Origin of the sequence: Ruegeria atlantica, from assembly GCF_013032005.1 — a bacterium.
Lineage (GTDB): Bacteria > Pseudomonadota > Alphaproteobacteria > Rhodobacterales > Rhodobacteraceae > Ruegeria > Ruegeria atlantica_A.
In genome coordinates this window covers 336,827-380,662 of record NZ_WQBE01000002.1, presented here as the reverse complement: position 1 = coordinate 380,662, position 43,836 = coordinate 336,827, and the positions used below count along the sequence as shown (strand labels likewise).

Genomic DNA, 43,836 nt, shown 5'->3' with positions numbered 1-43,836 from the left:
GCGTCTCCGCCGTCTCCAGCGTCCCAACACCGCCTCAGCAGCGCCGGTGAAGGGGTATTTACGGATTAGGTCTGGGACCTGCAACCCCCATTTTGAAAAAACTTCGCTTTTCCCCGCAGAAACTTACCCACCTTAATAAAATCAATAAGTTAACTTAACAATTCGTGGAAAAAACCCGCTTACAGGCCACTGAAATTGGGGGAAGGGTTGGTCTATGGGCGGAATCGTACCCAATGCTTGGTATGCGTCCGGGGCTGGGCCAAAGAAAACGCCGCCCGAGTCTCTTCGAACGGCGCAATCATTACGTTAGTCGCGTGTTTACGACAGATCGAAGCGATCCGCGTTCATCACCTTGTTCCAGGCCGAGACAAAGTCGCAGACGAATTTGCCCCCGGCATCGGCCTGACCGTAGACCTCGGCCAGCGCTCGTAGTTGCGAGTTTGACCCAAAGACCAGATCAACACGTGTTCCGGTCCACTTGACCGCCCCGCTGGCGCGGTCGCGGCCTTCATAGACGCCGTTGCCCGCAGCTTTCCACTCGGTACCCATGTCCAGCAGGTTGGTAAAGAAATCGGTGCTGAGCGTGCCGACGTTGTCAGTGAACACACCATGTGATGTGTCGCCGAACGTCGCGCCCATTACCCGAAGCCCGCCAATCAACGCCGTCATTTCCGGGGCTGACAGAGCCAGCAGCTGCGCCCGGTCGATCAACAGCTCTTCGGGCGATACGCTGTAGTCGGACTTTTGGTAGTTCCGGAAGCCGTCTGCAATTGGCTCCATCACCGAGAACGACTCGACATCCGTCTGGTCCTGCGTCGCATCTGTGCGGCCCGGGGCGAACGGCACTTGAACCTCATGACCAGCCGCTTTTGCGGCCTGTTCAATACCGGCTGCGCCGCCCAGAACGATCACATCGGCCAAAGAGACCCGTATGTTGCCCGACTGCGCATCGTTAAACGCTTTCTGAACGCCTTCCAACGCATCCAGCGCTTTGGACAGCTTCATCGGTTCGTTCACGTCCCAGTCTTTCTGCGGCGTAAGACGGATACGGGCCCCATTGGCTCCGCCACGCTTGTCCGACCCGCGGAATGTCGAGGCCGAAGCCCAAGCGGTCGACACCAGTTCAGAGACCGACAGGCCGGTTGCCAGGATCTTGCCCTTCAGGTCAGCAACGTCCGCGTCATCGATCAGGTCGTGATCCACGGCCGGTACATTGTCCTGCCACAACAACTCTTCGGTCGGGGCCTCATCACCGATATAGTTCGAGCGCGGGCCCATATCGCGGTGGGTCAGCTTGAACCAGGCACGGGCAAAGGCGTCCGCGAACTCTTCCGGGTTCTCGTGGAACCGCTTTGAGATCGGGCCATAGATCGGGTCCATGCGCATCGCCATGTCCGCCGTGGTCATCATTGTCTTGACCTTTTTCGACGGATCGTGCGCCGCGGGGGCCATATCTTCATCTTTCACGCCGACCGGTTCCCAGATCCAGGCGCCCGAGGGGCTTTTGGTCAAGTTCCAGTCATAGCCGAACAGCAGGTCGAAATAGCCATTGTCCCATTGGATCGGGTTCGCAGTCCACGCCCCTTCGATCCCGCTGGTGGTGGTGTCGTCGCCTTTGCCCGAACCGAACTTGTTGATCCAGCCAAAGCCCATTTCCTCGATCGGGGCAGCTTCGGGCTCCGGTCCAACCAGATCGGGATCACCTGCACCGTGCGCTTTACCAAAGGTGTGACCACCGGCAACCAATGCGACGGTTTCCTCATCATTCATTGCCATCCGACCAAACGTGTCGCGGATGTCACGACCAGAGGCCAACGCATCAGGCTGCCCGTCGGGGCCTTCAGGGTTCACATAGATCAGACCCATCTGCACGGCGGCCAGCGGGTTTTCCAGATCACGCTCGCCTGAATAGCGGCTGTGAGGGTTGTCTGTCGGAGCGAGCCATTCCGTTTCCGTACCCCAATAGATGTCTTCTTCGGGTGCCCAGATGTCTTCGCGGCCACCGGCAAAGCCAAAAGTCTTGCCACCCATGGATTCGATGGCGCAGTTACCGGCCAAAATAATCAGATCTGCCCAGGAAATCTGATTGCCGTATTTCTGTTTGATTGGCCACAACAGACGGCGCGCCTTGTCCAGGTTGCCGTTGTCCGGCCAGCTGTTCAGCGGCGCAAAGCGTTGGTTGCCGGTCGACGCGCCACCACGGCCATCTGCGGTCCGGTACGTTCCGGCGCTGTGCCAGGCCATCCGGATGAACAGTCCACCGTAATGACCGTAATCTGCCGGCCACCAATCCTGAGAATCCGTCATCAGCGCGTACAGGTCTTCCTTCAGCGCCTTCATGTCCAGCTTCTTGAACTCTTCCGCGTAATTAAAATCGCCCCCAAGCGGGTTCGACGCGGGCGCATGCTGGTGTAGGATCGACAGGTTCAGTTGGTTGGGCCACCAATCCCGGTTTGACCGGGTTCCGGCGCCATGCATCACCGGGCATCCGCCCGTTTTGGGGTTATCACTTCCATCCATATCGATCTCCATTCCTGGCTAATTTCCGGCAGGTTCGCACGGTTCAAACTTGGTCGATCAAGAACTCATGCAGATGACACCTTTACCCGCCCTTAACGCGCGCCCAGGGGCACGCGTTTTTCGCTCGGGGGGATCGGCGACTCTTTGGTCTTGTCACCACCAGAAGTAGCAAATCAAAATCATGCATAAAAGTTTTGTTTAATGATGAATGCGATAGGAAATGATTATGGATTTTTCATAATCCACCGCGTTCTGACCCGTTCACCGGCAGCACCACAAAATAACCTTGGGTCACATCCCAATAGCGCCAATTGTTTTTTTCGATCGCTGCGCCACAGTCAGACCCACGAAAAGTTACAGGCATAGCCATGCCCGATCCGGCACTGAGGGAGTCAAGATGGAATTCGACTACGTCATCGTTGGCGGCGGGTCCGCGGGTTCGGTACTGGCCAATCGCCTCAGCGCCGACCCAAACACCCGCGTTTGCCTGCTTGAGGCTGGCGGTCGTGGCGACAGTATTCTGGTCCGTATGCCCTCGGCCGTGGTCGCTGCCCTGCCCGGGCGGCCAAAGATCAACAACTGGGCGTTCGAGACCGTGCCGCAGCCGGGCCTGAACGGACGCCGGGGGTATCAGCCGCGCGGCAAGGCACTGGGTGGGTCCAGTGCCATCAATGCGATGCTTTACATACGGGGACAGCGTCAGGACTATGACGGCTGGTCCGATCTGGGCTGCACCGGCTGGGATTGGGAGAGCGTGCTACCCTTTTTCAAACGATCCGAGAATAATGAGGACGGAGCCGATGATCTGCATGGTGACAGCGGTCCGGTTCAGGTTTCACACCAAAAAGAGCCGCGCCCGATCACTCATGATTTCATCCGCGCAGCCGAACAATTGCAGCACCGCCGCACGCATGACTTTAACCGTGGCAACAATGAAGGGGTCGGCCTGTACCAAGTGACCCAATTTCACGACCCGGCCCGAAATGGAGAGCGTTGTTCAGCAGCTGCGGCCTATGTCTTTCCGGTGATGGACCGCCCGAACCTGAAAGTCATCACTCATGCAGTGGCAAAAGAGCTGACATTCGACGGCAAGCGCGCGAGTGGCGTGATCTACAAGAAAAAAGGCAAAGGGTCCGACATCGCGGTTACGGCCAGACAAGAAGTGCTGATTTGTGCCGGTGCGCTCAAATCTCCGCAATTGCTGCAACTGTCAGGAATTGGGGATGGCGCGGACCTTGCCCGACACGGCATCACGGTGCGCCATAACCTGCCCGGCGTTGGCCAGAACCTGCAGGATCACCTAGATTTCATTCTGTCCTACAAAACAAAAGACACTGACAATTTCGGGATCGGGGCGACCGCATCGGTGAACCTGCTGCGGCACCTGCTGCGTTGGCGTAAGACCGGCGTGTCAATGGCGGCCACGCCGTTTGCCGAAGGGGCGGCTTTTCTGAAAACATCGCCTGATCTGGATCGGCCTGATATTCAGCTGCATTTCACCATTGCGTTGGTTGATGACCATGCCCGCAAATTGCATTACGGTCACGGCTTTACTTGTCACGTCTGCAAATTGCGTCCCGAAAGCCGGGGCACGGTGGGGCTGCACAGCGCCGACCCATTCGCCGCCCCTGCCATTGATCCAGCGTTTCTGTCTGACGACCGTGATCTGGAAACACTGATCAAGGGCGCGCGGATGACGCGTGACATCATTCAGGCCCCGGCGCTGAAGAAGTATCGGCACAAGGAAATGTTCGGAACCGAAACCGCGCAAACCGATGCCGATTGGGAAAACCACATCCGCGATCGCGCCGACACGATCTATCACCCGGTCGGGACCTGCAAAATGGGTTTGGATGACATGGCCGTGGTCGACCCGGAATTGCGCGTACGCGGTATCGATGCGCTGCGCGTGATCGACGCTTCGGTTATGCCGACGCTGGTGTCCGGTAACACCAATGCGCCCACCATCATGATTGCCGAAAAGGCCGCTGAACTGATCAAGGCTGCTGGCTGAGCGTCAGGTGTCTTTCATCAGGGCCTCAAGTCCCGTGCGGTAATCAGGATAAAGCAGACGTACACCCAGTTCGTCCTTGATCCGATCATTCCTGACCCGCTTGTTTTCGTTATAGAAACTGCGGGCCATGGGGGTCAGATCAGCCTCGTCGAACGGCACCTCTGGCGGTAAGGGCAGGCCCTGCAGCTCAGCGGCATAGGCAATCACATCCTGCGGTGGCACCGGCTCATCATCGCAGACGTTATATATGGCACCAGGGTTGGGCGCGGCCATCGAGGCGGCCAGAACCTGTGCGATATCCGCGACGTGAATGCGCGAAAACACCTGACCGGGCTTGATAATACGCCGCATCCCCGCCCGCTTGAGCTTGGAAAACGGACCGCGACCGGGACCATAGATGCCCGCCAGCCGGAAAATATGTGTGGGCAGATCAGGGATGCTCATCCACTGCTGTTCAGCCTTCACCCGCCATCTGCCACGCTCAGCCGTGGGCGCAGGCGGGGTAGTTTCATCCACCCATGCACCCTGATGATCGCCATAGACTGCGGTCGTCGACAGATATCCAACCCATTCAAACTGCGCGGCCCGCGCGGCAATCTCATCCTGCAAGGCCGCCAGCACCGGGTCTCCGTTCGCTTTCGGCGCCGTCGAAATCAGCAAATGCGTCACCCCGTCCATATTCGGCACCTGCCCTGGCCAGACCAGCGAGTCTGCTCCGGATGCGCGAATAGCGGGGGATTGGGCCGGGTCGCGTGTGGTGCCGTAGATGCGCCAGCCTTGTGGATTCAGTAGCTGGGACAAGGCTTGCGCCGAATATCCATGCCCGAACGAAAAAAGAGTTCCTGTCATGGCGCCTTAGATGATCCGCAATCCCGGCGGATGCAAGCAATTGCGCCGGAATACTTGATTCGAATCCCTCAATGCGCCTTTCTTTTGGGTATGAGTGACAAAACGCCCAATCTGCACGCAGCCTATGCCCTAGACTCACCGGAAGAACACAAACGGCTCTATGCCGAGTGGGCCGGGGACTATGACGATTCCTTTGCCGCGCTGGAAGACTATCAACTGCACATCCACACGGCCCGTGCCTTTGTGAGCGCGGGTGGGCAAGGCCCGGTTCTGGATGTGGGCGCAGGCACAGGATTGTGCGGTGCGGTTCTGGCCGGTCTGGGCGTCGGGCCAATTGATGCCACGGACATCAGCGCCGAAATGCTGGATCAGGCCATGCGCAAGGATATCTACCGCGACGCGATTGAGGCCGATCTGAACCAGGGTATCCCGGTCCCGCGCGACAGCTATGCGGGCATCGTATCCTCGGGCACTTTCACCCACGGCCATCTGGGACCCGAGGCCCTGCTCGCCCTGCTGCGCATTGCCCGCCCCGGCGCACAGTTCGCCCTGTCGATCAACGCAAAACACTATGAGAAAATGGGCTTTGCCGAAACCTTGCACAAACTGGCGCAGGGCCAGATTCGAAACCTGACCCTGCCTGAGGTGCGAATCTATGGGGACCTCGCCGCAGGCCCCAACAAGGATGACACCGCTCTGATCGCCTTGTTCGAGCGGAGCTGACCTTTCAGGTATACATCTGCTTTTTGAAAGCGCGCGTCCGCGTCGTCGCTTCGGCAGAGCCGTCGTGATAGGTGCCAAACCACTTGTCGAACGGAATCTCAGAGGTGCCGTAGTTGCACTCGAAATACCGATGATGCAGCTGGTGGAAGAAGTCCCCTGCGCGGGCGGCATCGGTTTCCCGGGCACGCAGCTTTTCAAATCCGGAATGCGACAGGACCGGGCTGACCTGTTGGAAATAGGCATGGAACAGCAGGTGCAGCGGATGCGAGGGCACGATCAAGTGGATGAAGTAGGTGGTGAAATATAGGAAGTTTTCGAACCAATGGTTTGAAATGCCTGACCACGGCCCCGTATTTACGTTGCGGTGATGCACTGCATGCACGTGCTTATACAGCTTGGGGTGATGTTCTAGACGATGCACCCAGTAAAAATGCAAGCCCGACCACATTGGGATAAAAGCCAGCCAAACCACACACCAGACCGGCGCGCTGTCCCAGGTTACGGTGGGCACATAGCCGTTCGCCATGGCCCAGTAGATGATCCACTGATACACTGTCGCGACTGTCATCGCGCTGCCCAGCGTCCACCAGATATTGTCCCAAACCTGGTTGCGAAAAGTGAACGTGCCGTTGCTGCGGGTCAGGTCGCGGCGATCAAACTTCTTGTACATGCCCTGCCCTTTGCGCATGTACAGCCACCAGTGCAGACCACCCGCAATTAGAATCTGAGGCACCATGTTCAGCAGCCAAATGCGGAACATCCAGCCGGGTGCGAAGCTCTTCATCGTCTCTAACCCTGGGAAAAAGAGCGCATAGGCTGTCACCGCCAGCACCAAGCACAGCGTCAGCGACGTGATCTGCAACCAGGCACAGCTGTACCATTTCAGCACGGCAGCGGGGCGCGGGGGCCAGTTGAACAACGGGTTCAATCCCACTGGCCCCTCGGGGTGGTAATTCCAGCGGGCGGCTTCGGGGTCCTGAGTGGAATCAGTCATAGCATTACCCTTTATGAGGCGTAGTCTGAGCCATCGGCATCCAGCAGAGCCTTGATTTCACGCAGATGCGCATCGGCCTGGTCGGGATACTCGTCCAGTTCCTGTGCCGTCTTTTCGGCAATCTCATCCGACAACACGCGCAACGGCTGGCCGGTTTGCAGCGCACGGATATACGTTTCGGCCGCGCGTTCGAAATAGTACAACCGGTTGAACGCATCCGCGGGATCGCTTCCGATCACCAACACGCCATGGTTTCCCATGATCATGACCTTCTTCTGCGGATCCGACAGCATTGACGCGCAGCGCTCACCTTCACTTTCAAAGGCCAGACCACCAAATTCGTTATCCACCACATAGCGATTGTAGAAGGTGGCCGTATTCTGATCGATCGGCGGCAGGCGACTGTCGGCCAGCGAGGCCAGAACGGTGGCAAAGATCGAATGCACATGCATAACACAGCGTGCATGCGGGCAATGGCGGTGGATCGAGCCATGCAATCCCCACGCGGTTGGGTCAGGCGCACCGGGCTGGGACATGACGTCCGGGTCATTGGCATCCAGCAGCAACAGATTCGAGGCCTTGATACGGGCAAAATGCATCTGATTGGCATTCATCAGAAACTGCGTGCCATCTTCATTCACTGCCAGACTGAAATGATTGGCGACGCCTTCATGCATGTTCAGACGTTCTGTCCAACGAAAGGTGGCGGCAAGATCTACACGGTCCTCCCAGTGGTCGATATTGGGGCGCAGGTTTGTGACGGTCATTGCGGGCTCCGATAGGGTGGTTGGGGCTGCTGAAAAGCCTGCCTGCGCTTTAAAAAATTGACCAACGAAAAAAACAGACCTAATTCATAAGTTGAGCTAATGGCAGGATTATGCGAATGCAGAAACAGCTTCCTCCGCTGGGGTGGTTACGCACATTTGAAGCCGCTGCGCGCCACTTATCCTTCACCGGCGCTGCCCGCGACCTGAACATGACCCAAAGCGCGGTCAGCCAGCAGATCAAATCGTTGGAGGGATATCTGGGCCAGCCCCTGTTCCTGCGCCGCCCGCGCGCGCTGGAACTGACCGAGGCCGGCATCACCTATCTGCCGGTGGTGCGCGAGGCGTTTCGAACGCTGGTGCGCGGCACGCAAGCCGTCACAGGCGCGCAGCAAAACGCAGTTCAGGTGCAAAGCAACATCACGTTTGCCGTCAATTGGCTGGCCCCACGCCTGCCGCGATTCCGCGAGGCACACCCAGAAGTCCAACTGAACATTTTTACCGAATTATGGGAGCCGCGGGAGATGGCCGAAGGGGCCGCCGTGGAAATCCGATTTTCTCTGCGCCCATCCGATACGGTGCGAACGGAATTGCTGCGGACCGATCATTATTACCCAGTCTGTGCGCCAGGCTATGAAGTGATGCTGGACACGCTGCAACTACAGCCGTTGTTCGATTGTTCGAATCTGCTGTCAAACTGGGCAAATTGGGCCGAAGAACAGGCTCTAATTTGGGGAAATCCGCCCATCACTTACTCGACAACCTATTTGGTCAGCCTGTCCGTCGCGATGGCAGGCGGGGGGCTATGCCTGGCCCACGACACTATTGCACGCGGCTTGATCGAACAGGGGCGGCTTGTGGCTCCCTTTGCCCATCGCGCTCCAATGTCCGAAGCCTATTACCTGTTATTGTCACCCCAAGCCGAAGGAACCCCGGGGGCGCTGGCTTTTGCAGATTGGTTGCGCCGCGAGATGGAGGCAGACGCGCAGCCTTGATAAGGGGTACTCCCGCCCATCGTCACTGCCGCTGTGCGGCACTTCCTCTGGTTGGGTCCGGCAGCGCTGACGCGCTGCGTGACGGTTTCATGACAGCTGTACGGTGGGGGTTGAACCTTTCTCTGCATTCAGGAAAGTTGAGCCATGGAATACACACCTTTCCCAAGCTGGCCCGATGTCGCCCCTAAACTGATTGCCGTTGCCGCGGGACGGGAGGCCGCAGATTTGGTCATTCGCGGCGGCACTTGGGTGAATGTACATAGCCGCGAAACCCTACCCGATCACGACATTGCCATTGCCGCCGGGCGCATCGCGCATGTTGGGCCCGACGCGTCCCATTGCATTGGCCCCGACACGCAGATCATCGAAGCACATGGTCGCTATATGCTGCCGGGACTGTGCGACGCCCATATGCATATCGAATCGGGGATGTTGACCCCGGCTGAGTTTGCCCGTGCGGTGATTCCGCATGGCACCACCTCGATGTTCACCGACCCGCATGAGATTGCGAATGTGCTGGGGCTGGACGGCGTGCGCATGATGCATGATGAGGCGCTGATGCAGCCGGTGAACATCTTCACGCAGATGCCGTCATGTGCGCCGTCGGCACCGGGGCTTGAGACCACAGGTTATGAGATTACGGCTGAGGATGTGGCAGAGGCCATGAACTGGCCGGGCATCATCGGGCTGGGCGAGATGATGAATTTCCCCGGTGTTATTCACGGCGATCCAAAGATGCTGGCTGAAATCGCGGCGACTCAGCGAGCCGGGAAAACAGTCGGTGGGCATTACGCTTCGCCTGATTTAGGGCCTGATTTTGCAGCATATGTGGCCGGCGGACCAGCGGATGATCACGAAGGCACCTGCGAGGCCGATGCCATTGCCCGCGTGCGGCAGGGCATGCGGTCGATGATGCGGCTGGGCTCGGCTTGGTTTGATGTGGAAAGCCAGATCACAGCGGTCACCGATAAAGGATTGGACCCGCGCAATTTCATCCTGTGTACCGATGATTGTCATTCCGGCACCCTGGTCAATGACGGACACATGAATCGGGTTGTGCGCCATGCAATTGCTTGTGGTTGCGATCCGCTGGTGGCCTTGCAGATGGCAACGATCAACACGGCCACCCATTTCGGGTTGGAGCGTGAGATCGGTTCGATCACTCCGGGACGGCGAGCGGATATTATTCTCAGCTCGGACCTGACGGAGCTGCCCATCGAGATGGTCATTGCCCGCGGTCAGATTGCCGCCGAAAAGGACGCAATTTCAGTGGATTGCCCGCACCTGAACTGGCCGAGTACTGCGCGCGACACCGTACATTTGGGGCACGCACTGACCGGTGCGGATTTCGAAATCAATGCCCCCGCAGGTGCCAATCGTGTGCAGGCCAATGTGATTGGCGTTGTGGAAAATCAGGCCCCCACAAAGGCGCTGAAATGCGAGCTGCCAATCATCGGCGGGTTGGTCGAAGGCGAAGGCGAGGTCTGCCAGATCGCGCTGGTCGAGCGCCACCGCGCCACCGGGGGGGTGACAAACGCCTTTGTCTCGGGCTTTGGATATCAAGGCAAAATGGCGATGGCTTCGACTGTGGCGCATGACAGTCACCACATGATCGTTGTCGGCACCGACCGTGACCAGATGGCACTGGCAGCAAACCGTTTGGCCGAGGTGGGTGGCGGCATCACTATATTCCGCGATGGCGCGGAACTGGCACTGGTGGAACTGCCCATTGCAGGCCTGATGTCGGATAGCCCAGCGACTGAAGTGGCGGCGAAAGCAGAACAGATGGTCGCGGCGATGCAGGCCTGCGGCTGCCAGTTGAACAACGCGTATATGCAGCACTCGCTGCTGGCCTTAGTCGTGATTCCCGAATTGAGGATTTCAGACCTTGGGCTGGTGGATGTGCGGACCTTTGAAAAGATCGACCTTTTGGAACCCCTTGCATGACAATAATCAGAACACCCGACGTTCCTACACCCGAAAAGTTTACTGATCCCGCGGCGGCGGTGGCTCGTCTGAAACAGATTTACGATCAGGCGACCCAATTCCTCTGCGACAGCTTTGCCAAGGCAATAGAAGGGGAGACACCGACCGAACGATTTAGAGCCTATTACCCGGAAATTCGCATCAAAACGGCGACCTATGCTCAGGTCGACAGCCGGCTTAGCTTTGGTCACGTCTCTGAACCCGGCACTCATGCAACCACAGTGACACGTCCTGATTTGTTCCGCTCCTACCTGACGCAGCAGATCGCCCTTTTGATCCGCAACCATGGCCAACCAGTGTCCATCGGTGCGTCGGACACGCCGATCCCGGTGCATTTCGCTGTTGCCAACAATCCCGACCTGGTGGTTCCGCATCAGGGAGCAGCCGGGTTTACGCTGCGCGATGTGTTCGACGTGCCGGATCTGACAACAACCAATGATGACATCGTTAACGGGGTTCATGATCACGAAGGGGATCACGGCCCGCTGGCCTTGTTCACCGCGCAACGGGTGGATTATTCGCTGGCACGGCTGGCGCATTATACGGCGACCGATCCCAGCCATTTCCAGAACCACGTGTTGTTCACCAACTACCAGTTCTATGTGTCTGAATTCGAAAACTACGCCCGATCACAGCTGGCCGATCCGGAAAGCGGCTATACCAGCTTTGTTTCAACCGGAAATGTCGAGATCACCTCGCCAGATGGCACATTGGACCAACCCCTGAAACTGCCGCAAATGCCGACCTATCACCTCAAACGCGAGGATGGGTCCGGGATTACTCTGGTCAATATCGGGGTGGGGCCGTCGAACGCCAAAACAGCCACCGACCATATTGCCGTCCTGCGCCCGCATGCCTGGTTGATGGTGGGCCATTGCGCCGGGTTACGGAACACGCAGGCATTGGGGGATTTTGTGCTGGCCCATGCCTATCTACGCGAAGACAAGGTACTGGACGACGACCTACCCGTCTGGGTGCCGATCCCGCCCCTGGCCGAGGTTCAGGTCGCGTTGGAACGCGCCGTGGCCGAAGTCACCGAACTGGAAGGCTATGAACTCAAGCGGATCATGCGGACAGGTACCGTCGCCTCGGTCGACAACCGCAACTGGGAACTGCGCGACCAGTCCGGCCCAGTCCAACGCCTCAGCCAATCCCGCGCGATTGCGCTGGATATGGAAAGCGCCACCATCGCCGCCAATGGCTATCGGTTCCGGGTTCCATACGGCACATTGCTGTGTGTGTCCGACAAACCGCTGCATGGTGAATTGAAGCTTCCCGGGATGGCGTCGGCGTTCTATACCACTCAGGTCAGCCGCCATCTGGCGATCGGAATCCGTGCGATGGAACACCTGCGCGGCATGCCGTTAGAGCGTCTGCACAGCCGGAAATTGCGTTCATTTGACGAAACGGCCTTTCTCTGAAGCAAAAAAGCAACGAAATCCCCCTATTTTTAGGGTTTTCGACGCTACTATTCGTTGTGTTCGCCCACAATATCCCGTTACAGTTACGCGGTGAGGCCCTATTTATCGGGCACGTTAAGGAGACCAAGAAATGGCAAAGCCTATGACAAAGACTCAGCTGGTTGCTGCTCTCGCTGAGGAAATGGGAACCGACAAGAAAGCTGCAAACGCTGCGCTTGAGGCCGTGACCGGCCTGATCACCCGCGAAGTGTCGGCTGGTGGTGCGGTAACCCTGCCCGGTGTTGGCAAAATCTACTGCCGCGAGCGCCCCGAGCGCATGGTGCGCAACCCCGCCACCGGCGAGCAGTTCAAGAAAGAGGCCGACAAGGTGGTCAAGATGACCATCGCGAAGGCTCTGAAAGACAGCGTGAACGGCTGATCCCAGTTTTTACGGACAAGCGATTGAGGGCCGCCGGTTGGGGGCCCTTTTTCTTTGAGCCAATTTGTTCGATCCCGCTTGTCCGCTTTGAGCCCAAACTACCTGATGCTTCACGTCGTACGAATGTCTGGTTTTATTCCGGAACCAAGAACGAAACTACTGATATTCGATTCCGTCCCCGTTAAGGTATCGCCACATCCGCCAACCGCGCCCGATAGAATAAATCGGTCGTGGCCGCTCCAAGCTCGATGAATTCGCATGTGGTGTATTCGTAGTCGCTTAGCCCTTCGCACGCGGGAACATTATCGAACGTGTCCCGTGCCCTCACTAACGCGCGTTTGTATCCGCGCGCCCGAAATCCACTGCCTTGAATCTCAGGCGGCAGAAGTGGCATGAGCTCGTCATAAAATTTCCGCATCGATGCAACTAAATCGGACAAGCATGAGCCTGTTTCACTGTCGATATGGACGCAGATGTCTCCAGCTACGCCAACACACTGCTGCTGCATCCATCCACGATAGCGCAAATCCAAAGGTTCAATTCCCTTCAGGCATGAGATGATGTCCGGTGTTGGCAGTTCGTTGTCGGCGTAAGCCGGGCCAGAAGCCGCTGCAAAAATGATCCAAAGTGAAACCAATGTTCTAACCATATCATCACCTTGGTTGACTGGCCCAGACTGGTCAACACGACAATCATGCAAAGCACACTAGCGCCCCTATAAACCGAATACCAAGTTACAGAGATTACAAGAGACACATTTCCGGAAGCGGCCTTTGGATTCGTCGCAGCCAATTGTCGCTTTGTCCGCATTGCAGACACTGCCATGAATAGAAGCCATCAAAAAAAGGGCGCCGAAGCGCCCTTATGTGTTTCTATTTCATGGTTGATCAGTGAACCGTCTCAACCTTGTGGAAGTCCAGATCGCGGTCTTCAGGCATCGAATCGATGCTCAGTACCTCTTTGCGCTTGGCGATCAGGATATAGACCACGCAGGCCAGGTACAGGCCGACGACCACCGCTCCGATCCATTGGATCTGCAACCACTGGCTCTGGAACAACAGGGTCAGCACGAACAGCAGCACGACATTGCCTGCGACATAAATCGCCTTGCCAAACCGCTCGACCGTCATGTTCAGGTTGTCGGTATAGAGCCTAATAAGCGAGTCCAGCGAGTTGATCACGAAGGTCACGCCCACAATCACCATCGCGATGTTGGTGATGCCTGCGGTGCTGATGCCGTTCAGGTGGTAGTAGTAGAGAACGGTGAACCAGATCGCCAACGGGATCGACGGGAAGATCAGCAGTGCCGCCAGCAATTGCCAGGTCTTCAACCCACCCACAAAGCGCGAGGTGAACTGGCCAATCATGATCGACCACGCAAACCACCAGAACAGGTAGAAGGCGTGATAGTCGGTCAGCGGCAGGACGAATTTGTGCAGGTTGGCGAAATAGGCCCCGATATTGCTGCTGGTTTCCGCAAAACCGGTAAAGCCCATGCCAGCTGCAACCCACATGCCAAGGATCAGCGCCAGAAACAGAAAGGTCGAGCCCACCGAAAGGATACGCACGTATTTCAGGTCGGTCGACGAATAGGCCGCCGCCAGAATGACCACAAATACGATGACATAGAAGGTGGTGACCACGGATTCGCCGTCTCCGACCTCGGGCAGGTAGCCGGGCAGGTAGATCAGGAACAGGCTGGCGGTAAAGGCGCAGGTGCCGATGATCACCACGTTGTTGATCAGCTTGACCAGCGGGATCTCAAAGAACTTGACCCGCGGTTCGATCACGCAGAAGTAGAACGCGGTCAGGAAATAGAAGGCCCAGATCAGAAAACCCCAGAAGCCGAACTCGATCGCCAGCGGATTGGCAAAGGCATAGGCTGGATCTTCGGCATAGCCGCCGAACTCGGTCAGCGGGAACATGATCAGGCCGACATCCAGACCGGATGTGAACAGGATCGCGATGAAGGTGAACAGATGAACAGGCGTCACACCGACGCAGCGCAGATTCCACCATTTCACTACGAAGAAAGCGACCAGGCCCAAAGCCAATAGGACGCCAAAAGACAGAATGTATTCCAGAAGCACTGACAAACCTCCCATAATCAGCCAGATTTTTCGCATTTATCTTTAATTGGCGGGTCAATCAATAAAAACGTCGCAGTTTTCACGCTTGCCCCAAAGGTGTGGTTTTTTGGCAAGGGGCGCTTGCGGCCTGATGGAAATTCGGAAACAGTCGCCGCGTTCTGACTGGGGGATGCTCAATGGATCTGCGCGCCATCGCCATGGGGCTGGTTTTTGCTTTTATCTGGTCCTCGGCTTTCACCTCAGCCCGGATCATCGTTGCCGATGCGTCGCCTCTGTTCTCGCTGGCACTGCGGTTCTTGATATCGGGATTGATAGGCGTGGCTATCGCACGGACCATGGGGCAAAGCTGGCACCTGACCCGATCCCAGTGGCGCGCTACAATTCTGTTCGGAATTTGCCAGAATGCCCTTTATTTGGGTCTGAATTTCTATGCGATGCAAACAGTCGAAGCCTCGGTGGCGGCTATAATCGCGTCCACCATGCCGTTACTGGTCGCTTTGGCCGGATGGTTGTTTTTGGGTGAAAAGCTGCGCCCGGTTGCGGTGCTGGGTCTGATCGCCGGATTTGCTGGCGTCGCCCTGATCATGAGCACCCGCATCGGCGGTGGCCTCGACCTGTTTGGTGTGGCTTTGTGTTGTATCGGGGCACTGGCGCTGACTTTTGCCACACTGACCATCCGCGGCGCCACATCGGGCGGCAATTTCATGATGGTAGTCGGATTGCAGATGCTTGTGGGCTCAGCCGTTCTGTTTGTTGCCGCCCCCATATTCGAGACGATCTTTATCCACCCAACCGTGCCCTTGGCGATGGCCTTCACCTATACCACTTTGTTCCCGGGCCTGTTGGCCACGCTAATCTGGGTTCTGCTGCTGGACCGGATCGGAGCCACCCGCGCGGCGACCTTCCATTTCCTCAACCCGGTCTTCGGCGTTACCATCGCCGCTATTCTATTGGGTGAAAAGCTAGGCCCGCTGGATGCTGTCGGGGTTGGGATCACGACACTGGGCATTTTAGCGGTGCAGCTTTCCCGCCAACCTGCTCAGGGCAAAAAAGCCTCGACCTGACGCAGCAGCTTGGGTGAGTCCGGTTTCACATTTGCACCATATGTAACGACGACTTCCCCGTTGGGATCGAGCAATATTTTGTTAAAATTCCAACCAGGCTCAAATCCGGTTTGCGCCTTTACCTCCTTGTAAAATGGATGGGCATCGGCACCCCTGACCGGCGTAATATCCGTCATTGGCAATGTTAGTCCATAATTCAACTCGCAGAACTGCCGGACTTCTTCAGCAGACCCTAACTCCTGATTGAACGAGTCTGACGGCACGGCCAAAACCACAAGTCCGCGGTTAGAATAAACCTCATGCACCTTTTGCAGAGCTTCATATTGTCCGGTAAATCCGCAGTGTGACGCAGTGTTGACGACAAGAACCGGTTGTCCCCTCCAATCTGCAATCGAAATGGTGCCACCATCGATTGACGCGAATTCTCCACCCAGCGGCGCGGCCTGAACGGCGCGACCAAGCATTATCAAAGCCGTTAGTAGAAGCATTCTGATCATTACATGGCCTCCCTTTGCTCTCATTACGTACGGAAACCGATTGCAGATCACCTGCACGACTGCGCGAGGACACTGAAATAGGGCTTTGAATTCTGCACCCCTGCCCCCAGATTATGCCACAAGTTTAATGACCGGAGGACCCATGACCCAATTCACTAAATCCCCCGAGGCCATCGCGGCATTGTCGCCCGAAGAGTTTCACGTCACGCAGCGCAGCGGAACTGAGCGCCCGGGCACCGGCAAATACCTGAGCAACAAGGAACCGGGTATTTACGTGGACATCGTCTCGGGCGAGCCGTTGTTCGCCTCGACCCACAAATACGAATCCGGTTGCGGCTGGCCCAGTTTCACAAAGCCCATCATCCATGAGCATGTGGAGGAGTTTCACGACGCCACCCATGGTATGATCCGCACCGAAGTCCGCTCGAAACATGGCGACAGCCATCTGGGGCATGTGTTCCCGGACGGCCCGCGTGAACATGGCGGGCTGCGCTACTGTATCAACTCTGCCGCCTTGCGATTCATTCATCGCGATGAGATGGAGGCCGAAGGTTATGGCGAGTACTTGATCCATGTGGAGGACATCAAATGACCGAACAACGCGCCGTTCTTGCCGGGGGCTGTTTCTGGGGCATGCAAGACTTGATCCGCAAATTGCCGGGCGTGTCGCGCACGCGCGTTGGCTATACTGGCGGTGACGTGCCCAATGCCACCTATCGCAATCACGGCACCCATGCCGAAGGGATTGAGATCTTTTTCGATCCAGCCAAGATAACCTATCGCGAATTGCTGGAGTTTTTCTTTCAGATCCACGACCCGACCACGCCGAACCGTCAGGGCAATGATCGCGGGATGAGCTATCGCTCGGCCATCTATTTTGTCGATGACGAGCAAAAACAAGTGGCGCTGGATACGATCGCCGATGTGAATGCCAGCGGTCTGTGGCCCGGCAAAGTGGTGACCGAGGTCGAGACCGTCAGTGATTTCTGGGACGCCGAGCCCGAACATCAGGATTACCTGGAACGTATCCCAAACGGTTACACTTGCCACTTCCCGCGCGCGGGGTGGGTTCTGCCCAAACGCGACGCGGCTGAATAATACGGGTAGCCCCCTGCGGGGCTATTCCGACGCAACGCGGGGCCTGCCACTGGCCTCAACGGTGACCATAGCCTCGACGAATACCTCCTGCGCTTCGATACGGGCAGTGCGGATGTCCCGGTCAACCACGACCCGTATATCCGCAGCCCCGGCCTGACGCACAGCGCCCTCTGCCTCGTCCCGCAGCACCGATTCAAGCATGTCCAGCGCCTTGTCGGACTCGGTGAAATCCTGTGGACCGTCCTCAAGATGTACCCTGAACCGCCCCTCGGACGGGGATGTCACCGTGCCGGACCGGCGCAGGGTCAGCCGTCCGACCACAGCACCGATGGCGTTGGCCACGCCCGCGTGTTCAGGCAGGATCATGCGGGCGTGCAGTCGTTCCCCAACCGCTGGGTAATAGCTGGGGGCCGAGGCCCCAAGACCCACCACATCCACATTCAACGCTGTATCCAGCGCCAAAAGTCCACGATGGCGCGCCAGCCCTTTTTGCGTCAGAACGTGACGGGCAAGATCGGCAGAAGGCACGCCAAAGTCATCGGCCTCTTCAGCAAAAGCACTCTCTAACAAGGTCAACGCAGTCTGTTCGGTCAACTGGTCCACGATCATCTGCGCCAGCTTTTCCGGGGATGCGGCCAACATGTCGCCGGTTCCCACACGTTTGCGCGCGACAATCTCCAACGCTTTACGCGCCGCATCCGCATCCCACGCATCCAGCCGGCCCAACATATGGCTGGCATCCGAAGGCGTCACGCCAGAGACCTGAACGATCCCGCGATCCACCAGGCGCATCAGGGCACCGTTTTCCATCCGGGTGCGCAACAGGTCACTCAGCGGCATGACATTATTGCCCAACCGCTCCATCAACGCCTCTTCCCGCGCGCCCAGGCCTTCGGCGTGGATGCCTGGGACCTGGCGGGCAAACCGGGTATCATGTTCGCCCACCGTTGTGGACCGCAATTGCATATCCAATACCGCGTGGACAACATCTGGTGCCTCAGATGCAATCAGGGAAACCGGCAAAACCCGTCGCGGCCCCAAAAACACACCGCCACCCAAACCTTCGGTCACCACATGCATCTGACTGTCACCACCCAGACCATGGGTACGCATCGCCACGGCTTCAACCATGGTGCGGAAACCGCCGACCTGCGCGCCCGCTGGGTCAATTGCAGGTTTGCCATCGCGGATCAGGGCCACATCCGTGGTCGTTCCACCGATATCCGACACCAGCGCATTCTGTGCCCCGGTCAGCCAACTGGCTCCGACGATAGACGCAGCAGGTCCGCTGAGGATGGTCTCAATCGGGCGTTCCCTTGCCTGTTCGGCACTCATCAACGCACCATCTCCACGCACAACCATCATCGGCGCGGTGATGCCCAGTTCCAGCAACCGATCCTGTGCGCGCCCGATCAAACGGTCGATCATCCCGATCAAACGGGCGTTCAATACCGCCGTCACCGCCCGTTTCGGGCCGTTCAATTTGGCTGACAGATGATGTGAGCATGTCACCGGTGCGCCGGTCCTGTCGGTGATGATCCGTGCGGCCTCCAGCTCATGTGCGGGGTTGCGGGTGGCGAATTGCGAGGCCACCGCAAAGCCAGATATACCTTTATGAGAGTCTAAAAATGCTACCAACGCGGTCACATCCAACGGCGTGGTCTCTCCCCCGGCATGGGTGTGACCCCCGGAAATTACCAGCGCCGGATCGCCCTTCAGCGCATCCCGCAATCCGTGCTTATCCAGATCGCCATCCTTGAAACCGATATAGATTAACGCAACCCGTCCACCCTGCCCCTCAACCAGCGCATTCGTGGCCAGTGTGGTCGACAAGGACGCCATGGAAATCTGCCCCGGCGCCACCTGCGCCGCATCCAGAACCGCCTGAATAGCCTTACCCACACCGATCGCCAGATCAGCTCGCGTGGTCAGGGACTTGGCCGAGGCGATCACCTCTCGCTCATCCCGGATCAGCACCGCGTCGGTGTAAGTTCCACCCGTATCCACCCCCAAAGCCAGCGCCATCGGGTTCTCCTTCCTGTTCGCTGCTGATGGGTGTAGCGGTTTGGACCGACACGTCCAGCCTGTTTGCGGCACTTACGCCAGTTGTTCGACCGCCCAGCGCGCGGCATCCGCCACCGTTGGGTCTGGATCTTCCACCAATCCTTGCGCCACCGGTCGCAACGAAGCCATTCCCGAATTGCCGATAGCATACAGAACATTACGCACAAACCGATCGCGCCCGATCCGTTTGATGGGCGACCCGGAAAACTTCGCCCGAAACGCGGCATCGTCCAATACCGCCAACTCAGCCAGGGGTGGCGCTTTCAGATCGTCCCGTGCGGCGTACCGGACATCGCTGGCCGCAACGGCGAATTTGTTCCACGGACAGGCCGCCAGACAATCGTCGCACCCGTAAATCCGATTGCCCAGCTTGCCGCGCAGGTCTTCCTCAATCGGACCTTTATGTTCGATTGTCAGATACGAAATGCAGCGCCGCGCATCCAACTGATACGGGGCCGGAAACGCATCCGTTGGACATGAATCCAAACAAGCCCGGCATTTTCCACAATGATCTGTTTCGGCCACGTCGACCGGCAAGTCCAATGTCGTGAAAACAGAGCCTATAAAGGCCCAATTTCCCCAATCTCGGCTGACAAGGTTGGTATGTTTCCCCTGCCAACCCAGCCCTGCGGCATGGCCTAACGCCTTCTCTGGAACAGGCGCGGTATCAACAAAGACCTTAACTTCTCCGCCGCTTTCGGCAATCAGCCAGCGCGCCAGCCGCTTCAGCCGTTTTTTGACCAGATCATGATAATCCTTGTTCTGCGCATAAACAGAAATCGCTGCCCTGTCCGGGTAATCGAATACGTCCGTTGGATCATGCTCGGGCGCATAGCTTTCAGCCAGCATGATCACCGACCGCGCCTCGGGCCACAGGGCCGCCGGATCACCCCGCCAATGGGTACGCTCAGCCATCCATCCCATCTGCCCATGATACTCAGCCTGAAGAAATGCCTCCAGCCGTGACGGCACCTGCGGTACATCCCAGGGTCGACAGATCCGGCAAGACACAAAGCCCTCGCTCAGTGCCTGCGCCACCAACTTTTCCTTTAGATCCGATCCGCTCTTCATCTGGCTAAAAATATCCTTGGGGGTGAATTGGCCTATAGGGCCAAAAAGGGGCAGACAGCCCTTGTTCTACCCTATCAGAAATCCAGATCGGCGTAATGCGCAGGGGGTCGGAATCCAGGCACCTGATCCGCAAGAATCGACCGAAACGCGGGGCGTGACTTGATCTTGGCATACCAGTCTTTCACCGCTTGCGATCTATTCCAGTCCACGTCCGAGATATAATCCAGCGCTGACAAATGCGCAGCAGCGGCAAAATCGGCCAATGTCATCTGATCCCCCGCCAGCCAACGGCGGTGATCCAAAAGCCAGGCCATGTAGTCCAGATGATATTTGATTGCCCGCGCGCCTTCCTTGACGTTCTTGCTGTCCGGATAGCCTTCACCGGTGACTTTCTTGTTCACCCGTTCATAAAGCAGTTTCGAGGTCACCTCGTGGTGGAACTTATCATCGAACCATCCCACCAGACGCCGCACTTCGTACCGGCTTTCGGGTGTTTTCGGCATCAACGCAGGCTCCGGACGCGTTTCCTCGATATATTCACAAATCGCCGCGCTTTCCGCCATCACCTGCCCGTCCAACCGTAACACCGGCACCTTTCCGGCAGGGTTGCGGCGCAGGAAATCCGGGTCTTTCTCCCAGTATTTCTCTTCGACCAGCTCAACCTCGATCTTCTTTTCCGCCAAAGACAGACGAACCTTGCGGCAATAAGGGGACAGGGGAACGTGAAACAAACGCGCCATGAGCTTCCAATCGAACCAGTGTATACCCCCCAGCTTTAGCCTTGAGGGGTGTTGAGTTTCAATCCTCGAAACAATCCGCGCGACCATCTGCGCGGATGGTGGCCGCTCCATCCAGGATCGACGCGGCCCGTCTGCGCGTCCGCACTGACGGATCAGTGACTGAGCGATTGCGGGGTGAGGGCAAAATCGCCGCGATCCGGGCCGCCTGAACCGGACTCAGCCGGGCAGCGGATACGTTGAAATTGCTTTGGGCCGCCGCTTCGACCCCAAATACGCCCTGTCCGGTTTCAGCGACGTTCAGATAGACCTCGAGAATACGCTGTTTGCTCCAGAAGATTTCGACAACCGGCGTGATCGAAGTTTCCAGCGCTTTGCGTACCCAGCTGCGGCCCTGCCACAAGAACACGTTCTTCACCACCTGCTGGGTAATTGTCGACGCCCCACGTGATCCGCCATCTTCCAGCGCATCGCGAATTGCCTCCACGTCAAAGCCCCAGTGTTGGCAGAAATTCGCATCCTCGGCCGCGACAACCGCGCGGGCCATGACGGGCGAGATTTCGTCGATCGGGACCCAATCACGCTCGACCTTGCCCAGCCTACGCCATTCCGACCAGATCGTGTGGGTCACGGGCGGGTTTACCACCGAATACAAAGCGACCAATGCAACGACCAACACAACGGCCGCCAACAAGCCACGACTGACCCATCGGCGAAGCCGTTGCATCAGTGGGGTTTTGGCTTTGGATGCCTTTTTTTTCTTACCGCTTTTTTTGCGGACTGCTGCTTTTGCCATGTCACAGCTATACGACGTTGGGCGCGCGTTTGAAACGGGTGTTGTCGGTATAAGGATTTAAGAAAACCCGCGCAGCCAATTGGCGCGCGGGTTTGAGACTAGTCTGTTGCAACCCGTTATTCAGCCGGAACAGCCGTTGCTTCGGTGGTCAGAGGGTGGCTGAGCTTGTTCAGCATCTCTTTTGGGCAAACCTGCAAGAAGTTGGCCTTTTCAACATCCCAATGCTGCAGAATGTCGGCGGCCTTGCGGCTGAAGGTCTCGGCCTGATGGGTTTCGATCAGCGATTTCAGCTGATCTTCCCAATGGTCGACGGTCACCGGACAGGTCACCAGCGTTTCCATATTCATCAGCGCCTGCGCCTTGCCTTCCGGGTCGTACAGATAAGCCATGCCGCCGGTCATGCCCGCGCCAAAGTTGGCACCAATATCACCCAGGATCACCGCGATTCCGCCGGTCATGTATTCACACCCGTTCGAACCGCAGCCCTCGATCACAACCTTCGCGCCCGAGTTGCGCACCGCGAATCGCTCGCCCGCGCGACCTGCGGCAAACAGGTGGCCATCGGTGGCGCCGTACAGGACGGTGTTGCCGATGATGGTGTTGTCATCCGCCTTCAGCGGGCTGACCTGTGGTGGGCGCACGACGATGGTGCCGCCCGACAAACCCTTGCCGACATAGTCATTGGCGTCACCCGACACTTCCAGCTTCAGACCGGGTGCTGCAAACGCCCCCAGCGACTGACCGGCCGAGCCCTGCAGTTTGACGTGCAGGTGATCGGACTGGAACGTGTTCCGCATGCCAAAGTTCTGCACGATATGGCTCGAGACGCGGGTGCCCACAGTCCGGTGCGTGTTCTGGACCGCATAGGACAGCTGCATTTTTTCACCGTCTTTCAGGAACCGCGCCGCATCCCGCACGATTTCAGCGTCCAACGTATCCGGCACCGCGTTACGGTCCTTGTCGCGGTTGTAGACGATATCATGTGCGCCATCGACGGTGATCAGCAGAGGGTTGAGGTCGAGATCGTCCAGATGCGCCGATCCACGACTGACCTGCGCCAATAGGTCGGCCCGGCCGATGATCTCATCAATCGAACGCGCGCCGAGGCTGGCCAGAAGCTCGCGTACTTCCTGCGCATAGAAGGTGATCAGGTTCACCACCTTGTCTGCGTTGCCGGTGAATTTGGCGCGCAGGTCCTCGTCCTGCGTACAGACACCGACGGGGCAGGTGTTCGACTGGCACTGACGCACCATGATACAGCCCATCGCGATCAGGGCGGCAGTGCCGATTCCGTATTCTTCGGCCCCCATCATCGCGGCCATGACGATATCGCGACCAGTCCGCAGACCACCATCGGTCCGCAGGGTGACACGATCGCGCAGGTTATTCATTGCCAGAACTTGATGCGCCTCGGTCAGGCCCATCTCCCACGGCAAACCGGCATATTTGATCGACGTCGCGGGCGACGCACCTGTACCACCGTTGTGGCCCGAGATCAGGATCACATCCGCCTTGGCCTTGGCCACACCGGCGGCAATCGTGCCAACGCCCGAAGACGCCACCAGTTTCACCGTCACCTTGCAGCGCGGGTTGATCTGTTTCAGATCATAGATCAGCTGCGCCAGATCCTCGATCGAGTAGATATCGTGGTGCGGCGGCGGCGAGATCAGCGTCACGCCCTTGGTCGAATGGCGTAAACGCGCGATCAGGTCGGTGACCTTCATGCCCGGCAGCTGACCACCCTCACCTGGTTTCGCACCTTGGGCGACCTTGATCTCCAGCTCTTCACATTGATTCAGGTATTCCGCAGTCACACCGAACCGGCCCGACGCCACCTGTTTGATCTTGGCTGACGGATTGTCGCCATTGGGTTCCGGTACGAAATGGGCCGGATCTTCACCACCCTCGCCCGAGTCGGATTTCGCACCGATCCGGTTCATCGCCACGTTCAGCGTCTTGTGCGCCTCGGGGCTGAGTGCACCCAGCGACATGCCCGGCGTGACAAAGCGTTTGCGGATCGAGGTGATCGATTCCACCTCTTCGATCGGCACCGGTTTGCCCATGGGTTTGAAATCCATCAGGTCGCGCAGATGGATCGGCGGGTTCGACTGCATCTTGGCCGAATATTGCTTCCACAGCTCATAAGATGCGCGGTTACAGGCCATCTGCATCATATGCATCGAGGTTGCTTCCCACGCGTGAGTCTCACCCGACTTGCGTGCTTTGTAGAAACCACCGATGGGCAGCACATCCAGACCGCTGTCCCAGCCCTTGGCGTGAATTTCTTCGGCTTTGACGCGGATGCCGTGAATACCGATGCCCGAGATACGGCTGATCATGCCTGGGAAATACTCGGCCACCATGGCACGGCTCAGACCAACGGCCTCAAAGTTCAGACCGCCTCGGTAAGAGGAGACAACCGAGATACCCATCTTGGCCATGATCTTGAGAAGACCCTGATCAATTGCCTCGCGATAGCGGGCTACATTTTCCGTCAGCGAGCCATCCAGCAGGCCACGTTCAATGCGGTCGGCCAGCGAATCCTCGGCCAGGTAGGCGTTCACAACCGTCGCGCCACAGCCAATCAACACGGCAAAATAGTGCGGGTCGATACATTCCGCCGACCGCACGTTGAGCGAGCTGAAGGTCCGCAGACCCTGACGTGTCAGATGGCTGTGTACCGCGCTTGTGGCCAGGATCATCGGCATCGCCACTTTGTCCGGCCCGGAATACTGATCGGTCAGCACCAGATGCCCTGCACCAGAACGCACGGCCTCTTCTGCTTCGGCTCTAATACGGATCAAAGCGCGGTCCAGCGCGCCCTCACCGGGTTCAAAGCTGCAATCGATCTCAGCCAGCGGCGCGTTGAAGTTTTCGGCCAGAATTTCCCACTGAGCGTTGCCGACAAAAGGGCTTTCCAGAACGATGATCTCGGTCTGGCTACTGTCCTCGTCCAGCACGTTCTTGAGGTTCCCGAACCGCGTCTTCAACGACATCACGCGGTATTCGCGCAAGCTGTCGATGGGCGGGTTGGTCACCTGGCTGAAATTCTGCCGGAAGAAATGACTCAGCGGACGGTACTGCTTTGACAGCACAGCCGAAGGCGTGTCATCCCCCATCGAGGCCAAAGCCTCTTTGCCGTCCTCGGCCATGGGTGCAAGGATCTGCTCAAGTTCTTCGACCGAATATCCAGCGGCGATCTGACGCTTGCGCAGTTCCTCACCCCTAAACAAGGGCTGTTCGGTTACACTGCCCAGCGTAGTGTCCAGATCGTTGATTTTACCGACCCAGTCGCCGAACGGCAGGGCGCGCGCCAGCTTGTCCTTGATTTGCTTGTCACGGAACAGCTTGCCCTTCTTCATATCCACGGCCAGCATCTGCCCCGGACCCAGCGCGCCTTTTTCGGTCACAGTGGCCTCATCAATGGGCACCATACCAGCCTCAGAGCCCGCAATCACCAGACCATCGCCCGTCACCACATAGCGCATCGGGCGCAACCCGTTCCGGTCCAGACCGGCACAGACCCAGCGGCCATCGGTCATCGCCAGCGCGGCGGGACCGTCCCACGGCTCCATCACCGAGTTGCAGTAGGAATACATGTCACGCCAGGCCTGCGGCAGTTCCACCGCCTGCTTGGACCAACTTTCCGGCACCAGCATGGTTTTCGCCATCGGGGCCGAGCGGCCCGCGCGCACCAGAACCTCAAAAACCGAGTCTAATGCGGCCGAATCTGACGATCCGCCCGCGATGATCGGCTTGATGTCTTCGGCATAGTCGCCAAAGGTGCCACTGGCCATGCGGATCTCATGACTTTTCATCCAGTTGACGTTGCCCTTCAGGGTGTTGATTTCACCATTATGAGCCAGCATCCGGAACGGTTGCGCCAACCACCATTGCGGGAAGGTGTTGGTCGAATAACGCTGGTGATAGATCGCAAAGGCGGATTCGAACCGCTCATCCATCAGGTCGGGGTAGAAAACCGCGACCTGCTCAGCCAGCATCATGCCTTTATAGATGATCGAGCGGCAGCTCAGCGACGCCAGATACAGGTCCGAAATCCCGGAAGCGGCGGCAGCTTTTTCAATACGGCGACGGATGACGTACAACTCACGCTCGAACGTCTCTTCATCTACACCTTTCGAGTTCGAGATCAGGATCTGTTCGATCTCGGGCCGGGTCGCGTTGGCCTTTTCACCCAAGCAGGTCACATCGACCGGCACGTGCCGCCAGCCGTAGATGTAATATCCCATGCGCAGAACTTCGGTTTCTACGATGGTCCGGCACTGTTCCTGCGCGCCGAAATCGGTACGAGGCAGAAACACCTGACCGACAGCGATCAACTGGTCCAGATTGGGCTCATGACCTGTGCGTCGGATCTGGTCATAGAAAAAACGAACCGGGATCTGCACGTGGATGCCCGCACCATCGCCGGTCTTGCCATCAGCATCCACGGCGCCGCGGTGCCAGATCGCTTTCAGCGCATCAATACCGGCGTCGACAACCTTGCGTGATGCTTTGCCGTCAACGGATACAACAAGACCCACGCCACAGGAAGAATGCTCTTCTTCCTCGGAATAGAGACCGTTTTTTGCCATCCATTCACGTTTGGCTTCTTCGGCCCGTACCCAATCGGCATCATATTTGGTCATTGGCTGTCTCCTTCTTCCGAGGGGGCAAACATCGCCTCGACCTCGGCTTTGGTCATTTGCTTGCGCTCACCTGCGAACGCATACCCTTTGGGCTTTTTGTCGATAAAAAGTTCCAGTTGCAGTCCGTGGCCCGTGTCTTCGAACAGGCCCGCTGCTATTTCTGTGTGTCCGTGCATGTCGCCGGGCGCGGTGACCCGGTACCACAGGGCCGAGCCGCATTCGGCGCAAAAGGCGCGTTCGGCCCAATCGGACGAGGCGAAGGTCTTAACCGGTCCCAAGGCGGCATACCCCTCTTCAGCTTGAAAACTCACCAGCATTGAACTGGTCCAGCGGCGGCACTGGTCGCAATGACAGGCACCCAGCGCATCCTTCGCTGGGGTGGCGGTGACGGTGACCGCACCGCACATGCATTGGCCTTGCAGTTCAGGCATTCCTGACCCTCCTGTCGCTGGGCTGGGTGTTACTCGGCTGCGACGGCAGCCTTGCTGTTAAACCTGTCGATGATCGCATCGGCACAGTCGCGGCCGTCACGGATCGCCCAGACCACCAGCGAGGCGCCACGCACGATGTCACCAATGGCATAGACACCGTCCATCTCGGTTTCGCCGGTTTGGAACGCGGCCTTAACGGTGCCCCAACGGGTTACGGGCAGGTCGGGCTGACCAAACAGCGTAGGCAGGTCTTCGGGCTCAAAGCCCAGCGCCTTGATGACCAGATCGGCCTCTTCGACATAGTCCGCGCCTTCGATGACCTCGGGGGCTTGGCGACCAGTCGCATCTGGCTGACCCAGACGCATCTTTTGCACCATTACGCCAGAAACCTTGTCATCGCCGGTGAACCCTTTGGGAGCGCTCAGCCATTCAAAGATCACGCCTTCTTCCTCGGCATTCTGCGTTTCACGCTGCGATCCCGGCATGTTTGCCCGGTCACGGCGGTACAGGCATTTGACCGATGTCGCCCCTTGCCGGACCGAGGTGCGTACGCAGTCCATCGCGGTATCGCCGCCACCAATCACAACAACTTTTTTACCGTTGGCATTCAGTCGGCCATTGTCGAAATCCTCGACCGCGTCACCAAAGCTTTTGCGGTTCGAAGCGGTCAGGAAATCAATGGCAATTTCGATACCATTCAGGCCACTGCCTGGCATGGACAGATCACGGGATTTATAGACCCCGGTTGCGATGATCACAGCATCATGCTTGGCGCGAATGTCGTCGAATTTGGCGGCGTCCACGTCGCAGTTCAACTCGAACTTGACCCCGCCATCAGCCAGCAATTCGTTGCGACGCTGAACAATGTCCTTTTCCAGCTTGAAGCCTGGAATACCGTACATCAACAGGCCACCGGCACGGTCGTGACGATCATATACAGTGACCTGAATGCCAGCCCGGCGCAGCATGTCCGCAGCGGCCAATCCACCGGGTCCGCCGCCTATGATACCGACGCTTTCGCTGCGCTCGGCACCGGGTGCCACGGGGGTCACCCAGCCTTTGTCCCAGGCAGTGTCCGTGATGTACTTTTCAATCGTGCCGATGGTAACCGTGCCGTGGCCTGATTGTTCGATCACACAATTACCTTCACAAAGACGATCCTGAGGGCAAATGCGGCCGCAGATTTCCGGGAAGGTATTGGTGGCCTGGCTCGTCTGATACGCCTCCTCCAGACGGCCCGTGGCGGTCAGGCGCAGCCAATCGGGGATGTTGTTGTGCAGCGGGCAATGCGACTGGCAATACGGCACACCGCATTGGCTGCAGCGACTAGCCTGTTCTTCCGCCTTGGCCGCGGCGTATTCAGCATAGATTTCGTCAAAGTCTTCTTTGCGGTCATCGGCGGCACGCTTTTCAGGCATGACGCGATCGATCTGCACAAATTTCAGCATCGGTTGCTTGGCCACGGGTCAGACTCCATGAATTGGCTTGGTCGCGCCTGTTTAAGAGATACCTTACCGGATTAAAAGTCAATTATGCTGACCTAAATTGAAAAAATACACGACGTCAGGAAAAGTAATTGGAAAAGGTCATCATTTTTAGTTCCGATTCGGACCTTTTTACATGCTTTCCTTTTCGGCACCGCACTTATACCCATTTCCCCTAACAATACGGGGCGGCAGCACGGCAGGTTAAATGAGTTTATTTCAGTTGATTCTCGCGGCGATTATTCAGGGGATAACTGAGTTTTTGCCGATCTCTTCCTCGGGTCACCTGATCCTGCTGCCCAGCTTGACCGGTATGGAAGATCAGGGGCTGGCCATCGACGTCGCCGTGCATGTCGGCACGTTGGGCGCGGTTATCCTGTATTTCTGGTCCGATGTGAAACAGGCCGTTGCCGGCCTGCCACGCGCCCTGACCGGGCAGATCGACACCCCGCAAGCACGGCTGGCGATGAGCCTGATCATCGCAACGATTCCCACGGTTATCGTCGGTGCCATTCTTTTCACAACTGGTTTCAGCCAGTCCCTCCGCTCGATGACGGTGATTGGCTGGACCATGCTGGGTTTCGGATTGTTGCTGTATTGGATGGACCAAAAGGGGCCCCAAACCAAGAAAACCAACGATTGGGGCCCGCGCGATGCGGTCATCATGGGATTGTGGCAGGTTCTTGCGTTGATCCCCGGCACCTCGCGGTCAGGCATCACCATCACCGGCGCGCGGCAGCTGGGCTATAGCCGCGAAGACGGCGCGCGGATCGCGATGCTGATGTCGATCCCGACGATTCTGGCCTCGGGCGTATTACTGTCGACACAGGTGATCCGCGAGGCGGATGCCCAACTGGCTAAGGACGGTGCCATAGCCGCTTTTTTTGCCTTTATCTCGGCCTTATTGGCGCTGTCCCTGATGATGCGCCTGCTGCGCAGCGTCAGCTTTACGCCTTATGTAATATATCGCGTGATTCTTGGGGCAATCCTGCTGGTGATTGCCTATAGCTGATCAGGTACGCAGGTTGTCTGCCGATTTCTGGATCTCATCATACTGGCCCGAGGGACGGAACTTCCACAGGTAGTCCGGCAAGATGGATTCCAAAGTAGCCGGTTCGATCCCCAAGTCGCCAAAGCCTTTGGCATCGCCCGACACCACATTGTCCCGGCGCAGATTCGTCAGCTGATCGCGCGTCAGAATGTGGTTGGGAAACAGCTGAAAACTGACAAATTTGGCTATATCCAGCACACCCGCCATGATCCGGGCGGCCCAGAACGGCACACCAACAATCACCCGGCGGCGGTGAATCACCCCCAGCATCTGCTGCATCAGCGCGCGGAAGGATTTCACCTCTGGGCCGCCCAGCTCATAAGTGCCACCCTCGGCCTGCCCCAGAACGCCCTGCACGGCGGCCTTGGCGACATCATCCACATAGACCGGCTGGAACTTGGTCTCTGCGCCGACCAAGGGCAGGAACGGCCCCATCCGGGTCATCCCGGCAAAGCGGTTAAAGAACTGGTCCTCGGTTCCGAAAATAACCGACGGGCGCAGGATCACCGCGTTCGGCATATGCGCCAGCACACCGGCCTCGCCCTTTGCTTTGGTGCGGGAATACTCGCTTTTGGACGTGGCGTCCGCGCCGATGGCCGAGATATGCACCATCCGCGCAACACCCTGTTCGGCAGCGATGCGCGCGATCCGCTCAGCCCCTTCGGCCTGTACCGCGTCAAATTCGTTCTTACCCAGCTCGTTCAGCACACCCACGCAGTTCACCACCGCATCAGCCCCATGCATCACGGTAGCAACCGACGCATCATCGCGGATGTTGCACAAAATGGGTTCAACCTGACCAACCACGCCATAAGGCTTGACGAACATCGCCTCATTCGGGCGCCGCACTGCGACCCGCACACGCCATCCTTCATTTGCCATACGCCGGGCGATATACCGACCGACAAATCCCGATCCGCCATAAATCGTGACCAGTTTGGACATGCGAGGGCTCCTGCTGATTGGTCTTGATCCGATCTACCGCCCAAAGCCCCGGCAAACAAGGCGCAATAACGCCGCGCGTCCGCGAAAACCCCGGCAATTTCCCAAGCGTTTCGGAGGTGGGTCAAAAAACTTGTGAAAATCTTCCCGAATCTGGTTGACGCCCCCCGTCAGTAGGCTTAAACGCCGCTCCACGACACCTGCCCAGGTGGCGGAATTGGTAGACGCGCTAGCTTCAGGTGCTAGTGTCCGTATGGACGTGGAGGTTCGAGTCCTCTCCTGGGCACCAAATCCCCGACAGATTTTTGGCTTGTTTCTGATCGTATCAAATACGTGTTCGGGTGACGTATTCCCCCAATTTCTATCTATTGGACGTCTCTCCCTTAGGGCTATGCTTTGCCAGATTCCTGCGGAGACAGACTGGCTAAATGGTCCCGTTCAGGCCTTAACGAGACCCGCATCCTTCGTGACGCCACGTCACGAAAACTGGCCGGGTGAGTGAGCATCTTTACGTAAAGGTAAGCTTTCCAATCATTTTTTGACTGGTCGGTTAATAAATGACGCAAAAACCCGGATTCTTCCCCCTTACGGTGGCAAACGACTTGCCTAAATGCGCCCTGTCGCTGCGGATCATCACTCACGGATTAATGATCCTCGAGCTCTCGACCATAGGGTTCGGGTCGGGTTCGCAGCGGCAAATTTTTACGCTTTGAATTTGAAGGACCGCAACAATGAAGAAAATTTCGTTTCTTAGTCGCTTCAAGTTAATGAAAGCGCACCGGATGGACGTTTCAGAAGATGACCTGTCTTCGGATTATCGGAGCAGGCTGCCCCTGGTGAAGAAATCTGAACTCAAGGTGCTCTTTCGAAACGTGCTGGAAGAAAAGCGGGCTGACCTGCCATCGCGACGCCGGTGATGGCATACCGACGACGGTTTAGAGCCCTCCGTTTGAACGGGTTAAGCTTACCCTGTCAGACCCGGGATTTTTCGAACTTTTCCCAAGCGGATTGAAACGCATTGAAATCAAACCCCGGCTGTGCGGCGGCGTCGAGGACGACGCGTTCGGTGGACAGCAATTTCTGGATTGCGCCCTCTAGTTGGTCAACAACATCTTCTGGTATCACCAGCGCTCCGTGCTGATCGGCATGGATCAGATCACCAGGATTGACCGAAAGACCAAAGATCGAGACCGGCGTATCGACCGCGCGCACGTGGACAAATCCATGGCTTGGCCCGACCGATCCGGCAACCACCGGGAACCCCTGGGGCAGATCGCCAAGGTCGCGCATGACACCGTTGGTCAGCGCACCGGACATGCCGAACCCCTTGTGTACGGTGGTGTTGATCTCACCCCAATAGGCACCGATACAGTTGGGGAAATCGACATCCTCGATCACCGCAACCGAGGGTGCGGGACCTTCGGCCATGTATTTGTAATAGGCCATCCGGCGTTCCCTGATGACCTCGGGCGCCTCGGACGGAGGCTGCACAGCGGCGATCATTGCCGTGCGGGCATAGCCCACGATCGCAGGTTCCGACGGGGCCGAACACAGCATGGTGCCGCGCGAGAAGCCGTCAAATCCGCGCTTGCCCTGCGCCACCTCGATGGCGTTGCAGACGGTGGGGGTGTCAACCTTGCGCAACAGGGTCAGAAGGGAAGGTGTCATGGGGCCTCCAGCCAGCGGATCAGGGCCGCTGTTGTGTCATTGGGTTGTTCCAGAGTGGGCAGGTGCCCGGCCTCTTCGATGATTTGTAACGTGCTGTTGGGCAGAAGGTCGTGCATCAACTGGTGTCGCTCGACCGGACACAGGCCATCCTCGCGCCCGCACATCACCAGTGAGGGACCCGTGTAGACGGCCAGTGTTTCGGTCTGGTCCGGGCGATCCATCAAAGCGCGGGATTGGCGAAGGAATACGTCCGGACCCAGATCAACGGCCATCGCCATGCATAGGTCCAGAATGGCCCCCTGATGCGGACCGTCGGCCAAGTAATTGGGCTTCATCTCGTCGCGCATCACCTGCCGCAACTGACCTTCCTGAACGGCCTTCATCTGCGGCCCACGCCGGGCTTTGACATCGGACTTTTCGGCCAAAGGATTGGTGTCCATCAACGCCAACCGTTCAACGCGATCCGGGGCTTCCCGCACCACCTCCATCGCAATGATGCCGCCCATCGACAGGCCGGCTAGCGCAAAGACCGACGGTGCGTTTGACAAGATTTCGGCTGCCATCTCCTGAACACTGTCCTGCGTCACCAGCGGGAAGGTCATCAGCGGCCGTGACCCGGACAACGCAGCGATCTGCGGCTGAAACAACCGAGCATCACACATCATACCCGGCAAAAGAACCAACGGTGTCATGCCGAAGCCAGTTTTGCACCCTCGGACAAAGCCGTCAGCTTGGCATAGGCAATATCGGGATCCACCGCGCCAAAGCCTGCAAAGGTGCCAAACCCACAATCGCTGCCTGCGATCACCCGGTCAGCGCCGACGATATCGGTAAACCGCTTGATCCGCTGTGCCACCAATTCAGGGTGTTCGACGAAATTGGTGGTGGTGTCGACCACACCGGGTACCAGAACCTTGTCGTCCGGAATCTCGGAATTACGGTCGCGGAACACGGTCCATTCATGGGCGTGGCGCGGGTTCGAGGTTTCAAACAGCACGTAGCGGGATTTGGTCGCCATCAGAGTGCTGAACACCTTATCCATGGCGATGTCACAACAATGTGGCCCTTCGTAATTGCCCCAGCAGATATGCACCCGCACCCGGTCCTGCGGAACATTCTGCAGCGCGTGGTTCAGGGCCTCGACATGCATGTCGGCGATCTTGACGAACTCTTCATCGGTCAGGTCGGTGAACAGCATGTGCCGCGACAGGGCCAGATCAGGGCAATCCAGCTGCAAATCCAACCCGGCGGCCACGATGGTTTCGTATTCCTCCTTCATCGCATCGGCCAGCGCGGCCAGATAAGCCTCACGCGTGGGGTAGAAATCGTTCTGCAGAAACAGCGAGATAACCCCTGGCGAGGCGGCATTCATAAAGCCCCGCTCGGCCTCGTGCTGCACCATCGCAGCCTTGAGGTTGGCGATGTCCTTCTCAAGCTCACCCTGCCCTTTCGACCGCACCTCGCCGGTACATTGAGGCCGCGCGTATTGGGGTGTACCGCCATCATCAGCCAGCCGTTGCAGAAAACCGGGGAACATCTTCAGATCGGCGGGCGCATTACGCGGGCTATCGCCCGAAAACCCGGTGTAACGGTCTTTGACATAGGTGGCATAAGAGATCTTCGAGGTTTCGCCGTCACTGACGATCTGCACACCGGCTTCGACCTGTTTGCGCACGGTCTCGGACACGGCCTTGGTCATGCAGGCGTCAAAGGCAGCGGGGTCAAAGGGTTCCTCCCGCTCGCGCGCAAAAATGAAATCCACCACATCCTGAGTTCGTGGCAAGGATCCGACATGTGTTGTCTTTACGGTCATGGAACCTCCGTTAATTCTTGCGTGCCATCAGCACAGTATGGCTTTGGGTTTCCGGGTCCTTGGCCAAAAACCCTGTCATGATCATCCCGTTTTCTTCAAGGCAGGTGGCGTAACCGGCGGGTGAGAGCGAGGCGTGATACACGGGTTCGCCGCCAACAGTTCCCTGTTCCTCGCCCGCGCTGGGGCCAACGGTCAGCATCAACATTCCGCCCTTGCGCAGATGGCGGGCCATTCGGGCGATACAGCTCTTCTGCTCGTCAGCAGTCAGGTGGAAAAAGCTGTTCCAGGCGACAATACCATCAAAGCTCTGGTCCAGCTCGAAATCCCGCATGTCGGCCTGTCGCCAATCTCCATCAGGCCAGCGGCTGCGGGCGATCTCAAGCATGGCCTCGGAAAAATCGACACCTGTGACGGTGAAACCTTCGGCCTTGAACCATCGGGCAATGGGCTCACCAGTGCCGCAGCCCAGATCAAGGACGTGATCGCCGGGCTTCAGACTGGCGGTGAAGCGCGCCAGCCAGCGCGCTTCGAACAAAGCCCGCGAGCGTTGCTCGTCATAGGCTTTGGCCTGCCGTTCATAAACGGCGTGGGTATCGTTCGGATCGACGGTCATCCGACCCATGTGGCCCCGGCGGGGTCATCGGTCGCCGTGATGCGGTACAGGCCTGCCTGCCCGGTCATGGACGGCGCGACGGTGTAAGCCTCACCCGGCATAACCAGCGCGGTATCGCCGTTTGACAATGTGACCTCATATCCGTCTACGGTGATACGCCAATGGCCGCTGGCCGGCATCAGAACCACAGGCTTTTCAGCTTTGACCGGATCATTCACAGCCGAACCACGGGTCAGGAAATCAACCTCGAACCCCGGCTTGTCCTTGATAAGACCGGTCTCACCAATCACCAGCGCAGGTTTTTCAGCGCCCAGCGCCATCAGGTCCCAATAGCGGGCGACGTATTTGCCGATCACCGCGTCGACCGGCACCTCGGGATAGGCTTGCAACTCTGCTTCGTTCAACAAGGACATCGGCCGGACATTGTGGGGCAGTTCCTGACCCTTTTTGCTGTCATAAAGCACACCGTTGTCGCCCAACATCAGACCATGCGCCTGTGCGTCCTCGATCACCTGCGGGGCCCATGTGACACCGCCACCGGCATCATCGCCACCGAGGATCGACATGATCATGCCGTAGTCCTGACCGACATTCTCGAACCCGCGGAAGATACCTGTGGGGATGTTAAAGATATCCCCCTCTTCGGCAATGAATTCTCCGGCTGTGCCATAGCGTCCCCAAAAGAACCGCCAGCGGCCTTTCGCGACAAAGAACACCTCGGCCGTGGTGTGGCTGTGCAGCGAGTTTCGGCATTTCGGCGGCTGTCCCGCCGCGCCGATGTTAAAGCCGATCTTGTCGGTGATGTGGACGTGCTGATCGGGCGATTCCGACACGCCGCCACCGATGATGGTAAAGTTCTCTTTCTGATCGCTGCCCGGAGTGTGAGCGTCGATAAAGGCGGTTTTACAGGGTTGCAGCTCGCCATAACGGACGATGCGTTGTTGAATGGTACTCATGACGGTGTCTCCTTGGATTTGGGGGAAAGATGGGATCAATTCCCGCCCCCCGGAGGCCGATTGTTCAGACGCCGTGCGCGCAGCGACGCACGATGGGTATGATAGCGCCGTGCAGTCTGGCTGGCGTTCAGGGATGAGACCATCGCGGTCACCTAGCCCTCTCCACCCTGCAGCAGGATCTGTTTCCAGACCGAAGTTTCGTCGAACAGCGTGTACTCGCGCCGCAGCTGTGGCTGACCGCCGATCAGCGCACCAAACTCAGCATGGCTGATGCCCAGAACATAGACCTGCGCACCGCTTGGGGCACCAAATGCACCCCAGCCATCATGTTTACCCCACAGGCTCCAGCGTAGCGCAGCACGGGGCGGCATGTTCGGATCATCTCGACCAATCTGGTGTTCAACATTGAATTCCGCATTGGGGAAGCTGGCCCGCAGACCCATCCAGAACCGATCCACCGCATCCCAGCCATGGCCAGTGACACCGCCGACATATTCTGATTGCACGGCGCGGTCATACTCGGCCTCGATCACGCCCATATCGGCATTCATGATCTTGGTCAGGATATAGGCATAGCGCTGACCCCATTCATTGTCATTGCCCTTGCCTTTATAAGGGCCGGGCTGGTCGGTTTCCGGCGTCAGCGGTTTGACGCAGTTCTCTGGCCCGCCCTCGCGCGCGATCAGGTCGGCAGCGTATTCCTTGGGGTCCCAGCCCATCTGCCGGACGATGGCACCCTGATCGCGGATCAACCATTCATCGTCGATCTGATTATCTTTGGCGTGACAGTCGGCCAGAATCCGATAGCGCAGCTTTGTGCCGGTCGGCTTGCCATACACCCCTTCGGCCAAATGCGTCGCGGTGGAGATTATCCGGTGCGAGCTTAACATCCCCTCTTCCGGCGTGCCGGACCAGATCACATCCTCGCCCAACAGCTGCCGATCCGGAAACTCAGCCAGTGTTGCCATGGTGGCGCCGATGACGTTCTGATTACCCAGAACAACGGACCCGGGCGAGCGCACGACGATATCCTTGCTGTAGTAGTCGTGCAGCGTTGCGATGCCCCGGTCTTCCCAAATTTCCTTGGTGATACCGATGATATAGTCGGGAAAATCCCGGAACTTCGGATCGAAGCCTTTCATATGTCTGTCCTTTGTGGGGTCCACCCTTTTGGCAACCGGGCCGAGGTACGTACAATCAGCGGCCCGTCTATGGCCACCTTGCGCGCCGCGGCGGCTGCCGGATTTTCGATATGATCCAAAAGCGCGTCTACGGTTTCAGTAACCATCAGATTGGCCCGCTGTCGGATCGTCGTGAGGTTATAGGCAAGCCACCCCGCCTGCGGGACATCATCGTACCCGATCACCGAGACATCTTCGGGCACACGCAGGCCAAGCTCAAAGCGGATGACATCCATGACGGCCAGCGCCATATGGTCATTGGCCACGAACACGGCATCCGGCCTGTCATCCGGTGCAACATCAAACATGCGACGTGCAGCCGTTCGGGCATTTTCGGTGTGAAACTCACCCACACCATGGGCAAACACGGTCTCACCGGCCTCAGCCAATGCCGCCCGGAACCCGGCCTCGCGGTCACGCTGGGTCGAGGCACCCTGCCAACCCGCGATATAAGCAATGCGACTGTGGCCAGCGGCAACCAGGAACTCGGCCACCTTGCGGCCACCGGCATAATTGTCAGACGTGACCGACGTGATCCCGTCCAGGTCCTGACTTCGGTTGAACAGCACCACGGGTACACCCGCCTGTTGACAGCGCGTTGCAATATCTGACGACATCGCAACCGAGGCCAAAACAACGCCATCCACCTGATAGTCGAGGATTTCCTCCATCACGTCATCAATGTTACCCGCCGTGCGAGAAGCCATGAAGATCAGCACGTGATAACCCTGTTCTTGCAGAGCGTTGGACAGTTTCTCAAGCGCTTCGGGATAGAAGTAGTTGTCCAGATAGGCGACCACCAGACCGATGATACGGCTTTTGCCCGACACCATTGCGCGCGCCAGAACATTGGGTCGATACCCCAGCTCTGCCGCCGCCTTGCGCACCTTTTCTTCAGTCTTTTTGCTGACCGAGGCACCCGGCGTGAACACCCGGCTAACCGCCGACTGACTGACGCCTGCCAGTTGCGCAACCTGAAGGGATGTGACTTTTTCTGCCATCAATCCGCTGTCCACCCCCCGTCAATCAACATCGAAGTTCCGGTCACCAAAGCCGAGGCGTCCGAGGCCAGATAGGTCACCGCGCCCATGATGTCTTCGACCTCACCGACACGGTCCAGCTTGATCTTCTCCATGATCCAGGCGGCGCGCTCGGGGTCATCGAAGGTGGCTTGCGTCAAGGGTGTGCGAATGAAGGTCGGGCAGACCGTGTTGATGCGGATGCGCTGCTTTCCCCATTCGATTGCCATGGCTTTGACCATACCCTCAAGCCCGTGCTTGGTGGCACAATACAGCGCCCGATCGACCCCGCCGACATGGCCCATCTGGCTTGAGATATGGATGATCGAGCCCGGCCTGCCCGTCGCCATCAATGCCTTGGCCGCATAGGCCGACAGGAAATAAGCCGACCGCAGATTTACATCCGTGACCGCATCGAAATCCTCGGGCGTGGTGTCGATCGCCGCGCTGTGGCGCGCGGTTCCGGCGGAATTCACCACGACGTCAAAGACGCGCCCATCAAACAGCTGTTGCAGGGCATTCAAATCGCCCTGATCCACAACCGCAGCTTCGGCCGACCAGCCCTGCGCCTGCAACGCCGCGACGGTTTCAGCCAGCCGGTCTGCCCCACGCGCGGCGCAGACCACATGCGCCCCGGCCTCGGCCAAGGCCACCGCACAGCCCTGTCCAATCCCCGAGGACGCGCCGGTCACAAGGGCGGTTTTGCCGTTCAGCGAAAACGAAGGGGTGCGGGGCAGGTCAGTCATCAGCTCATTCCATCAGGCGTTTCAATGCGGCCCAGATTCCGGGCCTTGTTGAATTCACGCAGACGGGCGAAAACGTCAACGCCAAGCTGGCGGTAGGCATCCAGAAGATCGACCAGCACCCAGTTTTCGCGTATGCGCCCGTTTTCCAATCGCCAGAAATCCAGACTGCACATGGCGATTTTCTTGCCCGAGGGCGCAATCCCCATCCATCCGTCATGGGTAACCGTCTGGATCATGTTCGGCCAGCCGGTCACAGCCGCATACTCGCCATCACCAAAGAAATGATAGGTGATGTCGTCCACATACTGCCCGCGATCCGGCATGCCGTTCAGGAACGGAATCTGATGCCAGTTGCGAAACCCTGCGTAACCGCGCCCGGTGCCGATGCCCGAAGGCCCGTACCAGTTCATGCGTGGATGCCAGAACCGCTCCATCTCCATCACTTCGGGGCCACCTTGTGACGGATGTTTTTTCAAGTGTTCCAGCATGTCGATTATGTGTTGGCACGTCGCCTTGCCCTTGGCCGCATCATAAGGTCCGGGCACGAACCCGTCCTGAGTGGCTGGTCCGGGCACATGCCATTCACGGCCAAGGCTGGGGGCCATCGGCCAGGCGTTGGCCTGCATCATCACCTCAGGGATGTCCCAGAGCGCCTGAACCTCGACGACCTGTCCGTCCACGAAACGATAGAATTCGTGGAACCGCATGGTGACCTGATGGCCCGTCGGTGGGATATCCAGCCAAGGCCCGGTGAAGGTACCGGTGTAATACCCACCGCACCCGACCCAGTCCGCGCCGTTTTCGTCCGGCCCGGCCATGACGATATAGTCGCGACGCTCCAGATCGGGCCATGCGTCCAGCAGGTCCTTATAGGCGCAGTCGTAATATGCATCGCTGCCGATACTGTCACCAAAGGGATGGCATAGGTGGAACACTGCATCCGATGTCGTGACCTCTGCCAGCGCCTTGCGGACGCCGGCTTCGGAAAAGTCATACATCGCGGCCCTGAGCAAAGCGATCAGGGCCTTATGCTGTGTGTGCTTGTCGCTCATTCAGCGGCATCCCGATACGGTGCAGGCTTGCCGTAAGGCACGTTGATACCGCCATAGCGGCGCACCCGCACGTTGCACTGTTCAGCATGGCCCACAAAACCTTCAAGCATGCACAGGCGCGACCCATATTCGCCAATCAACGTCGCCGCCTCGTCGGTCAGAACCTTTTGATAGCTATGCGTTTTCAAATACTTACCCACCCAAAGACCGCCAGTATAGCGCCCAGCTTTCTTCGTTGGCAGGGTGTGGTTTGTCCCGATCACCTTATCCCCGTTCGAGACATTGGTGCGCGGACCAAGAAATAACGCGCCATAGCAGGTCATGTTCTCAAGAAACCAATCATCCCTATCTGTCATCACCTGCACATGCTCGGATGCGATATCATCGGCGACCTGCAGCATCTCATCATAGGTGTCGCAAACGATCACTTCGCCATATTCGTCCCACGATACTTTCGCGGTGCCTGCCGTGGGTAGGATTCCCAGCAGACGGTCGACCTCGGCCATCGTATCCTCGGCCAGTTTGCGCGAGTTGGTCAGCAGCACGCAAGGACTGTTATAGCCGTGTTCCGCCTGACCCAGCAGGTCGGTCGCGCAGAGTTCCGCATCGGCGGCAGTCTCGTCGGCGATGACCATGGTCTCGGTCGGGCCAGCGAACAGGTCAATGCCGACACGGCCGAACAGTTGCCGCTTGGCTTCGGCCACAAAGGCGTTGCCCGGGCCGACCAGCATATGCACGGGGTCAATCGTTTCAGTGCCCAGCGCCATCGCGCCGATGGCCTGAATGCCGCCCATGACATAGATCTCATGGGCGCCGCCGAGATGCATCGCGGCAATCACCGCTGCGTTCGGCTTGCCATTGAACGGAGGTGTACAGGCGATGATGCGCGGCACGCCCGCCACCGAAGCCGTCGCCACCGACATATGCGCCGAGGCGACCATCGGGAATTTGCCACCGGGCACATAGCATCCCACCGACTGCACGGGGATGTTCTTGTGGCCCAGAATGACGCCGGGCAGGGTTTCGACCTCGATATCCACCATGGAATCGCGCTGCGCTTGCGCAAAGTTGCGCACCTGTTCCTGCGCGAATTTGATATCGGCCAGTTCACGGTCGGTCAGTTGTCCGATGAGGTCGTCAATGTCCTGCTGAGACAGGCGGAACGACGGGGGTGAATAATTGTCGAACTTTTCGCTCAGCTCGCGCACGGCTACATCGCCACGGGTTTCGATGTCTTTCAGGGTCGCTTCGACCACAGCGCGGGTTTTGGCGTCATCTTCGGCCCGGTCAGCATCAGATTTACCGCGTTTGAGATACTCGATTGTCATGTTTCCAATCCTCAGTTTTCCGGCCGGGGCGCTACTTTTTCACCCCGGTCAAAAGCTTCCCAGCCTTCCCCGTTGAACAGATCGACACCCAGCTGCGCCGCGACATGTGCGAAATCGACGTTCACCCAGTTGTCGACGATCTTGCCATCGACCACTTTCCAGAAATCCATGTACCGGATCTCGACCCGTTTGCCGGTGGGGGCGATGCCCAGAAACTCACCGGAATGGGTCGCCTCTTGGCGGCCGAACGCTGCGGCCCATTCGCCCATATACAGGCGGGCCTCATCAATGCAGGTCTTGTCCGAGAACGCGGCCTGAAACGGGCGCTGCCAGTTGTCCTGAAACTCTTGCAGGCCGGTCTTGGTGCCACAGCCCTGATTGCCCATCCAGCGAAAGCCCTGAGCAAAGAACTCGCCAATGTCATCAATGCGGTGGTCATTCAGGCCATCGACCATGGTTTCGATCACGCGGCGCGTGTCTTCGGTTTTGTCCAGGTCCGTGTCGCGGGTTAGAACCGCTTGTTCGGGGCGGGAACCTTTCATCTTTCTATCCTTTCAGGTTGCCGAGGGAGGGATTGGGTCAAGAAACCCCAATGCTTAGAAAATCCCTGGGCATCCTGTTCAGCGCCGGGTGGCGCGACAGGGCGTTATGGCGTGCGTTCTTGCTCATTACCCTTTCACCGCTCCGGCGGTCAGACCGCTGACGATCTGGCGCTGGAAGATCAGAACAAGAAAGATCAGCGGCGCGGTGATCGATACGGCGGCAGCCACGGCGACCACCTGGTCGGTTGTCGTGGTCTCGCGGTTGAACATGCCGACAATGGCGGGAACCATGGTCTGGTTCTGCGCATCCAGCAGCAGCGACGTGACGAGGATGTCGTTATACGCCAGCAGAAAGCTGAACAGCCCGGTGGTGATCACCCCCGGCCACATCACCGGCATGATCACGCGGCGGAACGCCTGGAAGTGATTGCAGCCATCAACGCGCGCGGCCTCATCCAGTTCGGCCGGGATATTCTGGAAGAATGACCGCAGCATCCAGATCGTAAAAGGCTGGTTGATCGCCACCAGCACCGCAATCACCGCGAAAGGCTTGCCGTAAAGCGTCGGTGCGTTTTCCCCTAGGATCGGCGCCAACCATTCGGATGAGCTGATGAAGACCGGCAGATAGCTGGCCACCAGCGCCGAGGGCGGCAGCGCGCGGAAGATCAGCGCGACGATCAGCAGCCAGAACGCAAGGGTCGATCCGGACCGGGCCAACCCATACCCCGCCAGCGTCCCCACCGACAGCGATAAGACAACAACTCCCGTGGTTACGATCAGCGAATTCTTGAAGTTGTTCGAAAATCCCCGGTCGATCCAAACAGTTTTATAGTGTTCGGTCGTCAGCCCCAATATGTCCCGCCCCAGAGGGCCAAAGAGCGGGTTCAGTATGCTCAGAATGGCTGGCAGGATCACGAAGAATACGATCAGAAAGGCCACCACGGCGGCCAGAATGCCAATCACCCAGCCAAACCACTCCTGACCTTCTTTGGAATAGGCTTTGATCATCCCAGGCATCTTTTTGGTCACCAGAGCAATCGTGCCCCAGATCACCCCGATCCCCAGAATGATATCCAGCAGCGAAATCCCCTTGCCATTGGCCAGCGTCGCCGGGCCGAAGATCACGTTCAGGGCATTACCGTCAAAGGCGTCGACTGGGGATTTGAAGCTCATCACCGTGATCCAGAAGATCGGGAAGATGGCGACAATGCACCAGAAGGCCAGGAAGATATTCGAAGTCAGCCGCAGGCTGAGCGGTTGGCGAAGCGCGCGCGAGGACATGTCAGTGACCTCCTTTGTGATCGCGCCATGTCCGGCGCAGCGGGAAGATAAGCAGGATGGCAATACCGATCATGGTGAGCATGGCGCTGGCCGAGGCCCGGCTGATCGAACGGTTGCCCGCCTGATCAGGCACCAGGAAGTCATAGGTCAGCCATTGTAGTGAGATGACATAGCCCTGACTTGCGAAACCGACGATCTCTTCGAACACCCGATAGCTGTCCATCAGGTGGATCATCGACACAAAGATGATCAGCGGCATCAGATGCGGGATGACGATGTATTTCATCCGCTGCCACCGGGTTGCGCCGTCAATCACAGCACTTTCCAGACTGTCCTGATTGACCGTTTGCAAACCGGCATAAAACACGATGGCGGCAAAGGGGGCGACGTGCCAGACGCGGTACAGCATCATCAGCACCTCAATTGTCCAGGCCTGCGCAAACAGGGCGATATCGCGGTTCAACCACCACTCCAGCAGTGCCGTCAGGATACCGTCGCCGCGAAACAGCCAGTTGACCGACAGCACCCCGATCACCGGGGTAATGATGAAGGGCAACAGCGAAATAAAGATAACCGGCCCTTTTATCGCCTGCGCGGCATTGTTGATCAAAACGGCGATCCCCAGCCCGCAGACGATGACCAGCGGCAGGGTGATCAGCGTGAACGTCAGCGTGAACCGCAGCGCTTTCCAGAAGTTGATGGTGGACAACACATTCCAGCTGCCCTCGCTGATCGCGCGCCATGCACGTTCAGGCTCCAGCACGTTGCGGTAGCTTTCCAGCCCGACATACTGGGTCTGCATGATGACCTTACCCTCTTCGTCGAGTTGGGGTTGCGAAACCGTCTCGGTCACACAGGTCTGGGTCAGAAAGCCGGGGGTGCAGGTTTCAACTTCCACCGTCTCATAGATCGGTTGGGTGACATAGAAACTCTGCTTGAACACGCTGATCAGCGGGAACGCGATAAAGAGAAGCATCAT

General features: G+C 58.1%; 39 protein-coding genes and 1 tRNA gene (1 of these 40 running past the window's edge). 12 read left to right on the top strand and 28 right to left on the bottom strand.

The window, feature by feature from the left end:
- Positions 1-318: 318 nt before the first annotated feature.
- On the bottom strand, positions 319-2,520 hold the full coding sequence (katG, locus tag GOX21_RS07720) for a catalase/peroxidase HPI (protein ID WP_170376705.1): 2,202 nt from the start codon (positions 2,518-2,520) through the stop codon (positions 319-321).
- A gap of 397 nt (positions 2,521-2,917) precedes the next feature.
- Between katG and GOX21_RS07715 the strand changes: the two genes are divergently transcribed.
- Positions 2,918-4,534 carry a GMC family oxidoreductase gene (locus tag GOX21_RS07715; protein WP_170376702.1) on the top strand — a complete coding sequence of 539 codons (1,617 nt, stop codon included), beginning with the start codon at positions 2,918-2,920 and terminating at the stop codon, positions 4,532-4,534.
- A gap of 3 nt (positions 4,535-4,537) precedes the next feature.
- Here the strand turns inward: GOX21_RS07715 and GOX21_RS07710 are convergent, their stop codons facing one another.
- Positions 4,538-5,383 (bottom strand): SDR family oxidoreductase, encoded by an 846-nt coding sequence (locus tag GOX21_RS07710; RefSeq protein ID WP_170376699.1) that lies wholly within the window; start codon positions 5,381-5,383, stop codon positions 4,538-4,540.
- 90 nt (positions 5,384-5,473) lie between these two features.
- On the opposite strand from GOX21_RS07710, the gene GOX21_RS07705 reads away from it, so the two are divergent.
- Complete coding sequence (locus tag GOX21_RS07705; RefSeq protein ID WP_170376693.1) at positions 5,474-6,106, top strand: class I SAM-dependent DNA methyltransferase; 633 nt, start codon at positions 5,474-5,476, stop codon at positions 6,104-6,106.
- A gap of 4 nt (positions 6,107-6,110) precedes the next feature.
- Here GOX21_RS07705 and GOX21_RS07700 read toward each other — a convergent pair whose 3' ends face one another.
- Positions 6,111-7,100, bottom strand: a complete 990-nt coding sequence (locus tag GOX21_RS07700; protein WP_170376690.1) for a sterol desaturase family protein — start codon at positions 7,098-7,100, stop codon at positions 6,111-6,113.
- Between the two features lie 11 nt (positions 7,101-7,111).
- Positions 7,112-7,867 carry a class II aldolase and adducin N-terminal domain-containing protein gene (locus GOX21_RS07695; RefSeq protein WP_170376687.1) on the bottom strand — a complete coding sequence of 252 codons (756 nt, stop codon included), beginning with the start codon at positions 7,865-7,867 and terminating at the stop codon, positions 7,112-7,114.
- Positions 7,868-7,983: 116 nt separating this feature from the next.
- Between GOX21_RS07695 and GOX21_RS07690 the strand changes: the two genes are divergently transcribed.
- The 4 genes from GOX21_RS07690 (at position 7,984) to GOX21_RS07675 (ending at position 12,684) form a co-directional block, all read left to right on the top strand.
- On the top strand, positions 7,984-8,859 hold the full coding sequence (locus tag GOX21_RS07690) for a LysR family transcriptional regulator (RefSeq protein ID WP_170376684.1): 876 nt from the start codon (positions 7,984-7,986) through the stop codon (positions 8,857-8,859).
- A 144-nt stretch (positions 8,860-9,003) separates the two neighbouring features.
- Positions 9,004-10,806, top strand: coding sequence for an adenine deaminase (ade, locus tag GOX21_RS07685; protein WP_170376682.1), 1,803 nt, complete (start codon positions 9,004-9,006; stop codon positions 10,804-10,806).
- Positions 10,803-12,266, top strand: a complete 1,464-nt coding sequence (locus GOX21_RS07680; protein WP_170376680.1) for an AMP nucleosidase — start codon at positions 10,803-10,805, stop codon at positions 12,264-12,266. Before ade ends, GOX21_RS07680 begins: the two co-directional genes overlap by 4 nt.
- A 130-nt stretch (positions 12,267-12,396) precedes the next feature.
- Positions 12,397-12,684 (top strand): HU family DNA-binding protein, encoded by a 288-nt coding sequence (locus tag GOX21_RS07675; RefSeq protein WP_170349467.1) that lies wholly within the window; start codon positions 12,397-12,399, stop codon positions 12,682-12,684.
- A gap of 181 nt (positions 12,685-12,865) precedes the next feature.
- Here the strand turns inward: GOX21_RS07675 and GOX21_RS07670 are convergent, their stop codons facing one another.
- Entirely contained in the window at positions 12,866-13,333 is a 468-nt protein-coding gene (locus tag GOX21_RS07670) for a hypothetical protein (RefSeq protein ID WP_170376677.1), read from the bottom strand.
- Positions 13,334-13,571: 238 nt separating this feature from the next.
- Positions 13,572-14,789, bottom strand: a complete 1,218-nt coding sequence (locus GOX21_RS07665; protein ID WP_437436467.1) for a BCCT family transporter — start codon at positions 14,787-14,789, stop codon at positions 13,572-13,574.
- Positions 14,790-14,950: 161 nt separating this feature from the next.
- On the opposite strand from GOX21_RS07665, the gene GOX21_RS07660 reads away from it, so the two are divergent.
- Positions 14,951-15,838 carry a DMT family transporter gene (locus tag GOX21_RS07660; protein ID WP_170376674.1) on the top strand — a complete coding sequence of 296 codons (888 nt, stop codon included), beginning with the start codon at positions 14,951-14,953 and terminating at the stop codon, positions 15,836-15,838.
- Here the strand turns inward: GOX21_RS07660 and GOX21_RS07655 are convergent.
- On the bottom strand, positions 15,814-16,335 hold the full coding sequence (locus GOX21_RS07655) for a glutathione peroxidase (RefSeq protein WP_170376672.1): 522 nt from the start codon (positions 16,333-16,335) through the stop codon (positions 15,814-15,816). The two genes, GOX21_RS07660 and GOX21_RS07655, sit on opposite strands and share 25 nt — an antisense overlap.
- 142 nt (positions 16,336-16,477) lie before the next feature.
- Between GOX21_RS07655 and msrB the strand changes: the two genes are divergently transcribed.
- Together msrB and msrA are read left to right on the top strand one after the other, a co-directional pair.
- Positions 16,478-16,927: a peptide-methionine (R)-S-oxide reductase MsrB gene (gene msrB / locus GOX21_RS07650; protein ID WP_170349474.1), complete on the top strand. Its 450-nt coding sequence runs from the start codon at positions 16,478-16,480 to the stop codon at positions 16,925-16,927.
- A complete protein-coding gene (gene msrA / locus GOX21_RS07645) occupies positions 16,924-17,433 on the top strand; it encodes a peptide-methionine (S)-S-oxide reductase MsrA (RefSeq protein ID WP_170376669.1) in 510 nt (169 codons plus the stop codon). The genes msrB and msrA overlap by 4 nt, the downstream gene beginning before the upstream one ends.
- A gap of 21 nt (positions 17,434-17,454) precedes the next feature.
- On the opposite strand, the gene GOX21_RS07640 is transcribed toward msrA, so the two are convergent.
- From GOX21_RS07640 to GOX21_RS07610, 7 genes are all read right to left on the bottom strand, one after another.
- Positions 17,455-19,458: a hydantoinase/oxoprolinase family protein gene (locus GOX21_RS07640; RefSeq protein ID WP_170376667.1), complete on the bottom strand. Its 2,004-nt coding sequence runs from the start codon at positions 19,456-19,458 to the stop codon at positions 17,455-17,457.
- 72 nt (positions 19,459-19,530) lie between these two features.
- Positions 19,531-20,568, bottom strand: a complete 1,038-nt coding sequence (gene queG, locus GOX21_RS07635) for a tRNA epoxyqueuosine(34) reductase QueG (protein WP_170376664.1) — start codon at positions 20,566-20,568, stop codon at positions 19,531-19,533.
- Positions 20,569-20,642: 74 nt separating this feature from the next.
- Positions 20,643-21,308 (bottom strand): FtsZ-binding protein FzlA, encoded by a 666-nt coding sequence (gene fzlA, locus GOX21_RS07630; RefSeq protein WP_170349481.1) that lies wholly within the window; start codon positions 21,306-21,308, stop codon positions 20,643-20,645.
- Between the two features lie 58 nt (positions 21,309-21,366).
- The gene (mtgA, locus tag GOX21_RS07625; protein ID WP_170376661.1) at positions 21,367-22,101 is read right to left on the bottom strand and encodes a monofunctional biosynthetic peptidoglycan transglycosylase; all 735 of its coding nucleotides are present in this window, start codon (positions 22,099-22,101) and stop codon (positions 21,367-21,369) included.
- A 116-nt stretch (positions 22,102-22,217) separates the two neighbouring features.
- On the bottom strand, positions 22,218-26,750 hold the full coding sequence (gene gltB, locus GOX21_RS07620; protein WP_170376658.1) for a glutamate synthase large subunit: 4,533 nt from the start codon (positions 26,748-26,750) through the stop codon (positions 22,218-22,220).
- The gene (locus GOX21_RS07615) at positions 26,747-27,181 is read right to left on the bottom strand and encodes a GFA family protein (protein WP_170376655.1); all 435 of its coding nucleotides are present in this window, start codon (positions 27,179-27,181) and stop codon (positions 26,747-26,749) included. The genes gltB and GOX21_RS07615 overlap by 4 nt, the downstream gene beginning before the upstream one ends.
- Positions 27,182-27,210: 29 nt before the next feature.
- Positions 27,211-28,644 carry an NAD(P)-dependent oxidoreductase gene (locus GOX21_RS07610; RefSeq protein ID WP_170361159.1) on the bottom strand — a complete coding sequence of 478 codons (1,434 nt, stop codon included), beginning with the start codon at positions 28,642-28,644 and terminating at the stop codon, positions 27,211-27,213.
- A gap of 229 nt (positions 28,645-28,873) precedes the next feature.
- Between GOX21_RS07610 and GOX21_RS07605 the strand changes: the two genes are divergently transcribed.
- Positions 28,874-29,677, top strand: coding sequence for an undecaprenyl-diphosphate phosphatase (locus tag GOX21_RS07605; protein ID WP_170376653.1), 804 nt, complete (start codon positions 28,874-28,876; stop codon positions 29,675-29,677).
- Here GOX21_RS07605 and GOX21_RS07600 read toward each other — a convergent pair whose 3' ends face one another.
- On the bottom strand, positions 29,678-30,661 hold the full coding sequence (locus GOX21_RS07600) for a complex I NDUFA9 subunit family protein (RefSeq protein ID WP_170376650.1): 984 nt from the start codon (positions 30,659-30,661) through the stop codon (positions 29,678-29,680).
- A 199-nt stretch (positions 30,662-30,860) separates the two neighbouring features.
- Here GOX21_RS07600 and GOX21_RS07595 point away from each other — a divergent pair.
- Both GOX21_RS07595 and GOX21_RS07590 read left to right on the top strand, forming a co-directional pair.
- Positions 30,861-30,947: transfer RNA gene (locus GOX21_RS07595), tRNA-Leu, on the top strand.
- A gap of 442 nt (positions 30,948-31,389) precedes the next feature.
- The gene (locus GOX21_RS07590; protein ID WP_170376647.1) at positions 31,390-31,575 is read left to right on the top strand and encodes a hypothetical protein; all 186 of its coding nucleotides are present in this window, start codon (positions 31,390-31,392) and stop codon (positions 31,573-31,575) included.
- 55 nt (positions 31,576-31,630) lie between these two features.
- Here GOX21_RS07590 and GOX21_RS07585 read toward each other — a convergent pair whose 3' ends face one another.
- The 13 genes from GOX21_RS07585 to GOX21_RS07525 form a co-directional block, all read right to left on the bottom strand.
- Positions 31,631-32,326, bottom strand: a complete 696-nt coding sequence (locus tag GOX21_RS07585) for an RraA family protein (RefSeq protein ID WP_170376644.1) — start codon at positions 32,324-32,326, stop codon at positions 31,631-31,633.
- A complete protein-coding gene (locus GOX21_RS07580; RefSeq protein WP_170376642.1) occupies positions 32,323-33,018 on the bottom strand; it encodes an alpha/beta fold hydrolase in 696 nt (231 codons plus the stop codon). The genes GOX21_RS07585 and GOX21_RS07580 overlap by 4 nt, the downstream gene beginning before the upstream one ends.
- Entirely contained in the window at positions 33,015-34,139 is a 1,125-nt protein-coding gene (locus GOX21_RS07575; protein ID WP_170376640.1) for a cobalamin-independent methionine synthase II family protein, read from the bottom strand. The genes GOX21_RS07580 and GOX21_RS07575 overlap by 4 nt, the downstream gene beginning before the upstream one ends.
- A 10-nt stretch (positions 34,140-34,149) precedes the next feature.
- Complete coding sequence (locus GOX21_RS07570; RefSeq protein ID WP_170376636.1) at positions 34,150-34,761, bottom strand: class I SAM-dependent DNA methyltransferase; 612 nt, start codon at positions 34,759-34,761, stop codon at positions 34,150-34,152.
- Complete coding sequence (locus GOX21_RS07565) at positions 34,749-35,708, bottom strand: cupin (protein WP_170376633.1); 960 nt, start codon at positions 35,706-35,708, stop codon at positions 34,749-34,751. The genes GOX21_RS07570 and GOX21_RS07565 overlap by 13 nt, the downstream gene beginning before the upstream one ends.
- A gap of 152 nt (positions 35,709-35,860) precedes the next feature.
- Entirely contained in the window at positions 35,861-36,850 is a 990-nt protein-coding gene (locus GOX21_RS07560; RefSeq protein WP_170376631.1) for an ester cyclase, read from the bottom strand.
- Complete coding sequence (locus GOX21_RS07555) at positions 36,847-37,890, bottom strand: LacI family DNA-binding transcriptional regulator (RefSeq protein ID WP_217353036.1); 1,044 nt, start codon at positions 37,888-37,890, stop codon at positions 36,847-36,849. The genes GOX21_RS07560 and GOX21_RS07555 overlap by 4 nt, the downstream gene beginning before the upstream one ends.
- Positions 37,890-38,654 (bottom strand): SDR family NAD(P)-dependent oxidoreductase, encoded by a 765-nt coding sequence (locus tag GOX21_RS07550; RefSeq protein WP_170376626.1) that lies wholly within the window; start codon positions 38,652-38,654, stop codon positions 37,890-37,892. Before GOX21_RS07550 ends, GOX21_RS07555 begins: the two co-directional genes overlap by 1 nt.
- A complete protein-coding gene (locus tag GOX21_RS07545; protein ID WP_170361135.1) occupies positions 38,654-39,706 on the bottom strand; it encodes an ester cyclase in 1,053 nt (350 codons plus the stop codon). Before GOX21_RS07545 ends, GOX21_RS07550 begins: the two co-directional genes overlap by 1 nt.
- Entirely contained in the window at positions 39,703-41,034 is a 1,332-nt protein-coding gene (hisD, locus tag GOX21_RS07540; protein WP_170349500.1) for a histidinol dehydrogenase, read from the bottom strand. Before hisD ends, GOX21_RS07545 begins: the two co-directional genes overlap by 4 nt.
- A gap of 11 nt (positions 41,035-41,045) precedes the next feature.
- Positions 41,046-41,576, bottom strand: a complete 531-nt coding sequence (locus tag GOX21_RS07535) for an ester cyclase (RefSeq protein ID WP_170361133.1) — start codon at positions 41,574-41,576, stop codon at positions 41,046-41,048.
- 126 nt (positions 41,577-41,702) lie between these two features.
- The gene (locus GOX21_RS07530; protein WP_170376624.1) at positions 41,703-42,857 is read right to left on the bottom strand and encodes a carbohydrate ABC transporter permease; all 1,155 of its coding nucleotides are present in this window, start codon (positions 42,855-42,857) and stop codon (positions 41,703-41,705) included.
- A 1-nt stretch (position 42,858) separates the two neighbouring features.
- Positions 42,859-43,836, bottom strand: partial view of a carbohydrate ABC transporter permease gene (locus GOX21_RS07525; protein WP_170349503.1) — the 3' portion only. The gene runs 45 nt beyond the window's last position; 978 of the gene's 1,023 nt are visible here — the last part of the coding sequence; its start codon lies beyond the right edge, outside the window; the stop codon is at positions 42,859-42,861.

Bases quoted from the DNA above. Each gene is read 5' to 3' on its own strand.
- katG (WP_170376705.1), bottom strand. From the start codon at position 2,520: ATGGATGGAAGTGATAACCCCAAAACGGGCGGATGCCCGGTGATGCAT.
- GOX21_RS07715 (WP_170376702.1), top strand. From the start codon at position 2,918: ATGGAATTCGACTACGTCATCGTTGGCGGCGGGTCCGCGGGTTCGGTA.
- GOX21_RS07710 (WP_170376699.1), bottom strand. From the start codon at position 5,383: ATGACAGGAACTCTTTTTTCGTTCGGGCATGGATATTCGGCGCAAGCC.
- GOX21_RS07705 (WP_170376693.1), top strand. From the start codon at position 5,474: ATGAGTGACAAAACGCCCAATCTGCACGCAGCCTATGCCCTAGACTCA.
- GOX21_RS07700 (WP_170376690.1), bottom strand. From the start codon at position 7,100: ATGACTGATTCCACTCAGGACCCCGAAGCCGCCCGCTGGAATTACCAC.
- GOX21_RS07695 (WP_170376687.1), bottom strand. From the start codon at position 7,867: ATGACCGTCACAAACCTGCGCCCCAATATCGACCACTGGGAGGACCGT.
- GOX21_RS07690 (WP_170376684.1), top strand. From the start codon at position 7,984: ATGCAGAAACAGCTTCCTCCGCTGGGGTGGTTACGCACATTTGAAGCC.
- ade (WP_170376682.1), top strand. From the start codon at position 9,004: ATGGAATACACACCTTTCCCAAGCTGGCCCGATGTCGCCCCTAAACTG.
- GOX21_RS07680 (WP_170376680.1), top strand. From the start codon at position 10,803: ATGACAATAATCAGAACACCCGACGTTCCTACACCCGAAAAGTTTACT.
- GOX21_RS07675 (WP_170349467.1), top strand. From the start codon at position 12,397: ATGGCAAAGCCTATGACAAAGACTCAGCTGGTTGCTGCTCTCGCTGAG.
- GOX21_RS07670 (WP_170376677.1), bottom strand. From the start codon at position 13,333: ATGGTTAGAACATTGGTTTCACTTTGGATCATTTTTGCAGCGGCTTCT.
- GOX21_RS07665 (WP_437436467.1), bottom strand. From the start codon at position 14,789: ATGGGAGGTTTGTCAGTGCTTCTGGAATACATTCTGTCTTTTGGCGTC.
- GOX21_RS07660 (WP_170376674.1), top strand. From the start codon at position 14,951: ATGGATCTGCGCGCCATCGCCATGGGGCTGGTTTTTGCTTTTATCTGG.
- GOX21_RS07655 (WP_170376672.1), bottom strand. From the start codon at position 16,335: ATGATCAGAATGCTTCTACTAACGGCTTTGATAATGCTTGGTCGCGCC.
- msrB (WP_170349474.1), top strand. From the start codon at position 16,478: ATGACCCAATTCACTAAATCCCCCGAGGCCATCGCGGCATTGTCGCCC.
- msrA (WP_170376669.1), top strand. From the start codon at position 16,924: ATGACCGAACAACGCGCCGTTCTTGCCGGGGGCTGTTTCTGGGGCATG.
- GOX21_RS07640 (WP_170376667.1), bottom strand. From the start codon at position 19,458: ATGGCGCTGGCTTTGGGGGTGGATACGGGTGGAACTTACACCGACGCG.
- queG (WP_170376664.1), bottom strand. From the start codon at position 20,568: ATGAAGAGCGGATCGGATCTAAAGGAAAAGTTGGTGGCGCAGGCACTG.
- fzlA (WP_170349481.1), bottom strand. From the start codon at position 21,308: ATGGCGCGTTTGTTTCACGTTCCCCTGTCCCCTTATTGCCGCAAGGTT.
- mtgA (WP_170376661.1), bottom strand. From the start codon at position 22,101: ATGGCAAAAGCAGCAGTCCGCAAAAAAAGCGGTAAGAAAAAAAAGGCA.
- gltB (WP_170376658.1), bottom strand. From the start codon at position 26,750: ATGACCAAATATGATGCCGATTGGGTACGGGCCGAAGAAGCCAAACGT.
- GOX21_RS07615 (WP_170376655.1), bottom strand. From the start codon at position 27,181: ATGCCTGAACTGCAAGGCCAATGCATGTGCGGTGCGGTCACCGTCACC.
- GOX21_RS07605 (WP_170376653.1), top strand. From the start codon at position 28,874: ATGAGTTTATTTCAGTTGATTCTCGCGGCGATTATTCAGGGGATAACT.
- GOX21_RS07600 (WP_170376650.1), bottom strand. From the start codon at position 30,661: ATGTCCAAACTGGTCACGATTTATGGCGGATCGGGATTTGTCGGTCGG.
- GOX21_RS07590 (WP_170376647.1), top strand. From the start codon at position 31,390: ATGAAGAAAATTTCGTTTCTTAGTCGCTTCAAGTTAATGAAAGCGCAC.
- GOX21_RS07585 (WP_170376644.1), bottom strand. From the start codon at position 32,326: ATGACACCTTCCCTTCTGACCCTGTTGCGCAAGGTTGACACCCCCACC.
- GOX21_RS07580 (WP_170376642.1), bottom strand. From the start codon at position 33,018: ATGACACCGTTGGTTCTTTTGCCGGGTATGATGTGTGATGCTCGGTTG.
- GOX21_RS07575 (WP_170376640.1), bottom strand. From the start codon at position 34,139: ATGACCGTAAAGACAACACATGTCGGATCCTTGCCACGAACTCAGGAT.
- GOX21_RS07570 (WP_170376636.1), bottom strand. From the start codon at position 34,761: ATGGGTCGGATGACCGTCGATCCGAACGATACCCACGCCGTTTATGAA.
- GOX21_RS07565 (WP_170376633.1), bottom strand. From the start codon at position 35,708: ATGAGTACCATTCAACAACGCATCGTCCGTTATGGCGAGCTGCAACCC.
- GOX21_RS07560 (WP_170376631.1), bottom strand. From the start codon at position 36,850: ATGAAAGGCTTCGATCCGAAGTTCCGGGATTTTCCCGACTATATCATC.
- GOX21_RS07555 (WP_217353036.1), bottom strand. From the start codon at position 37,890: ATGGCAGAAAAAGTCACATCCCTTCAGGTTGCGCAACTGGCAGGCGTC.
- GOX21_RS07550 (WP_170376626.1), bottom strand. From the start codon at position 38,654: ATGACTGACCTGCCCCGCACCCCTTCGTTTTCGCTGAACGGCAAAACC.
- GOX21_RS07545 (WP_170361135.1), bottom strand. From the start codon at position 39,706: ATGAGCGACAAGCACACACAGCATAAGGCCCTGATCGCTTTGCTCAGG.
- hisD (WP_170349500.1), bottom strand. From the start codon at position 41,034: ATGACAATCGAGTATCTCAAACGCGGTAAATCTGATGCTGACCGGGCC.
- GOX21_RS07535 (WP_170361133.1), bottom strand. From the start codon at position 41,576: ATGAAAGGTTCCCGCCCCGAACAAGCGGTTCTAACCCGCGACACGGAC.
- GOX21_RS07530 (WP_170376624.1), bottom strand. From the start codon at position 42,857: ATGTCCTCGCGCGCGCTTCGCCAACCGCTCAGCCTGCGGCTGACTTCG.